Source organism: Flaviaestuariibacter flavus (assembly GCF_004337505.1).
In the GTDB taxonomy this organism is placed as follows: Bacteria; Bacteroidota; Bacteroidia; order Chitinophagales; family Chitinophagaceae; genus Flavisolibacter; species Flavisolibacter flavus.
The window spans coordinates 1-55497 of record NZ_SJZI01000050.1; the positions used below are offsets into that span (position 1 = coordinate 1).

General features: G+C 58.0%; 55 protein-coding genes and 2 rRNA genes (1 of these 57 only partly in view). 26 read left to right on the top strand and 31 right to left on the bottom strand.

Annotated features, from left to right (window positions below; all coding sequences use genetic code 11):
• Positions 1–1258, top strand: a 23S ribosomal RNA gene (locus EPD60_RS14035); the annotation flags it as partial.
• Positions 1259–1334: 76 nt separating this feature from the next.
• Positions 1335–1446 (top strand): 5S ribosomal RNA (gene rrf, locus EPD60_RS14040).
• 234 nt (positions 1447–1680) lie between these two features.
• On the opposite strand, the gene EPD60_RS14045 is transcribed toward rrf, so the two are convergent.
• Positions 1681–3417, bottom strand: coding sequence for a M14 family metallopeptidase (locus EPD60_RS14045; RefSeq protein WP_131450154.1), 1737 nt, complete (start codon positions 3415–3417; stop codon positions 1681–1683).
• 99 nt (positions 3418–3516) lie between these two features.
• Complete coding sequence (rpsT, locus tag EPD60_RS14050) at positions 3517–3771, bottom strand: 30S ribosomal protein S20 (protein WP_131450155.1); 255 nt, start codon at positions 3769–3771, stop codon at positions 3517–3519.
• A 207-nt stretch (positions 3772–3978) separates the two neighbouring features.
• Between rpsT and EPD60_RS14055 the strand changes: the two genes are divergently transcribed.
• From EPD60_RS14055 to EPD60_RS14065, 3 genes are all read left to right on the top strand, one after another.
• Complete coding sequence (locus EPD60_RS14055; RefSeq protein ID WP_131450156.1) at positions 3979–6729, top strand: 2-oxoglutarate dehydrogenase E1 component; 2751 nt, start codon at positions 3979–3981, stop codon at positions 6727–6729.
• A gap of 73 nt (positions 6730–6802) precedes the next feature.
• The gene (gene odhB, locus EPD60_RS14060; protein WP_131450157.1) at positions 6803–8035 is read left to right on the top strand and encodes a 2-oxoglutarate dehydrogenase complex dihydrolipoyllysine-residue succinyltransferase; all 1233 of its coding nucleotides are present in this window, start codon (positions 6803–6805) and stop codon (positions 8033–8035) included.
• Positions 8036–8102: 67 nt separating this feature from the next.
• Positions 8103–9182, top strand: coding sequence for an RsmB/NOP family class I SAM-dependent RNA methyltransferase (locus EPD60_RS14065; protein WP_131450158.1), 1080 nt, complete (start codon positions 8103–8105; stop codon positions 9180–9182).
• Here EPD60_RS14065 and EPD60_RS14070 read toward each other — a convergent pair.
• The 4 genes from EPD60_RS14070 to EPD60_RS14085 form a co-directional block, all read right to left on the bottom strand.
• Positions 9177–11180 carry a S8 family peptidase gene (locus tag EPD60_RS14070; RefSeq protein WP_131450159.1) on the bottom strand — a complete coding sequence of 668 codons (2004 nt, stop codon included), beginning with the start codon at positions 11178–11180 and terminating at the stop codon, positions 9177–9179. The two genes, EPD60_RS14065 and EPD60_RS14070, sit on opposite strands and share 6 nt — an antisense overlap.
• 7 nt (positions 11181–11187) lie before the next feature.
• Positions 11188–11949, bottom strand: a complete 762-nt coding sequence (locus tag EPD60_RS14075; protein ID WP_131450160.1) for a hypothetical protein — start codon at positions 11947–11949, stop codon at positions 11188–11190.
• Between the two features lie 299 nt (positions 11950–12248).
• Positions 12249–13346: a tRNA 2-thiouridine(34) synthase MnmA gene (gene mnmA, locus EPD60_RS14080; protein ID WP_131450161.1), complete on the bottom strand. Its 1098-nt coding sequence runs from the start codon at positions 13344–13346 to the stop codon at positions 12249–12251.
• A gap of 160 nt (positions 13347–13506) precedes the next feature.
• Complete coding sequence (locus tag EPD60_RS14085) at positions 13507–13911, bottom strand: DUF5684 domain-containing protein (protein WP_131450162.1); 405 nt, start codon at positions 13909–13911, stop codon at positions 13507–13509.
• 95 nt (positions 13912–14006) lie between these two features.
• On the opposite strand from EPD60_RS14085, the gene EPD60_RS14090 reads away from it, so the two are divergent.
• A complete protein-coding gene (locus EPD60_RS14090; RefSeq protein ID WP_131450163.1) occupies positions 14007–15050 on the top strand; it encodes a hypothetical protein in 1044 nt (347 codons plus the stop codon).
• 272 nt (positions 15051–15322) lie between these two features.
• Here the strand turns inward: EPD60_RS14090 and EPD60_RS14095 are convergent, their stop codons facing one another.
• From EPD60_RS14095 to EPD60_RS14125, 7 genes are all read right to left on the bottom strand, one after another.
• Positions 15323–15685, bottom strand: coding sequence for an anti-sigma factor (locus EPD60_RS14095; RefSeq protein ID WP_131450164.1), 363 nt, complete (start codon positions 15683–15685; stop codon positions 15323–15325).
• Entirely contained in the window at positions 15682–16332 is a 651-nt protein-coding gene (locus EPD60_RS14100) for an RNA polymerase sigma factor (protein WP_243647839.1), read from the bottom strand. The genes EPD60_RS14095 and EPD60_RS14100 overlap by 4 nt, the downstream gene beginning before the upstream one ends.
• Before the next feature lie 93 nt (positions 16333–16425).
• Positions 16426–16845: a sulfite exporter TauE/SafE family protein gene (locus EPD60_RS14105; RefSeq protein WP_131450165.1), complete on the bottom strand. Its 420-nt coding sequence runs from the start codon at positions 16843–16845 to the stop codon at positions 16426–16428.
• Positions 16846–16861: 16 nt separating this feature from the next.
• Complete coding sequence (locus EPD60_RS14110) at positions 16862–17419, bottom strand: inorganic diphosphatase (protein ID WP_207896686.1); 558 nt, start codon at positions 17417–17419, stop codon at positions 16862–16864.
• Entirely contained in the window at positions 17416–17775 is a 360-nt protein-coding gene (gene crcB / locus EPD60_RS14115) for a fluoride efflux transporter CrcB (RefSeq protein ID WP_131450166.1), read from the bottom strand. Before crcB ends, EPD60_RS14110 begins: the two co-directional genes overlap by 4 nt.
• Positions 17772–18194: a nuclear transport factor 2 family protein gene (locus tag EPD60_RS14120; protein ID WP_131450167.1), complete on the bottom strand. Its 423-nt coding sequence runs from the start codon at positions 18192–18194 to the stop codon at positions 17772–17774. Before EPD60_RS14120 ends, crcB begins: the two co-directional genes overlap by 4 nt.
• A gap of 32 nt (positions 18195–18226) precedes the next feature.
• Positions 18227–19267, bottom strand: coding sequence for a PhoH family protein (locus EPD60_RS14125; RefSeq protein ID WP_131450168.1), 1041 nt, complete (start codon positions 19265–19267; stop codon positions 18227–18229).
• Between the two features lie 369 nt (positions 19268–19636).
• On the opposite strand from EPD60_RS14125, the gene EPD60_RS14130 reads away from it, so the two are divergent.
• The 7 genes from EPD60_RS14130 to EPD60_RS14160 all read left to right on the top strand — a co-directional run bounded on the left by EPD60_RS14130 (position 19637) and on the right by EPD60_RS14160 (position 27953).
• Positions 19637–19870, top strand: a complete 234-nt coding sequence (locus EPD60_RS14130; protein WP_131450169.1) for a hypothetical protein — start codon at positions 19637–19639, stop codon at positions 19868–19870.
• A gap of 163 nt (positions 19871–20033) precedes the next feature.
• Positions 20034–21773 carry a TgpA N-terminal domain-containing protein gene (locus tag EPD60_RS14135; RefSeq protein WP_131450170.1) on the top strand — a complete coding sequence of 580 codons (1740 nt, stop codon included), beginning with the start codon at positions 20034–20036 and terminating at the stop codon, positions 21771–21773.
• On the top strand, positions 21773–22507 hold the full coding sequence (locus tag EPD60_RS14140) for a glycosyltransferase family 2 protein (protein WP_131450171.1): 735 nt from the start codon (positions 21773–21775) through the stop codon (positions 22505–22507). Before EPD60_RS14135 ends, EPD60_RS14140 begins: the two co-directional genes overlap by 1 nt.
• Before the next feature lie 95 nt (positions 22508–22602).
• On the top strand, positions 22603–23049 hold the full coding sequence (locus EPD60_RS14145) for a single-stranded DNA-binding protein (protein WP_131450172.1): 447 nt from the start codon (positions 22603–22605) through the stop codon (positions 23047–23049).
• 168 nt (positions 23050–23217) lie between these two features.
• A complete protein-coding gene (locus EPD60_RS14150; RefSeq protein WP_131450173.1) occupies positions 23218–24306 on the top strand; it encodes an Ldh family oxidoreductase in 1089 nt (362 codons plus the stop codon).
• Between the two features lie 69 nt (positions 24307–24375).
• Positions 24376–26541: a tetratricopeptide repeat protein gene (locus tag EPD60_RS14155; RefSeq protein ID WP_131450174.1), complete on the top strand. Its 2166-nt coding sequence runs from the start codon at positions 24376–24378 to the stop codon at positions 26539–26541.
• Between the two features lie 92 nt (positions 26542–26633).
• Positions 26634–27953, top strand: a complete 1320-nt coding sequence (locus tag EPD60_RS14160; protein ID WP_131450175.1) for an aspartate kinase — start codon at positions 26634–26636, stop codon at positions 27951–27953.
• A gap of 148 nt (positions 27954–28101) precedes the next feature.
• Here the strand turns inward: EPD60_RS14160 and queA are convergent, their stop codons facing one another.
• From queA to EPD60_RS14185, 5 genes are all read right to left on the bottom strand, one after another.
• On the bottom strand, positions 28102–29151 hold the full coding sequence (gene queA / locus EPD60_RS14165) for a tRNA preQ1(34) S-adenosylmethionine ribosyltransferase-isomerase QueA (protein WP_131450176.1): 1050 nt from the start codon (positions 29149–29151) through the stop codon (positions 28102–28104).
• A gap of 198 nt (positions 29152–29349) precedes the next feature.
• Complete coding sequence (locus EPD60_RS14170; protein WP_131450177.1) at positions 29350–30354, bottom strand: phosphatase PAP2 family protein; 1005 nt, start codon at positions 30352–30354, stop codon at positions 29350–29352.
• A gap of 109 nt (positions 30355–30463) precedes the next feature.
• Positions 30464–32131 (bottom strand): ABC transporter ATP-binding protein, encoded by a 1668-nt coding sequence (locus EPD60_RS14175; protein WP_131450178.1) that lies wholly within the window; start codon positions 32129–32131, stop codon positions 30464–30466.
• Positions 32128–32523: a hypothetical protein gene (locus EPD60_RS14180; protein WP_131450179.1), complete on the bottom strand. Its 396-nt coding sequence runs from the start codon at positions 32521–32523 to the stop codon at positions 32128–32130. The genes EPD60_RS14175 and EPD60_RS14180 overlap by 4 nt, the downstream gene beginning before the upstream one ends.
• Before the next feature lie 53 nt (positions 32524–32576).
• Positions 32577–33347 carry an AMP nucleosidase gene (locus tag EPD60_RS14185; RefSeq protein WP_131450180.1) on the bottom strand — a complete coding sequence of 257 codons (771 nt, stop codon included), beginning with the start codon at positions 33345–33347 and terminating at the stop codon, positions 32577–32579.
• 29 nt (positions 33348–33376) lie between these two features.
• Here EPD60_RS14185 and EPD60_RS14190 point away from each other — a divergent pair, with 29 nt between their 5' ends.
• Entirely contained in the window at positions 33377–33829 is a 453-nt protein-coding gene (locus EPD60_RS14190; protein WP_131450181.1) for a type I restriction enzyme HsdR N-terminal domain-containing protein, read from the top strand.
• On the opposite strand, the gene EPD60_RS14195 is transcribed toward EPD60_RS14190, so the two are convergent.
• From EPD60_RS14195 to EPD60_RS14215, 5 genes are all read right to left on the bottom strand, one after another.
• Entirely contained in the window at positions 33732–34319 is a 588-nt protein-coding gene (locus EPD60_RS14195; protein WP_131450182.1) for a hypothetical protein, read from the bottom strand. The genes EPD60_RS14190 and EPD60_RS14195 overlap by 98 nt on opposite strands.
• Positions 34320–34328: 9 nt before the next feature.
• Positions 34329–34805, bottom strand: coding sequence for a hypothetical protein (locus EPD60_RS14200; RefSeq protein WP_131450183.1), 477 nt, complete (start codon positions 34803–34805; stop codon positions 34329–34331).
• Between the two features lie 808 nt (positions 34806–35613).
• Positions 35614–36432 carry a sterol desaturase family protein gene (locus EPD60_RS14205; protein WP_243647853.1) on the bottom strand — a complete coding sequence of 273 codons (819 nt, stop codon included), beginning with the start codon at positions 36430–36432 and terminating at the stop codon, positions 35614–35616.
• Between the two features lie 337 nt (positions 36433–36769).
• Entirely contained in the window at positions 36770–37702 is a 933-nt protein-coding gene (locus EPD60_RS14210) for a lytic transglycosylase domain-containing protein (RefSeq protein WP_131450184.1), read from the bottom strand.
• A 331-nt stretch (positions 37703–38033) separates the two neighbouring features.
• A complete protein-coding gene (locus EPD60_RS14215) occupies positions 38034–38624 on the bottom strand; it encodes a hypothetical protein (protein WP_131450185.1) in 591 nt (196 codons plus the stop codon).
• Between the two features lie 89 nt (positions 38625–38713).
• Here EPD60_RS14215 and EPD60_RS14220 point away from each other — a divergent pair, with 89 nt between their 5' ends.
• A complete protein-coding gene (locus EPD60_RS14220; RefSeq protein WP_131450186.1) occupies positions 38714–38956 on the top strand; it encodes a hypothetical protein in 243 nt (80 codons plus the stop codon).
• A gap of 242 nt (positions 38957–39198) precedes the next feature.
• On the opposite strand, the gene EPD60_RS14225 is transcribed toward EPD60_RS14220, so the two are convergent.
• On the bottom strand, positions 39199–40434 hold the full coding sequence (locus tag EPD60_RS14225; protein WP_131450187.1) for a TCR/Tet family MFS transporter: 1236 nt from the start codon (positions 40432–40434) through the stop codon (positions 39199–39201).
• Positions 40435–40681: 247 nt separating this feature from the next.
• On the opposite strand from EPD60_RS14225, the gene EPD60_RS14230 reads away from it, so the two are divergent.
• The gene (locus tag EPD60_RS14230; RefSeq protein WP_131450188.1) at positions 40682–40954 is read left to right on the top strand and encodes a hypothetical protein; all 273 of its coding nucleotides are present in this window, start codon (positions 40682–40684) and stop codon (positions 40952–40954) included.
• The gene (locus EPD60_RS17035; RefSeq protein ID WP_165871554.1) at positions 40954–41130 is read left to right on the top strand and encodes a hypothetical protein; all 177 of its coding nucleotides are present in this window, start codon (positions 40954–40956) and stop codon (positions 41128–41130) included. The genes EPD60_RS14230 and EPD60_RS17035 overlap by 1 nt, the downstream gene beginning before the upstream one ends.
• On the opposite strand, the gene EPD60_RS14235 is transcribed toward EPD60_RS17035, so the two are convergent.
• Together EPD60_RS14235 and EPD60_RS14240 are read right to left on the bottom strand one after the other, a co-directional pair.
• Positions 41131–41415 carry an acylphosphatase gene (locus EPD60_RS14235; protein WP_131450189.1) on the bottom strand — a complete coding sequence of 95 codons (285 nt, stop codon included), beginning with the start codon at positions 41413–41415 and terminating at the stop codon, positions 41131–41133.
• Positions 41405–41926, bottom strand: coding sequence for a YdeI/OmpD-associated family protein (locus tag EPD60_RS14240; RefSeq protein ID WP_131450190.1), 522 nt, complete (start codon positions 41924–41926; stop codon positions 41405–41407). Before EPD60_RS14240 ends, EPD60_RS14235 begins: the two co-directional genes overlap by 11 nt.
• An 84-nt stretch (positions 41927–42010) precedes the next feature.
• Here EPD60_RS14240 and EPD60_RS14245 point away from each other — a divergent pair, with 84 nt between their 5' ends.
• The 8 genes from EPD60_RS14245 (at position 42011) to EPD60_RS14280 (ending at position 48652) form a co-directional block, all read left to right on the top strand.
• The gene (locus tag EPD60_RS14245; protein WP_131450191.1) at positions 42011–42283 is read left to right on the top strand and encodes a hypothetical protein; all 273 of its coding nucleotides are present in this window, start codon (positions 42011–42013) and stop codon (positions 42281–42283) included.
• Positions 42284–42293: 10 nt separating this feature from the next.
• Entirely contained in the window at positions 42294–42497 is a 204-nt protein-coding gene (locus EPD60_RS14250; RefSeq protein ID WP_131450192.1) for a hypothetical protein, read from the top strand.
• 122 nt (positions 42498–42619) lie between these two features.
• Positions 42620–42877, top strand: a complete 258-nt coding sequence (locus EPD60_RS14255) for a hypothetical protein (protein WP_131450193.1) — start codon at positions 42620–42622, stop codon at positions 42875–42877.
• Between the two features lie 309 nt (positions 42878–43186).
• Positions 43187–45541: an outer membrane beta-barrel protein gene (locus EPD60_RS14260; RefSeq protein WP_131450194.1), complete on the top strand. Its 2355-nt coding sequence runs from the start codon at positions 43187–43189 to the stop codon at positions 45539–45541.
• A 269-nt stretch (positions 45542–45810) separates the two neighbouring features.
• Complete coding sequence (locus tag EPD60_RS14265) at positions 45811–46506, top strand: response regulator transcription factor (protein ID WP_131450195.1); 696 nt, start codon at positions 45811–45813, stop codon at positions 46504–46506.
• A 1-nt stretch (position 46507) separates the two neighbouring features.
• A complete protein-coding gene (locus EPD60_RS14270; protein WP_131450196.1) occupies positions 46508–47902 on the top strand; it encodes a sensor histidine kinase in 1395 nt (464 codons plus the stop codon).
• A gap of 76 nt (positions 47903–47978) precedes the next feature.
• Positions 47979–48389, top strand: coding sequence for a response regulator (locus EPD60_RS14275; protein ID WP_165871555.1), 411 nt, complete (start codon positions 47979–47981; stop codon positions 48387–48389).
• 65 nt (positions 48390–48454) lie between these two features.
• Positions 48455–48652 (top strand): hypothetical protein, encoded by a 198-nt coding sequence (locus EPD60_RS14280; protein WP_131450198.1) that lies wholly within the window; start codon positions 48455–48457, stop codon positions 48650–48652.
• Between the two features lie 63 nt (positions 48653–48715).
• Here the strand turns inward: EPD60_RS14280 and EPD60_RS14285 are convergent, their stop codons facing one another.
• Positions 48716–48973, bottom strand: a complete 258-nt coding sequence (locus tag EPD60_RS14285; RefSeq protein WP_131450199.1) for a hypothetical protein — start codon at positions 48971–48973, stop codon at positions 48716–48718.
• A 67-nt stretch (positions 48974–49040) separates the two neighbouring features.
• On the opposite strand from EPD60_RS14285, the gene EPD60_RS14290 reads away from it, so the two are divergent.
• Positions 49041–49817 carry an oxygenase MpaB family protein gene (locus EPD60_RS14290; protein WP_131450200.1) on the top strand — a complete coding sequence of 259 codons (777 nt, stop codon included), beginning with the start codon at positions 49041–49043 and terminating at the stop codon, positions 49815–49817.
• A 52-nt stretch (positions 49818–49869) separates the two neighbouring features.
• Here the strand turns inward: EPD60_RS14290 and EPD60_RS14295 are convergent, their stop codons facing one another.
• The 4 genes from EPD60_RS14295 to clpB form a co-directional block, all read right to left on the bottom strand.
• Positions 49870–50664 (bottom strand): MBL fold metallo-hydrolase, encoded by a 795-nt coding sequence (locus EPD60_RS14295; protein ID WP_131450201.1) that lies wholly within the window; start codon positions 50662–50664, stop codon positions 49870–49872.
• Positions 50665–50755: 91 nt separating this feature from the next.
• On the bottom strand, positions 50756–51601 hold the full coding sequence (locus tag EPD60_RS14300; RefSeq protein ID WP_131450202.1) for an SDR family NAD(P)-dependent oxidoreductase: 846 nt from the start codon (positions 51599–51601) through the stop codon (positions 50756–50758).
• A gap of 99 nt (positions 51602–51700) precedes the next feature.
• Positions 51701–53203, bottom strand: coding sequence for a YfcC family protein (locus EPD60_RS14305; RefSeq protein ID WP_131450203.1), 1503 nt, complete (start codon positions 53201–53203; stop codon positions 51701–51703).
• Between the two features lie 153 nt (positions 53204–53356).
• On the bottom strand, positions 53357–55497 hold the 3' portion of the coding sequence (gene clpB, locus EPD60_RS14310) for an ATP-dependent chaperone ClpB (RefSeq protein ID WP_131450204.1). 481 nt of this gene lie beyond the right edge of the window; the window shows 2141 of its 2622 coding nt (coding positions 482–2622); its start codon lies off the right edge, out of view; it ends in the stop codon at positions 53357–53359.

The window sequence follows — 55497 nt, forward strand, 5'->3', positions numbered from 1 at the left end:
TAATGCGGCCCGTACCGCAAACCGACACAGGTAGACGGGAAGAATATTCTCAGGCGCTCGGGTGAGCCGTGGAGAAGGAACTAGGCAAATTGACGCTGTAACTTCGGGATAAAGCGTCCCTACTTCGGTAGGGCACAGTAAAATGGTTCAACCAACTGTTTAACAAAAACACAGGGCTCTGCAAAATCGCAAGATGACGTATAGGGCCTGATACCTGCCCGGTGCTGGAAGGTTAAGGAAGGATGTTCGGGGTAACCCAAAGCTTCTGACTGAAGCCCCAGTAAACGGCGGCCGTAACTATAACGGTCCTAAGGTAGCGAAATTCCTTGTCGGGTAAGTTCCGACCTGCACGAATGGTCTAATGAGTTGAACACTGTCTCCTCCACGAGCCCGGTGAAATTGTAGTATCGGTGAAGATGCCGGTTACCCGCCACGGGACGGAAAGACCCCGTGAACCTTCACTACAACTTTGCATTGATTTTGAACAACCGATGTGTAGGATAGTTGGGAGACTGTGAAGTGGCCTCGCCAGGGGTCATGGAGTCATCGTTGAAATACCAACCTTCGTTTGTTTAGAGTCTAATCCCTTACGGGAAACAGTGCATGGTGGGTAGTTTGACTGGGGTGGTCGCCTCCTAAAAAGTAACGGAGGCTTGCAAAGGTTCCCTCAGTACGGTTGGTAATCGTACGTAGAGCGCATCAGTATAAGGGAGCTTGACTGTGAGACAGACGCGTCGAGCAGGGGCGAAAGCCGGCTGAAGTGATCCGGTGGTTCTGTATGGAAGGGCCATCGCTCAAAGGATAAAAGGTACTCCGGGGATAACAGGCTGATCTCCCCCAAGAGCTCATATCGACGGGGAGGTTTGGCACCTCGATGTCGGTTCGTCACATCCTGGGGCTGGAGAAGGTCCCAAGGGTTCGGCTGTTCGCCGATTAAAGTGGCACGTGAACTGGGTTCAGAACGTCGCAAGACAGTTCGGTCCCTATCTGTGGTGGGCGCAAGTAAATTGAGAGGACATGACCTTAGTACGAGAGGACCGGGTCGTACGTACCGCTGGTGTATCTGTTGTGCCGCCAGGTGCAGCGCAGAGTAGCTATGTACGGACAGGATAAACGCTGAAAGCATCTAAGCGTGAAACCTTCCTCAAGATGAGTTTACTTTTAAGGGTCGTCAGAGACGATGACGTTGATAGGCTACAGGTGTAAAGCTGGTGACAGCAAAGCCGAGTAGTACTAATTGCCCGTACGCTTTAATTTTTATTTATTTACTCCTCGTTTTAACAACGATTCCAATATGTCACCTTATTGTTGATTACTCGTAATCATCACCTTATTATGGTGGTTTTGCCGAGGGTGTTCACCTCTTCCCATCCCGAACAGAGAAGTTAAGCCCCTCATGGCCGATGGTACTGCACCACAATGCGGGAGAGTAGGTAGCTGCCATATTTATTAAAAAAAGCCTCGATCGAAAGATCCGAGGCTTTTTTGCATTTATACCCGCACACGCACACCTCCCACACACACAACTGATAAAGGCTAAAACATAGGCGAGGGCATTGATGGATCTCGAAAACAGGATAAAAAGGCGCAAGCTATTCCGGACAGCTGCCGGGCCCACCTAATGGAGATATAGTAAGAGCGCCGCCAGGGCGCTCTTACTATATACCTTATGGCCTTCACTTACTTTTTCGGAACCCGGAACACCGGGTACACCATATGACCCGGCTCGTAATAAGGTGAACGCTTATACACGAACTCGAGCTGGGCAAAGGCATTTTTCGCAAATGCCGTGTCGCGCCCGCGGCGCTCCTCGAGCGCAGCCTTCACCTCCGGGTGTTCCGCCAGGAAACGGGTCGCTGTTTCTTCGAATACATAATCAGAAAAACCTTCCTTCTGCCCGAGTATCGGGTCGAAGAAATTCCAGGAGAAATAACTGTCTTCGGCCTGCGGCTCCAGTGTTTCCACCAGGAAGCGAAGTCCCGGCTGATGCGTCGGGATATACCAGTCGCCCTTCCGGAAGCTTTGTTGGACCGTTCGCCTGCTCACCTGGGTACCACTGTTTACATGGTGTCCTTCGTACGGGCGCGGAGCGGCATTATAGCTTTCAATCCGGTAGGCTTCCACTGTAATGGCGGTGTCGTGTCCCAGGCGGCGCATTGAAATGCCATTCGCCTGTAGGCGGTCGGTCACTTTCCACCAGCCTTGCAGAATGATATAGGCTTCCGGTATGCTCACCGACAGCGTATCGCGGTACGTATTATAAAAAGGGATCTTTTTCTCATAGGGTTTGCTTTTATCGTAGTAAAGCCGCTGCAGGCCGGAGACGGTACTCGGCTTATAAGCTGCCTCATATCCTTTGAAGGTGATCTCGGTCTTCTGGTTTCGGTCCCACTTCCAGGCAATGGGAAGGGCAGTTGCTGCATACTGGCGGGTGAGGGTGGCTGTACGTAAGGAGCGTATTTCGGCGCCATGTGCCGCCAGGTAGTCGATAAAACATTCCATCAGCGCACGGGTGGCCGCCACCCGCTGCGGGTAGGGCTTCAGCATATGCGTTTCGGGTACGAAGCCGAAAGTGTTCCAGAGGGTGGTATATCCGCTCGAGTAACGCGGTGAGTCGAAGAATTCCGGCCATCCTTTGTCGGGTGTTTCGCCGAAATGGTTGACGTAAGGCACCAGGTCGAAGCCCTTTGCTTTCATCATCGGGTAAAGCGCCGGCTCAAAGGTCTTATTGAGATAATCGCCCATGGCCCCGCCCAGCTTGTTGTGCTGCGTAGTCAGCAGGGTCATTACGTGCTGGTAGTCGGCGCCGTTGCTCACATGGTTATCGAGAAAAACATCTGCATCCAGGTAGCGGAAGATCCGGGTAAAGGAAAGCGCATTGCGGCTGTCGGCCTTGATGAAATCGCGGTTCAGGTCGAGGTTTTGACCGTTGCCACGCGCGCCTTTCTCCAGCGGGCCGTTCTGGTCCACCCGCCAGCTGGCCGATCGGTTAAGCGCCCCGTCGATATTATACACCGGGATGATGGCCAGCACCACGTTGGCCGGCAACTGCCGCTTGCCCTGCACGATATCGCGCACAAGCAGCATAGAGGCGTCAATGCCGTCGGGCTCACCCGGGTGGATGCCGTTGTTGACAAACAAAATGGTTTTCCCTTTGGCATGGATCGACGCGGGGTCGAAGTCCCGGTCGCGCGAAACCAGCACTAGGTGGAGCGGCGCACCGGCATCGGTGCTGCCCATTTCGCGGATACGCAGCAGGGGCGAGGCTTTCGCCAGCTGCTGCCACCAGCTTATAGTTTCAGAATAGGGCGGAGTGCCATTGCCCGCATGTTGTTCAAAGTACGTCGGGAAGGCCTGCTTCTGGGCAGCCCCGTGCAGGGATGCGAGCAGGAGCCAGGGTAAGATCCGTTTATGCATGCGCTAATATAAGCGCCTTACCGGAGGCGGCATATCTGCATACAAAAAAGCCCCACGACATAGTCGGGGGCTCAAAAGCTTTTTATGAAGAAGCAGTAATTAAGCGGCGGCGTTGATGCGCTTGGCGAGCTTGCTCTTCAGGTTGCTGGCTTTGTTCTTGTGGATAACACCACGCTTAGCCAGTTTGTCGATCATTGCGATCACCGAAGGCGCTTTTTCGCCGGCAGCAGTCTTGTCGGTCAGCTCTTTCAGGTCGCGGATGGCATTACGGGTGGTTTTTCCATAATAACGGTTGCGCTCGCGACGCTTGGCGGACTGACGCACATCTTTCTTTGTTGCCTTATGATTAGCCATGTTCTTTTAATTTCGGAGAGCAAAGGTAAGGAAAATGTCTGATGTCTGATTTCTGATGTCTGATTTTTTTGTTAATGAGCTTTCCGCCAGGCCCGCCGATGCTTTGCTGTTCCGCAATCGTTGCCGCTGCCCGCCGCTTTGATTTTGCCCGTGTAACGGTTACAACGGTATATTTGCCTACCCAAAAAAATCTCTAAATCCCTTTTCATGAAGGATTTCTCGTTTGTCACGAACTCACATCCTGCCTATATAGAGAGCCTCTACCAAGATTTCGTTCAAAACCCCGAGGGCGTAGACCCGGAATACCGTAAATTTTTCGAAGGTTTTGATTTTGCCCTCAGCCAGGGTGTGAGCACCAACGGCGCATCCTCGGCCACCGTCAGCGGCGCGCCGGTTAGCGCCGATGCGCTGGTGAAGGAGTTTGCCGTTTACAACCTCATCCTGGCCTATCGCAAGAAAGGCCACCTGGTGGCCAGGACCAACCCGATCCGTGAGCGGAAAGACCGCGGCGCCAACCTGGAGCTTAAGTATTTCGGCCTTTCCGATGCCGATAAGAGCCAGAGCTTTGCCGCCGGCCAGTTCATCGGGCTTCCCGGTGCTACCCTGCAGCAGATCATCGATCGCCTCGAAAAGCTGTATTGCCACCATGTGGGGGTGGAGTACCAGTATATCGTAAATACGGAGCGCCTTGAATGGCTGCAACGGGAGATCGAAACGGAGATCGACAAGCCCCTGGCGCTGGAGAAGCGCCGCCGCATCCTGGAGAAGCTGAACCAGGGCGTGATCTTCGAGAAGTTCCTCCATACCAAATACATCGGCCAGAAGCGCTTTTCGCTTGAAGGCGGCGAGACCACTATCGCGGCCCTCGATGCCATGATCAATACCGGCGCCGAAGTAGGCGTGCAGGAAGTGGTGATCGGGATGGCCCACCGTGGCCGCCTCAACGTGCTGGCCAATATCATGGGCAAGACCTATGAGCACATCTTTTCCGAATTTGAAGGAACCGCCATCCCCGACCAGACGATGGGCAGCGGTGACGTAAAATACCACCTCGGCTACACTTCGGAGCACCAGACGCCCGCGGGCAAAACGGTACACCTGAAGCTGACTCCGAACCCCTCGCACCTGGAAGCCGTAGACCCGGTGGTACTGGGCTACTCGCGCGCCAAGGCCGATGTGCTGTACGGCTCCGAGTTCGACCGGGTGCTGCCCGTGCTTATCCACGGCGACGCCTCCGTGGCCGGCCAGGGCGTGGTGTACGAGATCCTGCAAATGAGCAACCTGCGCGGCTACAAGACCGGCGGCACCATGCACTTCGTCATCAACAACCAGATCGGCTTTACCACCGACTTCGACGACGCGCGCACCTCCGACTACAGCACTTCCCTCGCGGCTACCGTGCAGGCCCCCGTGCTCCACGTCAACGGCGACGATGCCGAAGCAGTGGTGAAATGCATGGAGATTGCCACCCGCTACCGCCAGGAGTTCAACTCCGATATCTTTATCGATATGGTGTGCTACCGGCGCCATGGTCACAACGAAGGCGATGATCCGAAGTTTACCCAGCCGGCGCTTTATTCGCTGATCGACAAGCACTCCAATCCCCGCGAACAATACGTGCAATACCTGATGGAGCACGGCGAAGCCGATGCCCAGGGGCTTGCCAAAGAGATGGAGCAGAAGTTCTGGAGCGATCTCCAGGAGCGTCTTGACGAAGTGAAACAAAACCCGCTTCCGTATAAATACCAGCAGCCCGACCTCGACTGGCAAAGCCTGCGCAAGGCCACCGGCGCTGATTTCGACGGCTCGCCGGCAACCGGGATTTCCGAAGAGCAATTCCGCAACCTGTTCAACGGCCTGATGAAATGGCCGGCCGACTTCAAGCCCCTGCGCAAGGTGGAAAAGATCCTGCAGGACAAGGTGAAGCTGTTTGAAGCCGAGCAGAAAATTGACTGGGCTACGGGTGAACTGCTTGCCTATGCGAGCCTCATGGCCGAAGGCCGCGATGTGCGTATGAGCGGGCAGGACGTGAAGCGCGGAACGTTTTCGCACCGCCACGCGGTCATCTACGACGAAGCCACCAACAAGGAATACAACCGCCTCAATGGTGCCGTGAACAGCAACGCGCAGTTCCGGATCTATAACTCGCTGCTGAGCGAGTACGCCGTGCTCGGTTTCGAATACGGCTACGCGCTGGCATCGCCTAATACGCTGGTGCTCTGGGAAGCCCAGTTCGGCGACTTTGCCAACGGCGCGCAGATCATCATCGACCAGTTCGTTGCCAGTGCCGAAACCAAGTGGCAGCGTATGAATGGTGTGGTGATGCTCCTGCCGCACGGCTACGAAGGCCAGGGCCCCGAACACTCCAGCGCCCGCCTCGAGCGCTTCCTGCAGCTCGCTGCTGAAAACAATATCGTGATCACCAATATCACCACGGCAGCCAACTTCTTCCATGCGCTGCGCCGCCAGCTGGCCTGGCCCTTCCGCAAGCCGCTGGTCAACTTCTCACCCAAAGCCAACCTGCGCCTGCAGGCGAGCTACTCGCCGGTGAGCGCCTTTACGCAGGGCGGCTTCCAGGAAGTGATCGATGACAGCAACATCAGCGATGCTTCTTCGGTGAAGAAGGTGCTGTTCTGCAGCGGCAAGGTTTATTACGACCTCGCCGACCGCCAGCAGAAAGACGGCCGCCAGGACGTTGCCATTGTGCGCCTTGAGCAGATCTTCCCGCTGCCGGTGAAGCAGCTGGAGGCCCTGCAGGCGAAATACCGCGGAGCCACCTGGTTCTGGGTACAGGAAGAGCCGCTCAATATGGGCGCCGCCGCCTTCCTGCGGATGAACCTGAACGCCATCAACTTCGGCATCATCAGCCGCCAGGCCTCTGCCTCCACCGCCAGCGGCTACAGCAAGGTGCATGCGCAGGAGCAGGCGGAGATTATTGAGACTGCATTTAATGTATGATCTCAGATCTCAGATCTGGGATCTGAGATCTGACTTCGATAGAATAAGCATAAATCGAAAAAACACATTTGGGATGATCGAGATCAAAGTACCTACCGTAGGCGAGTCGATAAATGAAGTAACGCTGGTAAAATGGCTGAAGCAGGACGGGGATTATGTAAACCGCGACGAGGTGATTGCCGAGCTGGAAAGCGAGAAGGCCACCTTCGAGGTAAACGCAGAGCAGGCCGGTGTGCTGAAGACCGTAGGCAAGGAAGGCGACACGCTGAATATCGGCGACGTGCTGGCGCAGATCGATGAGACGGCACCGAAGCCCGAAGGTGCTCCCGCAGAGGCTCCGAAGGCAGAAGCTCCGAAGCCGGAGGCCAAGCCTGCCGCGCAGCCGGCCGCTGCGGCCGCCCCGGTCACCTCCGTTCCCAATGATGTCAAGGCAACGCCCGTTGCATCGGCCATCATCGCCGATAAGAAAGTGGATCCCAAATCGATCCAGCCCAGCGGCTACAACGGCAAGATCCTGAAGGAGGATGTGCTCGAAGCCCTTTCCAACCCGGGCCGCAAGCCGGGCATCAGCGCCTTCAGCCGCGAGGAGAAGCGCGAGAAAATGAGCAACCTCCGCAAGACGGTCAGCCGCCGGCTCGTGGAAGCAAAAAATACCACGGCCATGCTCACCACCTTCAACGAGGTGGATATGGGCAAGATCATGGCGATCCGCACAGCCAACAAAGACAAGTTCAAAGAGTCGCACGGTGTGAACCTGGGCTTTATGTCCTTCTTCACCAAGGCTGTTTGCTTTGCCCTGCAGGAGTGGCCCGCCGTTAATGCATACATCGACGGCGACTCCATCGTTTACCACCAGTATTGCGATATCTCGATCGCGGTTTCCGCGCCCAAAGGCCTCGTGGTGCCGGTGATCCGTAACGCGGAAAGCCTCAGCATGGCGGAGATCGAGAAGAAGGTGCTGGAGCTTGCCGGCAAGGCGCGCGACAACAAACTCTCCATGGAGGAAATGCAGGGCGGCACCTTCACCATCACAAACGGCGGTGTGTTTGGCTCACTCATGTCGACACCCATCATCAACATCCCGCAGTCGGCCATCCTGGGCATGCACAAGATCCAGGAGCGCCCGATGGTGGTCAACGGCGAGATCGTGGTGCGCCCGATGATGTACCTGGCGCTCAGCTACGATCACCGCATCATCGACGGCCGCGAGTCGGTTTCCTTCCTCGTGCGTGTAAAGGAGCTGCTCGAAAACCCCGAGCTGCTGCTTTTCGGCAAAGACCCGCTGAAGGCGTTGCTGGAGCTGTAGAGAACAAGAGAACGAGATTTGAAGGCTTCCGTCAAGGGAGCCTTTTTATTTTCGGCATCTTTGCCGCATGAAGGTTGATGCCTATATCCGTTCCGCCAATACGATCCTGGGTCTTTATGATGGTAAGACGCCGTTTGCCGGCTGGCTGAAAGAGTACTTCCGAAAGGAAAAGAAATTCGGCTCGCGCGACCGGCGGATGGTGACGCAGTTGTGCTACGGCTATTTCCGGCTCGGCAACCTGCTGGCCGACCGCAGCCGGGAAGAACGGATCCTCTTCGCGCACGAAGTGCAAACGGGTGTGGCGTCACTGCCGGACGACCTGTTGGCCGTTTTCCCGCTGCGTGCTCATCTCTCACCCGAGATCGACGCTGTCGCATTTGTGCGGGCGCAGCTGGAACAACCCGACCTCTTTCTTCGTACACGCCCTGGTCGGCAGGCACAAGTAACACAAAAGCTGGAGGCTGCGGGCATTGGCTTTTCAGAGTGCGCGCCCGACTGCATCGCCCTCCCGAACGGCAGCAAGATCGACGAGGTGATTGCGATCGATGCTGACGCCGTGGTGCAGGACCGCAGCTCGCAGCGCGTGCTCGACGGACTTGTAGAAATACTGGATCCGGGAAAAAGCTTTTCGCTCTGGGATTGTTGCGCCGCCTCCGGCGGCAAATCGATCCTCGCCGCCGACCGCTTTCCGAAGGTGCAGCTTACTGCCTCCGATGTGCGCGAATCGATACTGCATAACCTCCGCAAGCGCTTCGCGCGGGCCGGCATCACCCGTTACCGCTCTTTTGTGGCCGACGTGGGCGCCTCTACTTTTTCTTTTCCGCACACCTTCGACGTTGTACTCTGCGATGCGCCCTGTTCGGGCTCGGGCACCTGGGGCCGCACACCGGAGCAACTTACGTATTTCACTGAGGACCGCATCGCGAACTATGCCAGCCTGCAGCGCCGCATCGCGGTGAACGCGCTGCAACAGGTGAAGAAGGGCGGTTACTTCCTGTATATAACCTGTTCGGTATTCGCGGCGGAGAATGAAGCCAATGTGGCCCTGCTGCAAAAAGAAAGCGGGCTGTCGTTGGTAGACGCCCGCTATTACAAAGGTTACGTTCAAAATGCCGATACGCTGTACGCGGCGCTCTTCCGCTTATAGTTTAATCAGCTCGCGGGTGCCCAGCAGCTGCCCGTTTCCATAAAGCGTTACGAAATACTTGCCTGCAGCCAGGCGGCCCAGCTGTAGCGGAATGAGGCTTGTCCCCGCCGGCAGCGCGCGCTTCTGGCGGTAGATCACTTTGCCCGATGCGTCGGTCACCTGCACCTGCAGATCGTTGGTGGCCGAAGGAAGCTGCACCCGCACAGCAAAGTTGCCGCGGGTAGGGTTGGGGAGCAGCAGGATACCGGTCTCGGGTAGTGTTGGCGTATTGATGGCCGTAGCAGTGCACCCCGCGCCGGTGCTTAGGGCGACTTCTTCGATCACAGCATCCGCATAGCTGGCCGGGTCGGTGTCGAATACCTGGCGGATGCGGATCGTGGTGGTACCGGCGGCGCCTGTGCCGCGGGCAAAATTGGTTGTGTAGATGCTGTTTGCAAAAACGGCATTGTTGCCTGCGGGGATGGTCATCACCGTGGTAAAGGCCGGCTCACCCGGGTTCTGGCGTTCAATGCGGTATTGCATCCCGGTCACGTCCTTGCTGGCCCAATGGAGCTGGATGTTGCAGGCCTGGTCGACGGTGGCAGTAGCGGTGGCATAATCGGCAGTGAGGTGAATCAGCGCCTTCTTTACATCCGGAATGCCAAACCCGATCGAGTCGTTGGGATTGGTGGCGCGGCTGCCCGATTGCCGGAGCGCGTCGATGATCTTCATGTTGTTGAACTCCCGGAAGCCCTGCCAGAGACAGGTAGCCAGGCCTGCGAGATTGGGGGTGGCGAAGGAGGTGCCGTTGCCGCCCGAGATCGCGCCGCCCGGGTACTGGATAATGGTTCCCACGCCTACCGAGGCCATGTCGGGCTTTACCTGCCCGTCGGCGGAGGGGCCACGCGAGGTAAAGGATGCCGCCACGCCGTTGTAAGTGACGGCGCCGACGGCCATCACCGAGTCGCCGTCGGCCGGCGTGATGATGCGGCCCCAGCTGTTGTTGCCTTCATTGCCGGCTGCAGCGGCCACCAGCAGTCCTTTCTTCGCGGCCAGGTCGGCGGCGATGACTGTCATGGTGGTGTTGCCGTTCATTTCCGAAAAGGGATGATTATAGCCCTGGAACGGTGAGTCGAAACTGTAATAGCCCAGCGATGAAGAGATGACGTCGCCGCCTGCGCTGTCGATGCGTTCGGCGCCGCAGGCCCAGTTGTGTTCCTCGATGGGCGTTTCGGTAGCGGCGTCTTCGGTGCGGAACAGATAAAAGTTCGAACGGAATGCGCTGCCCACAAAGGTGCCGGGCAGGTTCGCGGCGATGGTGCTGAAGCATTCCATGCCGTGGGCATTGTCTTCATTCACCGTACCGTCGAGGGCCACGAAATCGTAGATACCAAGGATCTGTCCGCGGCTGCGCACGCTATCGAGCGAAGGCACGCTGAGGTAATTGTTGTAGCCGGCATCCAGCATCCCGATGATCATACCCTCGCCGCGCAGGCCGATGTTGTGCAGGAAGTTGCCGTTGTGGATGCGGATCTGTGCGCCCGACTGCCCGTAGTCGACAGCGTCGGCGAGCACCTGGGTCTGGCGGGCATTGGCTGCGGCGCCGCGGTGCACCGGCTGCGCCAGCTTATCCGGAGCGCCGACGGCGTTGCCGGAAATGCGGAAAGAAATACTGTTGACCGAAACCACGAAGGGTAAGGCATTAATGCGGGCGATGGCATTGGCGTCGGTGGTGCGGATCGATACCTGGTTGAGCCATTTGGACGGGTTAAGGATCGTTACGCCCGGCACTGCGGCGATACTGTCGAGATAGCGCTGGGTGACGGGCAGGTCGGTACTGTCAAGCGCGATGCCGTAGCGCGTGCGGCGGTCGATTGCGCGTTGCGAGAGAAAGTCCCCGGGGTTGGCAAGTGAAAAGGTGTTGAATCCCTTGTTGCGCAGCTTCACCAGGTATCGGGTTTGCGCGCCGGCGTCGCTAAGCGACAGCACGAGTACGGCCAGTGCCAGGATTTTTTTCATGGTTTGCTTAGTTGTGCTGCAGGATGCTTCGCTCAACGCCAAAGCCGATATAGTAGGGGGTATTCGGCGGACCTGCGAATTGGTATTCCCACAAGATGTAGTTCTGGTATACCAAACCGATGCCAGCCGCCCACTTTGTAGTGTAGAGGCTTCGCGATGCGATAACGGTTTGCGGCGTGATGGGCAGGTTCACCGATTCGTCGACGGCATTGATCGTAAGCACATCGTTGTAATTCGTGCCGTTGATGTTTTCGCTCCCGCCGGTTTCCTGAACGGTAAAGTCCCAGTCGGCGATGTTGATCTCGCTTCCATAAGAATAAACGCCGCTATAGGGGGCGGTGCCGAGGTAGCGACCGCCTTTCCAGGAGGCGCCGGGGCGCAGGGGCGAAGCGAGCGAGATAAAGCGGAGGTTGTCCTCGAAAGTTTCAAGTGTGCTGCCGGTAAGGGTGAGCAGGTAGGTGCCGCGCGGGCTCCAGGCAGTAGTTCCGGCAGAGTCGCGCACCGAGCGGTACACCCGCCACGAAGGGCGGCCGAGGCCGTCGGTGATAAGCGAATCGACCACGTGGCGCTCCTGGTAGCGACGGTGCTCGATGTCGCGGCCCGAGTTGGTAAATATGGTTGAGTCGACGCTGTAGATGATGAACTTGCCCGGCTGCAGCTGCACGTATTGCGCCGGGGCGGCGGGAGTGAAATCCTCGGTTTTGGATTTACAGGCCAGCAGTGTCATTCCAAATAACAACACCAGCAGGAACGGACGGGTTTTTCGCATAAGATTTTTTCTTTCAATACGGGTGCCAGGGTACCCGGGGGAGATAAAGCTAGGGAGAAAATCCCTAATACCTGCCCAGACCTCACCCCCGGCCTCCCGCTTGTGGCGCCATAGGCTCTCCCCGGTAGGAGAGGGGGGCTGTTCCACATTCATTTCAGTTTGAACCTTTACGCAGATTGAACCTCAAAAGCAAAGCGCGGATGCTTTCGGCATCCGCGCTTTGCTTCGATATTCGATATTCCTTGTTCGCTATTCGATATTCAACCCGCCTCTTTGCCCCGGAAATGGGCCGGGGTAGGTCAATAGCGCTGAATAATTCCGCCGCCAATAACGTCGTTGCCCTCGTAGAACACCGCGCTCTGGCCGGGGGCGATGCCTTTGGCTTTTTCGAAAAACCGCACCTGCACGCCGTCGCCGGCGGGGATGAGTTCGGAGAAGGTGCCGGGGTCTTTATACCGGATCTTGGTCCTGGCCTCCATGCCTTCGCCGATGCCGTCGTACTTCACCCAGTTAACCTTTCCGACCGTCATCTCTTCCTTGTCGAGGTCGCCTTCTTCGCCGAGCGTGACGGTATTGGTTTCGGGATCGATGGCCGTTACGTACACGGGCTTGCCGAAGGTGATGTCGAGGCCCTTGCGCTGGCCGATGGTATAAAAGGGATAGCCCTTGTGTTGCCCGAGGATATTGCCTTCCTTGTCAACGAAGGCGCCACCGGCAACGCGCTCCTCGAGCCCGTCGACCTTACGGCGGAGGAAGCCGCGGTAGTCGTTGTCGGGCACGAAGCAGATCTCGTAGCTCTCGGCTTTCTTGGCCAGCTCCGGATAGCCGAAGTCGTGCGCCATCTGGCGGATCTCGGTCTTGCGGTAGTTGCCCAGCGGCAGGAGGGTGCGGCGCAGCAGGTCTTGCTGCAGGCCCCAGAGCACATAGCTCTGGTCTTTGGTTTCGTCGGTGCCCTTGGAAATGAAATAGCGGTCGTTGGCGGCGTTATGGCCGATCGACGCATAGTGACCCGTAGCGATGAACTCGCAGTCGAGGGCGTCGGCGCGCTTCAGCAGGGCCCGCCACTTGATGTGGGTGTTGCACAGCACGCAGGGGTTGGGGGTGCGGCCGGCGAGGTACTCATCCACGAAGTTCTCTACCACGAAAGAGCCGAACTCGTCGCGGATGTCGAGGATATAGTGGGGGAAGCCGTGCTGCACCGCGGCCATGCGGGCGTCGTTGAATGAATCGAGGTTGCAGCACCCGGTTTCTTTCTTGGAACCACCCGAGGCGGTGTAGTCCCAGGTTTTCATGGTGATGCCAACTACTTCATAGCCCTGCTCGTGGAGCATGAGGGCCGTTACGGTGCTGTCGATGCCGCCGCTCATGGCGACCAGCACTTTTCCTTTTTTGCTCATGTTTTCGGTCTGCCCGGGAGTTCAAAGCTCCGGCCAGGGCGCAAAAGTACGAAGGTTCTAAGGGTTCTGGATGTTCTTAAGGTTTTGGTAGGTTTTCGGGGCTGGACAAAAAAAAGACGGGTTGGAGCCCGTCTTTCAAAAGTATTTGCTGTGATGAAGATTAATCTTCAATGCGGTGTTGCTCGAAGTCGAAGCCTTCGCGGTTGCGGTAGCGTTCCCAGGCGGCGGGGTCGCCGTAGGGGCCCAGGTAGCGGGCATCGCCGAAGCCAAGGATGGGCCAGAAGACGAAGCCGAGCAGCACCATGCCTACCGTAAAGCCTTCGTCTTTGCCAAAGCTTTTGGCGATCATATTGTACATCCAGATAAGGAACACATAGTTGACCAGCGGGATGAGGAGAAGCACCAGCCACCAGCCCGGCTTGCCGGCGATCTTAAGCATGATATACAGGTTGTAAAAAGGGATGATGGCAGCCCACCCGGGCTGGTCGGCCTTTTGAAAAACACGCCAGAAGGCGGCGAACATGAACACGACTATGGAAAGAATAAATAGGACGAAAAGCAGCATAAAAAGTGGTTTTGGTACGTGGAAGATAATGGATTTCTGCATTTTGTAACAGCCCGGCCGGTGCGGCGTGCGTTGTGTACGGTTATCTTCGCGCCATGAAGCTGATGATCGCCATCCTGGGAATCCTGCTGCTGGGCTCGTGCAACGGGCAGGATAACGCCAAGTCCGCCACTGCGGGCACTGAAAAGAAGACCACCGCCACGCCGAAACCGGCCGAGCCCGGGCAGCCCGCGGGCACCGGCGCTGTGCTCGACACGGCCCGCTACAACTACCTGATGAAGTATGTTGCCAACGGCGACACTACGGGCCGCTGGCCGGTGAAAGGACAGCCTTACCCGCTTCCCGGCGCTATCCTGCCTTTCTACCGCCCGGTTGCATACTATGGCAACCTGTATTCAAATAAGATGGGTGCCCTCGGCAAATGGCCCAAGGCCCAGATGATCCCCAACCTGCTGGCCGAGGTGAAGAAGTGGAACGAGGCCGATACCGTGATCAAATCGATCCCCTCGCTGCACTATATCGCTGTAACCGCGCAGGGCGCGCCCGGCAAGGATGGCAAGTTCCGCTACCGGATGCCCCACCACCAGATCGACACGATCCTGAACTGGGCCAAGGAGATTAATGCCCTTGTGTTCATCGACGTGCAGATCGGTCTCAGCACGCTCCAGGACGAGATCCCGCTGTTTGAGAAATACCTGTCGCTGCCCAACGTACACCTCGGCATCGACCCCGAATTCGCCATGCTCGGAAAGGGCGGCAAGAAGCCCGGATCGGTCATCGGCACGCTCGATGCCAGCGACATCAACTGGGTGGGCGACTACCTGGCCAACCTGGTGCGGAAGAACAACCTGCCGCCCAAGTTGTTCATGGTGCACCGCTTCACCAAAGGCATGGTGACCAATTATGACAAGATCAAGCTGCGCCCCGAGCTGCAGGTGATCATGGATATGGACGGCTGGGGCCCCCCGGACCTGAAAAAAGGCACCTACCGCTATTGGATCAACGAGCAGCCCGTACAGTGGACCGGCTTCAAGCTGTTCTACGTGAACGACGTGGAGAAGTCGGGCCAGAAGGAAATGATGACCCGTGAGCAGGTGCTTGCGCTGAAGCCGAAGCCGATCTACATTCAATACCAGTAAGGAATTTTTAGGTGTCGGATGTCCGATGTCTGATGTACAAAAGGGCTGCGTAGCAGCCCTTTTGTCATTGCAAGCGGAGCGAAGCAAACTCCTGATTTACGCAGGTTAGTCCGCGACCGAAAGATTTTCGAACTAAAGCCTTCTCGGGTTACGAGCAGTCTTAAGGTCGGGGAGTTTGCTTCGCTCCGCTCGCAATGACGCCTTTGGCGTCGCGCAAGCGACGCCAAAGGCACTTGCCGCGCTTCGCGCATTCACGATTGACGATTGCCGATTCACGGCTTCAGCATCGTATGTACAACGATATAACCGACAATCACCAGCAGCAGTACGACAACGAGGGTGACGAGCAGCCAGGGCTCCACGGCTACGTTGAGCTTGCGGCGACGGGCCTTGCGCTTTTGGGTCTTCTTTTTCAGGTCCTGGTTGAGGGCTTCGATAATGCCGGGGAGTGCTTTTTTGTCGGGAAGCTGCTGCAGGCCCTCGAGCGCTTCGGCCTCGAACTCGGCGTCGAGCAGCTGGGCTTCCAGCTCGTGCTGCTTTTCGGGCGCGAGGCGGCCTTCCAGGTAGCGCAGCAACGTTTCCTGGTCAACCTCCGGGTTGAGGTGGGTCAATATGTCTTTGAGGCGCTCGTTCATTGCGGGTTCTCCTTCAGCTTGCGCTCCAGCAGGATGCGGAGGTTGCGCTTTCCGTTCTGTATATAGCTTTTTACCTGCATGCCGCTGTAGCCGGTGTGCTCCGCGATCTGCTGGTAGCTTTTCTTTTCCAGGTAAAACAAAGTTACGCACTGGCGCTGCTCGGGTGTGAGTTCCTGCAGTGCTCCTTCCAGCAGGTGAAAGGTGCGTTCGTTGGCGAGCAGTTCCTCGCGCCGGTCCTCGTCGGCGGCGTGCGGGTGGTTGTCGATGTCCTGCACCCGGTGGCCGTTGCCGCTGCGGAGCTTCATGAGGCAATGGTTCTTGGCCACCATATACACCCACGATTTGAAGAACTCGATCTTGAAACGGCCGGCATCCGTGAGTACTTTCAAAAACACCTGCTGCACCGCGTCGCGCGCTTCGTGTTCGTCTTTGAGGTATTTCATGCAGACGCCGAAGAGCAGCATGGTGTAGCGCTCCAGCAGGTGCCCGAGCCATTCCGCGTCGCGGGTGGCATAGTACTGCGCCAGCAGGTCGTTGTCGGTCATATCGTCGGGACGGCGCGCCTTCACGTGGGGAAGATAAGTCTTTGGTATGGGATGCGGGGTGGCGGGAGATTCCATAAACGTGAGCCGTGAACCGTCAGCCATGAGCGGTTTCGCCTCATAACAAAGAACGTCCCGCTTTCGGCGGGACGTTCTTTTATAACTGCGCTTGCGTCTTCACTGCCCTGGGTTCACGGCTCAGGATTCCACCTGCGTCACTTCATTGCTCTTCGCCACGTCCTTGATCTTCTTGTCGAGGAAGAGCATCTTGAGAGCGACGATGATGAGCATGCAGGCAAAGACTTTCTTTACCGTTTCCTGGGGCAGCGCCAGGGCGATCTTGCTGCCGAAGTAGCCGCCGATAACAAAGCCGGCGGAAACCAGCCACACCGCTTTCGGGTCGACGTAGCCCTGCCTGTAAAAATTCCACACCGCCAGGATGCCTACGGGCAGCAGGAGAATGCCCAGGGAGGTGCCCTGTGCCATCTTCTGTGAGTAACCCATGAAATACACCAGCGCGGGCACGATGACGATGCCGCCGCCGATGCCGACGAGGCCACCAAGTACGCCGGCCGCCAGGCCAACGAGCAGCAGGATCAGGACGATTTGTGTGGACATAGCAAGCGTTTAACGATTAGGACATGAAGGTGTCGTTGTATAAAGCTATGGCGTCTTCAACGATTTTGTAAGCCGTTTCGCGCGGCTGGAAGGCGTCGATGATCACCTGCTTGTTCTCCAGCACCTTGTACTGCTCAAAGTAGTTGCGCAGCTCGTTGAAGAAGTGCTTCGGCAGGTCTTCGATGTCGCGCATATGGCTCACCGACGGGTCGTTGGTGGCGATGGCGATGATCTTGTCGTCCTCTTCGCCGTTGTCGATCATCTGCATGTTGCCGATGACGGTAGCCTCTACGAGGCAAAGCGCCTGGATGGACTGGGAGCAGAGCACCAGGATGTCCAGCGGGTCGCCGTCGAGGCCGAGGGTGCGGGGAATAAAGCCATAGTTGACCGGGTAGTGGAAGGAAGAGTAGATGACGCGGTCGAGGCGCAGGAGCCCGGTTTCCTTGTCGATTTCATACTTCGTGCGCGAGCCCTGCGGGATCTCGATAAGTGCGTTTACGTTCCGCGGGGCGTCGTCGCCGGTAGTGGCGCCGTGCCAGGGGTGCAGCACCTGCAGGGTGGGTGTTTTTTTCATCCGTGTATCAGTTTGTAGCCGGCAAAGGTAGCCAGCAAACCACCCCCGAAAGTCGCGGCGGCATATAAAAGAAATGCGCCGCTGCGGCCGCTCTGCAGTAGCAGGTTGCTTTCATAGGAGAATGCCGACAGGGTGGTGAATCCGCCACAGAAGCCGGTCATCAGCAGGATGCGTCCGAAGTCGTTCAGCAGCGTTTTCGAGGCCAGTCCCCAGAGCACCCCGATGAGCAGGCAGCCCAGGATGTTGACGGCCAGGGTTCCGCCCGGGAAAGCGCTCCTGTTGAGCAGACCCTGCAGCACATAGCGAAGCATACTCCCGGCCGCGCCGCCAATACCGACATAAAGCACCCCTTTCATCGCTTACCCGTGCTGTCGCTGCGCAGCAGCGTGTATTTGAGATCCACCAGCCACTGCCCGTTGCGGCGTACTACGCGCAGGTCGTTCTTCGCCTTTTTGTAGGAGTTGTCGTAGGTGATGATGCTGGTGCTGTCGTCGATCTTGCGGGTGTCGTAAATAACGATGGACGACTGCCGGTAGTTGATGTTTTCCTCGCGGCTCAGGGTAGCGCGGCGCTCTTCGGCCAGGCGCAAAAGTTCCGCATTGGCGGAATCGGGGAGCAGGTAGGCCTGCGCCTCGCGGAAGTCGTTGTTGAGGGAGGCGCGGATGAAGTTGCGCGCCGCATCCACGTCGCTATCGGAGGAGGGGTTGCTTTTTTGTTCCGAGCAGCTTATAAAAAAAGCAGGAACAAAAAGCAGTCCGTAGATCTTGCTTTTCATTCCTGCAAAGAAAGGATTTAACCGCGAACCGGCTATGGTGCCTGCGGGGCGTCGTCGGGGCGCCGGGGAGCGAAGCGCTGGCGGCGTTCGGCGCGCTCGGCTTCTTCTTCCTCCATTTCGCGCTGGCCTTCCTTGTCGTATGCCTTGAGGATGGCCTTCACGAGGCGGTGACGTACCACGTCTTCTTCGTCCAGCTCTATATAGCCGATGCCGTCGATGTTGCGCAGGATCTTGCTGGCTTTCAGCAGGCCCGAGCGCTGGTTGCGCGGAAGGTCCACCTGCGTAACGTCGCCGGTGATGATCGCCTTGGCGTTACCGCCGATGCGGGTAAGGAACATCTTCAGCTGCAGGTCGGTAGCATTCTGGGCTTCGTCGAGGATGATGAAGCAGTTGTCGAGCGTACGGCCACGCATGTAAGCAAGGGGCGCGATCTCGATGGTGCGTGTAGACATGTAGTATCCGAGCTTGTCGGCCGGGATCATGTCGTCGAGCGCATCATAGAGCGGGCGCAGGTACGGATCGATCTTTTCCTTCAGGTCGCCGGGCAGGAAGCCGAGGCTTTCACCAGCTTCCACGGCGGGGCGCGTGAGGATGATCTTCTTTACCACCTTGTTCTTGAGGGCACGTACGGCCATGGCAACGGCGGTATAGGTTTTACCTGTACCGGCGGGCCCGATGGCGAAGACAACGTCGTTCTTTTCGGCGGCTGATACCAGCAGCTTCTGGTTGGCGGTGCGGGCGCGTACGGTCTTGCCGTTGGGCCCGAACACCAGCACTTCAGCAGGGTTGCGCTCCACGAAGTTGTCGACCGTTTCAGCGTCGTCGCCGCCAAGGATCTGTTCAAAATAATTGTCACTCATATGGCCGTTCCTTTCGAGGTACTGAACCAGTAATTCGATCTTTTCGCGTGCGCCGTCCACCTGTTCGGGTGCGCCACTGAGTTTGAGCTGGGTGCCACGGGAAAGGATCTTGAGCAGCGGGAATTTTTTCTTGAGGATGTCGAGCTTTCCGTTGTTGACGCCAAAGAATTCAATGGGGTTAACGGTTTCGAGGTTGATAATCGTGTCTCTCAATTCGGGTAGAATTTAATGTTACAATCCGGGTAGCGATCCGGCAGGACTTCCAAGTTTTCCTGGACTACAATACAGGGTCCGCTGGACCGGGATAGTGTAGTGACTTGTACACAGTATCGAATTAAAAAACTATGCCGTAAATCCACAAATTAAGTTATTCAGAATGCCTTGTGGATAACGGGCTGCAGACGGTGGCTTTTAGGTTTTCATTCGCTTCTGGGTGGCGTTTTCCGGGATCATCACGGTTTCCAAATTTACAAAAAAGAGCGCCCTTGCCACGTTATCGAACTGTTACAAAACGGGGCGTTTACCGTACAGTTGGGGCGCTTCCGGTGCGGGTTTTGTGACACCATGGAAAAATAGCAAGTTATGAACAAGATCGAAAACAGTTCTTCCTCAAATCAATCGCAGCGCCCGCATCAGGAAGGGCAGATGAACAATACGCCGCCCGGTAGCCGCAACAACAGTCAGGTTATGCGCGATATCAACCCGGGCAACAAAAAAAGCGTCAACCAGACCGGCGCCGGCGCTTCTGAAACGGAAAGCGACCGCGCCAACCGCAACGAGGACGAAGGGGTCCGGGGCGGCAACAGTAGCATTTAGGGAATGTCCGATGTCCGATCTCGGGTGTCTGATTTAAGTGGGCTATGAAAAAAGGATCGCACTGCGATCCTTTTTTTGTCCGCATGCAGCTGGTTATCCCTTACCCGATCCAACCAGACATCCAACATCTGACATCAGCCATCCGACATCTTATCTTTACCCGATGCCGGCCACCAAAACCTTTTCGCGCAACTGCTACCTCATTGCCGCCGCCTGGATCCTGCTTACCGGATTTTTTTACTACCCCAAGTGGAACAAACCCACCTCGGAGGCCTCCATCAGCTGGGACATCAACGGTTATTATTTCTACCTGCCCGCGACGCTCATTTACCATGACCTGAAACAGCAGGCTTTCAAGGACAGCATCACGCAACGCTACAACCCCACGCCGGGAGGCTACCAGTCTTACCACGACAGCGCAAGCGGCAATATGGTGATGAAGTATTCGGGCGGGATGGCCTTTGCCTACCTGCCGTTTTTTGCTGCTGGTCATGCCGTGGCCCTCATGAGTCATTATCCCGCAGATGGCTACTCGCCGCCCTACCAGTACGCCATCGGCATCGGCAGCCTGCTGGTGTCGCTGCTGGGACTGCACCTGCTGCGCCGCCTGCTCGATCGCTACTTTAGCCCTTATGCCACCGGTATCGTACTGCTGCTTTACGTGTTCGGCACCAACTACCTCGAATATGCGGCCATCACCAACGCGATGACGCACAGTTACCTGTTCACGATGTACGGTGCACTGCTGCTGCTGACCATCCGGTATTATGAAGCGCCTACTGCGCTGCGCGCGGCCGCGCTCGGGCTGCTGGTGGGCTGGATGGCGCTGATCCGTCCCACCGAAATCTGGAGCGCTTTTCTGCCGCTAGCCTGGGGCATCGGTTCGGCGCGGGAGCTGCGGATGCGCGTGCAACTGCTGGTGGCGAACTGGCGGCACCTGCTGCTGTTTGCCGCTTCGGCGGCGGCCGTAGGCAGCATCCAGCTTTTTTATTGGAAATACGTCACCGGCCACTGGTTGGAGTACAGCTACCAGGGCGAAGGATTCGACTTCGGCAGCCCGCATTACGCGCAATGTCTTTGGGGTTTTCAGAAAGGCTGGTTCGTTTACACGCCCCTGATGGTGCTTTCGGTGATCGGCTTTGCCGCTTTGTGGCGGAAAGATCGCGGGCTGTTCTGGCCGGTGCTCCTGTTCACGCTGGGATTCACCTACCTCGCTTTCAGCTGGAGCATCTGGTGGTACGGCGGCGGCCTCGGTCAGCGGGCGCTGGTGCAGCTCTACCCGGTGCTGGCTTTCCCGCTGGCGGCCCTGCTGGAACGCGCCCGCCGCCGCTGGATGCAGGGACTGCTCGCCGCCTTTTCGCTTTTATGCATTACCTACAATCTATGGCTGCACCACCAGGGGCACCGCGGCGGGCTGCTCGAGCCCGAGTTCATGACCTACGGCTACTGGAAGAAGATCGTGTTCCGGGGCTCCGTGCCTTTCGAAACCCGCAAATTGCTCGATGCCGAATATGAGTACGAAGGAACGCCTGCCTGCGCGGAAACCACGATCAGTCGCAACGATACATTGGTGCTGCCTGGTGTTGCCGGCTATACTGATGTTGGCATCTCGCGGCCGCTTATGGGCAAAGGATGGGTGCGCACTTATATCACCGCTACAACCGCCGACCCCGAGGCCGATATCTGGAAACAGCATATGCTCTACATGCACGAGATAAAGGACGGCGCGACCATCGGCATCAACCAGCTGCGGGTGGAGCGGCTGCTGCCGGGCGGCGGCACCAGGACCCTCTGGCTCGATCTGAAGCTGCACGACGAACGGGATAGCGTGAAAGTGTTTTTTTACAACCCCGGCACCCCAAAACAACTTATTATTACAGCCATCAAAACTGTTGCTTTTTAATGACACCTGCCGATCAACTGCCGTTGCTTTCCATCATCGTTCCTGTATTTAATGAGCACCGGTATATCTACGAGGTTCTGCTGCGTGTATGCAGCACCGAAGTGCCCGGCGTGCGCCGCGAGCTGGTGGTGGTAGACGATTGCAGCACCGACGGAACGGCGGGAGAGGTGCAGCGCTTCATCGATGAGCATCCCGATTACTCCGTGCGTCTGTTCCGCCACAGCCAGAACCAGGGGAAGGGCGGTGCGGTGCAGACCGCCATTGCGGAAGTGAAGGGCGGTTTTGTGCTGATACAGGACGCGGATTTCGAGTACGATCCCTGCGACTATACCGACCTGGTGGGCCCGCTGCTCCGCGGGGTTGCCGACGTGGTTTATGGCTCTCGGTTTATCGGCTCCAAGCCACACCGCGTGCTTTTCTTTTATCACTATATGGCGAACCGTTTTCTTACGATGCTTTCCAACTGGTTTACCAACCTGAACCTGACGGATATGGAGACGGGCTACAAGGCCTTCCGCACCGAAATCGTGCGGCCGCTGCGGCTTTTCGAAAAGCGCTTCGGGTTCGAGCCTGAGATCACGGCCAAGATGTCCCGCGTGCGCGGTGTCCGCATTTACGAAGTAGGCATCAGCTACTACGGCCGCACCTACGAGGAGGGGAAAAAGATCAACTGGAAGGATGGCGTCAAGGCGATCTACTACGTGATCAAATACAACACCTGGGCACGCCGGTAGGAGGCAGAAATTGGATTTTTGCAAGGATTTTTTTAAGACGAATCCGGCGGCCGGCCCGGGCATTTTTCGTATCTTTCGGCCCTAATTTGAGCACTATGATTAAGATTCAAGTAATTGGCAATCTCGGTAAGGATTGCGTAGTAAACACAGTAAACGGAAAGAATGTAATTAACTTCACGGTGGCCCACACCGAGAAGTACAAGGACAGCCAGGGCAACCAGCAGGAGAAGACCACCTGGGTGGACTGCGCCTACTGGACCGACCGCACCGCGGTGGCGCCTTATCTTACCAAGGGCACGCAGGTATTCGTGGAAGGACAGCCCGAAGTACGCACCTTCACCCGCCAGGATGGCACCGCCGGCGCTTCGCTTTCGATGCGTGTACGTGAGGTGCAGCTGCTCGGCCGCAAAGGCGACGGCAACAACGAAGGCGGTGGCGGCTACGGCCAGCAGCAACAGCAGCAGTCCTACGGCGCCGCTCCCCAGCGCCAGAGCGCTCCCGCCGCCGGCATGGACGATATGGCCGACGACCTGCCGTTCTAAGCAACGACAACCAACATTCAGAAGCTCCCGAAAGGGAGCTTTTTGTTTATTGGTTAATTAGTCTATTGGTTAATTGGTACTTATTCGCTACCGCCATTCATTACCGCATTACCACATTACCGCATTGCCTAATTAGCACAGTAACCCATTAGCACATTACTTTGCGCCATGACCCGTACGTACTCCTACGAATCACTCGTTGCCTTTTCGAAAGCCGTTTTTGCCGCCATCGGCGCACCTGAAGCCGACGCGGCGCTCGCCACCGAGGTGTTGCTTTCTGCCGACCTCCGCGGCGTTGATTCGCATGGCATCGCCCGCCTGAGCGGCTATGTGCGGCTCTGGGATGCGCAGCGCGTCAAGGCCGCGCCCGAGGTGCGGGTGATTCATGAAACACCCTCTACGGCCACCGTTGACGGCGACAGCGGCCTTGGACTGGTAGTGGCGCCGCGGGCCATGGCCATCGCCATCGAAAAAGCACGCAACGCCGGAACCGGCTGGGTAAGTGTTCAGAACAGCAATCACTTCGGCATTGCCGGCTACCACGCCATGATGGCGCTCGAGCATGGTATGATCGGCATTGCCATGACGAATGCGAGCCCGCTCGTGGCCCCCACGTTTTCCATCGAGCGGCTGCTGGGCACCAACCCGATCTGTGTGGCGGTGCCGGCCGGCGAGGAGCCTCCTTTTGTAGCCGATATGGCCACCACCACCGCGGCCAATGGCAAGCTCGAGATCCTGCAGCGCAAGAACGGCGTGGCGCCGCTGGGCTGGATCCAGGACAAGGTGGGCCAGCCGGCTACCGACCCGCACGAGCTGAAGGCCGGCGGCGCGCTGCTGCCGCTCGGCGGCGACCGTGAGCACGGCTCGCACAAAGGCTATGCACTCGGTGCGATCGTCGACATCTTCTCCGCTGTGCTGAGCGGCGCCAACTACGGTCCTTGGGTGCCGCCCTTCCCGGCTTATGTACCCATGCCCACCGGGATGCCCGGCAAAGGCATCGGGCATTTCTTCGGCGCCATGCGTGTCGACGCCTTCCGTCCCGCGGCGGAGTTTCTCCAGCATATGGACCAGTGGATCCGCCGCTTCCGCGAGGCAAAGACCATAGAAGGGCAGGAGCGGGTGATCATTCCCGGCGACCCGGAGCGCGAGATCGAAGCCGTGCGGCGCGCGCAGGGCATCCCGCTGCTGGGGCCCGTGGTCGACGACCTGGCCTACCTGTCCGAGAAGTTCGGCGTAGCACTGCCCGGGGCCTTGTGAAAATTACCCGGTACCGGGTAGTGGTTTCCCCGGCCAGGATCGTTATTTTACGTATCCAAAGCCATATCAATGCGACCTTACCTGCTACTGCTGGCCATCGGCCTGTTCCTCTGTTCCTATCCGGGATCCGCGCAGCTTTTCAGCAAGACTGCGAAGGATATGAAAAAAGCCGAGGAACTCATTGGAAAGAAACAATATGAAGAAGCGCTCGGGGTGCTCAACACGGTGCTCGACAACAGCAAGGGGAAGGATGACTACGAAGTCTATTACCTCAAAGGGTTCTGTGCGTACAAGCTGGGGCGCTATCCTGCGGCAATCGAGCAGTTTAACTTCGCGCTCGCAAAGGTTAATGCACGGCAGGTGCTGCCGCCCAGGACCGAGCAACATTTTCTGGATGCCCTGCTTTACCGGGCTTATACCTTCGAAGAGCTGAAGGACTATCCCGCTGCCATCCGCGACCTGCAGTTGCTGACCACCAGCAAAGGCAAGCCGGAGCTGCGCAGCCTCGCTTACGAAAAGTGGGCGCGCGACTTCTATGAGACCGACCGGATTGCCCACCAGGACAAAGCCGAACTGATCGTGCGCAAGGCGGTGGAGGTGGATCCGAAAAATGCCAGCGCCTGGGCTTACCAGGCCGAGCTTGCCATGAATGAGCGCGGTTACGATGAGGCCCTGCCCTTGCTGGAAAAGGCCGTTTCGCTCCAGGCCGATGTTTTCGAAAAGGCCCGTTACCAATCGATGCTGGCCTTGTGCAAATACCGGCTCGGGAAAAAAGAGGAGGCGCTCGCTATCTTCAAAGCCGCTATCGATACCGCGCCGGAATCCACCAAGTGGCGCATTTATCAGCAGCAGGCTAACCTGGTGATCCTCCACCACCTTTATGACCCGGCCTTGCTGGCACAAGCGAAGGTGTGGGCCAACCGGGCGGCCATACTTTCCGAGGACTGCAGCAACGGGATCACATTCGCCTATATGCAGGCGCTGAATAACGATCTTGCCGGTGCACAGGAAACACTGGCACCCATCGGAAAATGCAATAACCCGCTGTTGCGCATGTCGTCCGACAGCCTTGGCGCCTGGGTCACCGACCTCTCGAAGGCGGCGAAGCAAAATGTGAAAGTAAAAGGCTACGGCAGCAATAGCTGGTACTACTGGGGTGAAGCCAAAGCCGGCGCTGCCGAGGGAAAAGGGCGCGCGATCAGCCGTAATTTTCTTTACGAGGTGAAAGACGCCCGCTTCTCCAAAGGCGAGCTTATAGCGGGCACGCTCACCAACCGTTCGGAGGGCTGGCGCTACAGCGGCGCCTTTCGCAATGAACAGTTGAACGGCAACGGAACCATGGAGTACCCCGACGGCGAAAAATACACCGGCACCTTTTCCGCCAACCAGCCACAGGGCAAGGGTAAATGGCTTTATGCCAATGGCGACATATACGAAGGTGATGTCGTGGCTTCCGTACCGGATGGCCAGGGCCGCTTCCTTTCAAAAGATAAGACTGCCTATGAAGGGCAGTTCAAGGCAGGCAAGCCGCACGGGAAGGGCTTTATTACCGTAAACGGAAAGCGCGAAGCGGCGGAATTTACCGATGGTCAACGCACCGATGCGGTCTTCCTTGCACGTCAGAAGGCTGAACGCGAGCGCCTGGAGGCGGAGAAAAAAGCGCAGGAAGCACTGGCCTTTCAACGTATCCGCGAAGAGGAGCTCGCCAAAGCCGAAAAACGAAAGAAAACGGGTAAGTTCATCGGCAAAGCACTTGCCCTTGGAGGCGGCGCCATAGCCCTGAAACAAGCTTCCGATCTCGGAATGAGCGACGCAGACGTGACCGAGCTCGGCGCAGCGCTGGTGTCGGACGTACTTACCGATGGGAAGTCAAACGCGCTGGCGACCACGCTGACGGCCAAGAGCGCGTCCTTCAACAATACGGGTGGCGGTGCGCTCACCAATCCGCTTGCAGGCGGTGGTACAGCAGGAGGCGCTGCGGCTGGCGCCGGCAGCGGCGTTGGGTCCACCGGAAAAACCGCGGCGGAGTGTGATTGCATGAAAGTAGCGGCGCTTCAGAAATACCTTAACTACAAGGGTCCGGATGGACAATTGTCGGCACTTTGCGGGCAAAAGGCCTGCTACGAATGGGTGCTTCAATGTCAGTATGGTGGCAATAACCCGAAACTCGTGCAGCAGATCAACGACGTTAAAAAAGTAATCGCCAGCATGGGCGGCGATTGCAGCCGTCTTTAAGGAGCGGGATGCAAACGTTTCCGTAAGCGGCGGGCGCCGGCGGTGTTTCCCAATGCGGGAAAACGCTTGCGGCACCTAACTTTGTGGTTCTTATGAAGATCATGAAGTTTGGCGGCACCTCGGTGGGCAAGCCGCAACGGATGCACGAGGTGGCGCGTCTCATCACCACCGGTAACGAAGGAAAGATCGTGGTGCTCAGTGCCGTCAGCGGCACCACCAACAGCCTTGTGGCCATCAGCCAGCAGCTGGCCAAAGGCGACCGGCATGCCGCAAAGGCGCTGATTGGCGACCTGCGGGCGCAATACGACGCATTCGTGCCCGAGCTCGTGCAAACCGCGGCTGCCCGTGAAGCGGCCGCAGCCATCCTCCACGAGCATTTCGATTTTCTGAGCATCATCCTGCGCATCTCCTGGAGCGAGGCGCTTAATAAAGATATCCTGGCCCAGGGCGAGCTGTTGTCTACGAAGTTGTTCAGCACCTACCTGACGGAGCAAGGCATCGCCCACGCGCTGCTGCCGGCACTCGACTTCATGCGCATCGACGCCTACGAAGAGCCGCAGCTCGATACTATCCGGGAGCTGCTGCAGGCGCAGCTGGCGCAGCACCGCGATACGACATTGTTCATCACCCAGGGCTTTATCTGCCGCAACGCCCGCGGCGAGGTGGATAATCTCAAGCGGGGCGGCTCCGACTACAGCGCATCGCTGATGGCCGCAGCCATCACCGCTTCGGTGTGCGAGATCTGGACCGACATCAGCGGGATGCACAACAACGACCCGCGGGTGGTAGAGCGCACCGTGCCCATCGGTCAGCTTTCCTTCGACGAGGCTGCCGAGCTGGCTTATTTCGGCGCCAAGATCCTGCACCCGGCCTCTATCTGGCCGGCACAGCAATACCGCATTCCGGTTCGTCTGCTCAACACCATGGAGCCTTCGGCCCCAGGTACGCTCATCACCCAGGTGGCGGCGGCGCGGGGTGCCAAGGCCATCGCCGCCAAAGACGGCATTACGGCCGTCAACATCAAGAGCAGCCGCATGCTGCTTGCTTATGGCTTCCTTCGCAAGGTGTTCGAAGTATTTGAAAAGAACCGCACTTCCATCGATATGATCACTACTTCGGAAGTGGCTGTGTCGGTAACCATCGATAACGACAGCGCCTTGCCGGAGATCCTCGAAGAGCTCGCCGCCTTTGGCACCGTGAGCACCGATGGCGGCCAGACCATTATTTCCATCGTGGGGCACGCGGTCGCCTCCGACACGTCGATGCTGCAGCGCATTTTCAGCAGCCTCGAGGGCGTCGAAATCCGGATGGTGAGCTACGGCGGTTCGCTGCACAATATTTCGCTGCTGGTGGATGCCGATAAGAAGAAAGAAGTGCTGCAGCGGCTGAATAAGGGGGTGTTTAACCTCTGAGGAGCCCCTGTTCCTCCAGAACAAGTGAACCAGGAAAAAGGAACAGCGAATAACTAAATAGAAAAAGGGAACCCGTCGGGGATTCCCTTTTTATTTGATCAGGGAACCGGATGTGCGCTGACTTCCCTGTTCCTTATCCTTCTGTTCTTTAGATGATCAGCATGGCATCGCCATAGCTGAAGAAGCGGTACTTCTCCTTGATTGCCTTTTTGTAGGCTTCCATCATCAGGTCGTAGCCGGCGAAGGCGCAGGCCATGATGAGGAGGCTGGTTTTGGGCAGGTGGAAGTTGGTTACCAGTGCATCGGCGATGTTGAACTCGTAAGGCGGGTGGATAAAGGTGTTCGTCCAGCCTTCGGAGGGCTTCAGCATGCGCTGGGCGGTGAAGCTCGATTCGAGGGCGCGCATCGTGGTGGTGCCGATGGAGCACACGCGGTGGCCGGTTTCCTTGGCCTTGTTCACGATCTTGCAGGCCGTGTCTTCAATGCGGTAGTATTCCGCGTCCATCTTGTGCTTGCTCAGGTCTTCCACCTCGATGGGGCGGAAGGTGCCCAGGCCCGTGTGCAGCGTCACCTCGGCGAAGCGCACACCCTTGATTTCGCAGCGCTTGATGAGTTCGCGGCTGAAGTGCAGGCCGGCGGTAGGAGCCGCCACGGCGCCTTCGTACTTGGCGTACACCGTCTGGTAGCGCTCGCGGTCTTCGTCATCGGGCTTGCGCTTAATGTATTTGGGCAGCGGCGTTTCGCCGTGCTTTTCGAGGATGAGGCGGAAGGCATTGTCGTCGCCATCGAAGAGAAACTTGATGGTACGGCCACGCGAGGTGGTGTTGTCGATCACTTCGGCCACCAGGTCTTCGTCGTCGCCGAAATAAAGCTTGTTGCCCACGCGGATCTTGCGGGCGGGATCAACGATCACGTCCCACAGGCGGTGTTCTTTATTCAGTTCGCGCAGCAGGAATACCTCGATCTTGGCACCGGTCTTCTCCTTGCGGCCATACATACGGGCGGGGAATACCTTGGTGTTGTTCACCACAAAGGCGTCCTTGTCGTCGAAATAATCCAGGATGTCGCGGAAGTTGCGGTTTTCGATCTCGCCGGTTTTGCGGTTGATCACCATCATCCGGGAGTCTTCGCGCTTCTTGGAGGGGTTCTGCGCAATGAGATTGAGCGGCAGGTCAAACTTGAATTGGGACAGCTTCATGGAGTCGTTTATCGTTTTGCAATGAGGCCGAAGCTGCAGAAAGGGGGCCGGAGGGAGACCGCCGCGGGGCGATTCTAGGGAGCACCTCCCAGTCCCCGGTCTTACGGCACCGGGCCTGGATTACGCTTTTTAAGGCGGCGAAGGTACGAGAAGAATACCGAATAACGGATATCGAATCTCGGAGGTGGTTCCGGGTCGCTAGCGGGCACTGGCTAAAAGGCCGGTATCACCACGGTCATCACCAAAGGTATTTCGCGGCTTGAACTTCTTTTTTGCAGGCTTCCAGGTGAAGCCGATCCCCGAACCCATTTCGTTGTAGGTCACGCCAAACTGTACCGTTTTTGTGCGCACTTTGTGCAGCGAGGGAATGCTGATACCGGAGATGGCGCCGACCATGAGGCCGAGGAAAACGTCGGACGGGAAGTGGGCGAGGGCCTTGACGCGTGTATAGCCGGCGAATACGGCGGGCACGGCGGCTACAGCATACAGCAGGTATTTTTTATTGCCGATCTCGGGGTGATAATCGGTATAAACCTTTACCGCGAAAAAGGTAGCCGCAGCCGCGTTGGCCGAATGACCGCTGAACATGGAGTTGCGGTTGCCGCCACGGAGGCGCTCGGAGGGATCGAAATAGGAGTAATAGGTGATGGGGCGAAACCGGTTTTGAAAACTGGGTCCCAGCGGGCTGAAATTATAAATGGTAAAGGTGACAGCCTGGGCTTCATAAAACATGGCCGCGATTTTCAAGCCGTCCTTCCGGATATTCTTGTCTGCGAAAATGCCCAGCGAAAGGGCGATAGTTGCCGGGAGGGCAATGTCGGATACTTTAAACCATTTTTCCCGCACCGTAGGGTCCTGCTCTACGGCCCAGCGGTCGAGCGGGCTCAGGAGTTCGGGGCGGAGCGCCTCAATCTCGGCGGTCGAGATGTCCTTTTTTGCATGGAGAATGTTGGGTATCGCAAGAAAGTTGCCGACTGTCATGACGGCGTTGAGTGGGAGCGTCACCCAGGGATTGACCTTATAGACCATCTGGACCAGCCGGCGTTCCTGCGGTGGCTTGGCCGCTCCCTGGGGCGTATTGCGGATGATAGTGTCTACCGGTATCTTTTGTTGTGCGGATGCGGTGCCCGCACTTCCCAAGCAGAGGGCGAGGAGAAGGCTTGCGCAAACGGTGCTTTTGCTGAGATAGGTCCTTGCTGACATACCCGGCGCCTGTTAAAAAAGCCGTGCCACAGAGCAATCTCCGATCTCCGATGTCTGATGTCTGATTTGCGGGGTGACCGGAAATTTGAACAAAGTCCCGGCGCGGGGTTCAGAGTTCCGCATTATTTCCAGGGATCGCTTCCAGGAGGGCCTTGGTGTAGGGATGGCCGGGATTCCGGTAAACGGCCTCGGCATCGCCGAGCTCCACGATCTTTCCGGCCTGCATTACGGCGATGCGGTCACTCATATAGCGCACTACCGAGAGGTCGTGCGAGATAAAGAGGAGCGTAAGGCCGAGCTCGCGGCGCAGTTCGTTGAGGAGGTTGAGTACCTGGGCCTGCACGCTCACGTCGAGGGCGGAAACGGACTCGTCGCACACCAGCACCTGCGGGCTGAGGGCAAGTGCACGGGCAATGACGATGCGTTGCCGCTGGCCGCCCGAAAATGCGTGTGGATAACGTGCAGCCGCAGCCGCGGGGAGCCCCACCTGGTCGAGCAGGGTGGCGGCCCGTTTGCGTTGTTCGGCGCGCGCGCCGCGGCGGTGCACCCGCAGGGGCTCTTCGAGAGCTTCGCCGATGGTGAGCCGCGGGTTGAGTGCCGAGTAAGGATCCTGGAACACCAGCTGAACGGCGCGCCGGTAGGCGGCCAGCTCTTTTGCGGAAAATTCCTGCAGCGACTGCCCGCCCACCCGGATGCTCCCCGACGTAGGCTCCACGAGCCGCAGCAGGGCCCGGCCGAGGGTGCTTTTGCCGCAGCCCGATTCGCCCACAAGGCCGAGGGTTTCGCCTTGGCGGATATCCAGGCTGACACCGTCCACCGCGGTAAAGGTTTCGGTAACACGCCCCCAGAGGTTGCGGCGCACGGGGTAGCTTACCACAAGGTCCCGTATTTCTACGGTCGGACCGGGGCCGCAGGCAACCGGCGGCAGGGGCGCCGGCGCGGGCTTCCCCTCCAGCACGTCGGCCACCACGGGCAGCGGCTCGTTTTTCGGCCGGCCCGCGGGGCGGCAGGCGAGCAGCGCGCGGGTATAGGGATGTTTCGGTGCCCGCAACACCTCGTCGCGGGTGCCGGTTTCCAATAATTCGCCGCGGTACAGGATGGCCACGCGGTCGGCGATATCGGCCACCACGCCCAGGTCGTGGGTGATGAAGAGCACCGCTGTGCCCAGCTCCTGCTGCAGGGAGCGAATGAGTTCGAGGATCGTTTTCTGAACAGTGACGTCCAGCGCCGTGGTGGGCTCGTCGCAGATAAGCAGGTCGGGGCCGCAGCAAAGCGCGATGGCGATCATCACCCGCTGCTTTTGCCCCCCGCTCAGCTGGTGCGGGTAGCGCTTCATCATGCCTTCGGGATCGGGGAGGCGCACCTTGCGCAGCCATTCCACGGCGGAGCGCTCCGCATCATTTTTCGAAAGGCCTTTGTGGCGGCGCAGCACCTCGGTCAGTTGACGGCCGCAGGTGAGCACCGGGTTGAGCGCCGTCATCGGCTCCTGGAAAATAAAAGCGATGCGGTTGCCGCGGATGTTCTGCAGCGTGCGCTCATTTACCTGCAGCAGGTCGATGGTGTTCCCGTCAACCTGAAAGTGAACAGCGCCGGAAAGCTGCGCCGCCGGTGGCAGCAGGCGGAGCAGGGAAAGTGCCGTTACCGATTTGCCCGAGCCCGATTCGCCCACAAGCGCCAGCAGCTCGCCGCGGGTGATCGCGAGGCGAAGGGGGTGGAGCACGGGTGCGGCGTCGCCGAAACGGACCTGCAGGTTTTCTATCTGGAGTAAGGGCGTCATGGCGTGCAGGGTGCATCGAGCACCCGTATCGACAGTTTTTTATCCGGAACGGGGTAATAGGCCATACACACCACGCAGTTCTGCACCGCCCCTTCGTCAATCGTAAAGTAAAACTCCTCGCCTTCGCGGATGGAAGCCGGGAAGGTACAGGGACTGCCGAGCGCAAACACGTTGGTCCAGGTGGTACCCGTTACCTCATCGCGCCACCGGGCCTGTATCCGCGTCGTGTCGATGGCGCCGCCAGTGACCTGGATGGTATAGTTGGAGCAAATGCCTTTAACAGCCAGCTTGCCGCGGTAGCAGCCGGTAGCAGGGCGTCCCTTGTCTTTGCGGCAGCCTGCCTGAATCGACAGGCCGGCAACGAGGACCAGGCAGAGTGTGCTGAGTTTCATCCGATTTGTTTTCAGGTTGACTACGAGCCGCCGGCAAACGTTGCACGCAGCGATTAAAAGCGCAGGTGCCGTACCGTAAGGCCGTTGTTGGCGAGCTGCTTCAGCGAGTCGATGCCGATCTTTATGTGGCGCTCCACGAACTGCTCGGTCACCTTGCGGTCGCTTTCCTCGGTCTTTACACCGTCGGGGGTCATGGGCGAATCGCTCACCAGCAGGAGGGCGCCGGTCGGGATCTTGTTGAAGAAGCCCACGGAGAAGATGGTGGCCGTTTCCATATCGATGGCATAGGCGCGTACTTTCTGCAGGTATTCCTTAAACACTTCATCATGCTCCCACACGCGGCGGTTGGTGGTATACACCGTGCCGGTCCAGTAGTCGACGCCGTGGTCGCGGATGGTGGTGGAAATGGCTTTCTGCAGGGCGAAGGCAGGCAGGGCAGGTACTTCGGGCGGGAAGTAGTCGTTGGACGTACCCTCGCCGCGGATGGCCGCGATGGGGAGGATGAGGTCGCCGAGCTTGTTGCGCTTTTTGAGGCCGCCGCATTTGCCCAGGAAGAGCACCGCTTCGGGCTCGATGGCCGTCAGCAGGTCCATAACGGTAGCGGCGGTAGGTGAGCCCATGCCGAAGTTGATGATGGTGATGTTGTCGGCGGTGGCGCATTGCATCGGCTTATCGGTGCCGACGATGGGAACATTGTTCCACTCGGCGAAGAGGCGTACATAGTTGCTGAAGTTGGTCAGCAGGATGTACTCGCCGAATTGATCAAGGGCCTGGCCGGTGTAGCGTACGAGCCAGTTCTTGACGATGTCTTCTTTTGTCTTCATGCACAAATATAAATCATTAGGTTTGAAGCATGATTTCCGTGCGCTACCCCGAGCCGCGCTTCCGGCTGAAGGAAGAAGGCGACCGGCGCCAGCTCTTCGACCCCCTCCGCCGCTGCTGGGTGGCGCTCACACCCGAAGAGTGGGTGCGGCAGAACTTCGTGAATTACCTGCTGCAGGAGCTGCATTATCCCGCCTCCCTCATCGCCCTCGAAAAAGAGATCCGCCTCCATGAGCTCCGCAAACGCTTCGACCTCCTCGTGTACGACGCGTCGCACCTGCCCTGGATGCTGGTGGAGTGTAAAGCCCCGGAGGTGGCGCTTGCTCCCGCCGTGCTCGACCAGGTGTTGCGCTACAATATCTCGGTGCCGGTGCGCTTTATCGTTATCACGAACGGGAATGCCACGATGGCCTGGGAAAAGGCAGGCGGTGTCTTGACCGAATTGGGCGAATTGCCGCCGTGGGCAGATGCGAAAAGCCTTTGACCCAGTGCAGGCTGTGGTGATGGCCCGCGCCCGAAGCGGTAAAGTAGTGGTCGTAGAATTCTTCCATCAGCGAAGACAGGCGCAGGAAATCCACGCCATTCGGCGAGCCCGCCGGCGGGTGTGCTTCGGTGATGGTGTTATAGGTGCGAACAAACTGGAAGCGCAGCGACCGGTCGGAGCGGATCTGCGCCGCAGTGTTCGCCGTCTTCACCTTGTTCAGCACTTTTTCCAGTACGCTGCGCTCCGAAGCCAGGTTGACCGCCTCGCCCTGCGCCAGCTTTTTTTGCAGCGCAATGAGGAAGAACTTGAATTCTTCAATCGCCTCCGGGCCCCTCAGGTTGGCAAGGGAGTTTTTAAACAGGACATAAAACAGGTAGGCCACCAGCAACAGCAGCAGTATCCCCGGCACCCCGATCAGGAGCACCTGCTTCCCGAAAAGAGCGCGGGAGGCGGCGCTTGCGGATTTGAGCTGTCTGATGATCGGTACCATAGCGATGTTTTAAAAAGCGAAACGGATCCCAATGCCGCCCCAGCCTCCTTCGAAGGTGCGGTCGGTGGTAAAGTTGTACGACGGCTGCCAGTCTATGCTGAGATTGAGCGGTACTCCTTTCATTTTGTAATCGATACCCACCACGCCGTCGACACCATACACGGTTCTGTCGTTGATGTCGGGATGGTGCTCTTTCCAGAGCTCGTTGTGAAAGCCGACGTGGGCGCCGGGACCGAGATAGGCGTTGAGGCCGGCGGCCGGCGCGATGGGGATGTAGTATTCAACGAGGGCGGTAAACCGGAAGCCGTCGTGGCTGTAGCCGAGCGCTTCAAGCGCGGTGTGGCGCCCCAGGAATCGCTTTACCGTTACACCGGCGGGAAAGTATTTAAACCCGAGCGCGGTGCGGTAATCGGTGCCCTCGTTCTGGGCGTGGGCGCCCATGGCGGCGCATGCGCACAGGGCCAGGAAAACTAGTGTCTTTTTCATGGTCGCGGGGTTTTACAGGTAGAAAAACCAGCTGTTGTGTTCAGCCCTGTGGTTTGCATTCGGCCCACCCGATCGGGCACGGAAGAGGGAGAAGGAGGAGTGCAGGAAAGACAGGCTGCACCGGTATCAACCGGAAATATGGTGCCATTTTTTTTGCAGAAAGAGTGGTAGGCGTGGAGCCATTGTGAAAATGATACTCTGGTTTACGACAGTGGGCGGCGAAAGATGGCAGATTACATGAGCACAGAACAAATGAGCAAATGATTACATGAGGTAACAATCCCTCTAAAATCATGTATTCATTTGCTCTGTGATCATTTGCTCTTCGCTCCGTTCCGGCTGTGAAAGATGGCAGAATACATGAACACAGAACAAATGAGCAAATGAATACATGAGGTAACAACCCCTCTAAAATCATGTATTCATTTGCTCTGTGATCATTTGTTCTTCACTCCGTTCCGGCGGCGAAAGATGGCAGAATACATGAGCACAGAATAAATGAGCAAATGATTACATGAGGTAAGGAAGCACCTCTAAAATCATGTACTCATGTAATCTGTGATCATTTGCTCTTCGCTCCGTTCCGGCTGCGAAAGATGGCAGATTACATGAACACAGAACAAATGAGCAAATGATTACATGAGGTAACAATCCCTCTAAAATCATGTATTCATGTAATCTGTGATCATTTGCTCTTCGCTCCGTTCCGGCGGCGAAAGATGGCAGAATACATGAGCACAGAATAAATGAGCAAATGATTACATGAGGTAACCACCCCTCTAAAATCATGTATTCATGTAATCTGTGATCATTTGCTCTTACCTCCTGTCCGAGCAGGGGCCTGGGCCTTGACCCCGCGTTTTTCTTCGTAAAGCGAAGCATACAAAGGGCTTTCGGTTCGCTTCCACTTATCCCAGAACGTAAAGTAGAGTCCGTAGTTATACCGGAACTGCTTGTGATGGAGCGAATGGTGCGTGGCACCGATGAGGAAGCGGCCGAAAAACCGGCCGGGCGCCCCCCTGGGATATACCTCGATGTCGAGGTGATTGATGACGGACGAAAAGGTCATGATGGTGAGCTGCGTAAGCACCACGTAGAGGTGCATTGGCAGGAAGAGCAGGAGCGCGGGCAGGAAGATCGCCTGCAGCACGCCTTCGAGCGGGTGAAAGGAAAAGGCGGTCCACGGCGAGGTGATGTTGGAGTCGTGGTGCACCTTGTGGAGGAGGCGGAACACCTTCGGGCGGTGCATCCAGCGGTGGAGCCAGTAATAATACGTTTCGTGCAGCAGCAGGGCGATGCCCAGGCTCAGCGGCAGCCACCAGAGGGGGTATTCATGTACGTTGAGGTAAACTTTGGTGTAGCCCTTCTGCCAGAGTAGCAGCAGGCCGGCGCCGGCCACTGCAAACAGCAGGGCCGTGACGGTGCTCCAGCTAACCTCGCGGCGGTACTGGCCGGGCTTGTGCGGGCGCCCGTTGATCTTGCGTGCACGCCACTTTTCGCGCTGCCACACGTAGAAGACCCCATGAAAGATGCCGGCGATGAGCAGGTAACGCCCGATCACCACCAGGAACATGACCAGGGTGGCCAGGAAGAAATAGAGGGGCTGGCTGAAGTCGGGGAGTTGCATCAATTGTTTAAAGTTAACGCACGGAAACTCAAAAGGTTCTTGGGTTTAGGGTTCTGGGGTTGGTTCGGCTTCGGGGCGTGGCGCCTCAATACGGTCCGGCACTGCTTCAATGTCATAATGAACTGCCTCAATGTCATAATGCGGGGCTTCAACAAGATTGAGCAGTTATTCAATAGGATGATACGCTGTTTCAATACCGTCGTGCGATCGTTCAATAGGACCGCGCGGTGCTTCAATGTCCTATTGCACTGCTTCAATGTCAGGTTGCGCTGCTTCATTGTCAGTTGACGGCGCTTCAGGGGAGTTGTTCCGGCTTTCAGGGCCTAATCCGGTGGGTTCAAAAGCTTTTTCCTTCGGCCGGCAGCTGCACCGTATAGCTTTTCCCGCTGCTTACCGTGAGCGAGCGGCCGCGGAGCCAGGGGTTGAGCTGGCGAACCATCTTGTAGGTGGTGCCTTGCGCCCGTGCCCAGGTGGCCAGGTTGGGAATGCTCGCATTTACGGTTACGGATCGCGTCGGAACCGCACCGTAGCGCTCCCCTTCCGGTACCACAAAGCCGAGTTTTTCCGAATTTTCGAGCAGGTATTTGAAGGTGAGGATGCGGAAGATGTAGCGGTTCGTTTCTTCGGGAAGCTGCAGGTCGTAATAGTTGTTGGTGCCCTGAAAGGTAGCCTGGCCGTTGTAGCCGCCCTGGCCACAATTGTAGGAGGCCGCGGCGGCTGTCCAGGAGCCGAATTTTGCGTAAGCCGATTTCAGGTAAACCGCCGCCGCATCGGTGGCCCGGGCGAGGTCGTAACGCTGGTCCACTTCCTTGTTCACCTCGAGGCCGTAGCCGGGTGCGGTGCCGTCCATAAACTGCCAGAAGGAGGCCGCACCCGCACCGCTGATGGCGGCCGGCACCAGGTTGCTTTCGGCGATGCAGAGGTACTTGAAGTCGTCGGGAACGCCGTTCGCCTTCAGGCGTTCTTCAATCACCGGGAAATAGCGGTTGGCCGTCTTTACCAGGAAGATCATGTTGGCATTGCTGTAGTAATTGACCAGCACCTCGCGCTCGAGGCGCTCCTTTACATCCCAGCGCTGCAGGGGCACCGTTTCGCCGGCGAAGCTGAGCTGCTCCGGCAGCGGCGGCGCCAGGATGCGTGCAGCATTGTTGCGGTCGTCTTCCTTATGCAGCCGGATCAGCGGCCGGTCGAATGCAAACTGGCCCGCAACGAGGATTCCGAGTATGAGCCCGAGAGCGATGTTGAGTATGGTCCGATGGGAGTGTTTCATGGTGTTTGGGGTTAGCGAGAAGGGAATGGGGACAAATAGGGTGCCGAGACCCCACCCCCTGCCCCTCCCCGGTGGGGGAGGGGTGCAACCTCACCCCCGGCCCCTCTCCGGGACGGAGAGGGGTGCCTCCGTTCGACATACATTATTATTTGAACCTTAACTCTGTTTGAAATTCAAAAACAAAAAGCGGATGCCGTCGGCATCCGCTTTTTGGTATCAGGATCAGACAGGGAACTGTTCGAAACTGTAAGAAATATTACCGGGAGTCACCCCTCTCCGTCCCGGAGAGGGGCCGGGGGTGAGGTTTTCACACGATGCGACCGAGGAGGGGTTATGGTTGCGGCCGTCCCTCATTCAGCTCATTATCACCACCCCCCAGGCTATAGTACTTGTTTTCCTCGTCGCCCTGGCCCAGCGATTCGGTGCGGGTTTCATCAACCTGGTCGGGTATGTCGAGATCTTCGCCGCTTTGCTCGGCGCCGAAGGAGGCCTCGTTGAGCGGTTCGCCGTCGAAGTCGGTATTGTCCATTGCTGCCTGCTGCAGGCGGTCTTCGTCGTGGGTGGGCAGGTAGGTTTCGCTGCGCGCCAGCACCTCTTTTTCTTCCGTGCTCACATCAGCCTCTGTGCCCATCACGATATCGGTTTCGTCTTCCTCGTCGTCGTCAAAAATGCCTTCGCCTTCTTCGTCGGCGGAGGAAATAGTGGTGTCGCCCAGCATGCCCAGCGGCGGCGCGTTGACGAACTCCTGCCCGGGAATGTCCTTCACGTCGGGGAGTTCGATGGTGCCCTCGTCGGGCTTCAGGCGCTCGCGGTCGTGGCTGTTATCGCGGATATCGGAGCCCTCGCGCCGGTCGTCGGAAGCAGGCCGGCTGTCACGGCTGCGGTTGGCGTCATCATACGGGTTGGCACTGTCGTTACGCATGTCCTTTCTTTTTGCAAAAAGGTGGAAAAAATGATGCCGTAACGGGCGGCTGGCATAATAGTGTTAGCGTTTCTGGGAAACGATCAGCCATGAAGGATAAAGAGAAGGACGATATCGAGCGGGCACACCCGGCCGATGAAGGCCGTCGCGACGACCCCAATATCCGCGATGAGTCGGGTGCCCAGCCCGGCGTCAACACGATGAGCGGCAGCTCCTACGACCGCGACAACCAGCGCACCACCAAATCGGCGGGCGATGGCTACAAGACGCCGTTTGGAAAGGATGCCGACAAGGCGTTTGATGATCCGGGCACGGGCGCGACAGGGAAGTAAAAACAACGAAGAAGGCATCGCAGAGCGATGCCTTCTTCGTCATTGCGAGCGTAGCGAAGCAAACTCCCCGACCTGAGGACTGGTCGTAGCCGAAAGAGCTTCATGCGCAAATTCCTCGGCTGCGAATACGCTGCGTAACGCCGGAGTTTGCTTTGCTACGCTCGCAATGACAGCTTCGCTGTCGCTTCGCCCGAAACAAAAGCTGCGCCCGTTGCTACTCCCGAACCAAAAGCTGCGTGTCGCTATGCACGCAATGATGCCTCCTCCGCTTTGCCCGGATGCAGCGCCCGGTACGCCATGAATGAGCTGATGGCCAACAGCAGCGCGCCCAGGAGAAAGGGCGCGCCGGCAAAATGAACCGGTGCGCCGGGGCGGGTGAAGTAAGCAAACAGGTTGGTCATGACCAGCGGGCCAACGATCGATGTGGCGCTCATAAGGCTCGTGAGCGAGCCCTGCAGGGCACCCTGCTCGTTGCCCGGCACACCGCCGGTGATGATGGCCTGCAGCGCGGGGCCGCAGATGCCGCCGAGGCAATAGGGCACCATCACCGCAAACAGCATCCAGGACTGCGTTACAAAAGCAAAAAGCAGCATGCCCAGGGCATAGAGCCCGAGCCCGTAGTACACGCTCTTCTCATTGCCGATCCGCGGGTTGATCACGCGGATAAGGCCGGCCTGCGTAATGCCGATCAGGAGTCCGAACATACCCAGCGAGAGGCCGATCATTTTCTCCGACCAGCCGAATTTTTCCGTGGTGAAGAAGTTCCAGTTGCTTTGAATGGCGTGCGCGGCAATGTACACCAGCACGAGTGCGCCGACCAATCCGCCGATGGCGGGGTACCGGCGGATGAGCAGGAGGGGCGCCAGGGGGTTGGCGTTCTTCCACGAAAAGGCGCGGCGCCGCTCTTGGGGCAGCGATTCGGGCAGCACGAAAAATCCGTAAAGCGTATTCAGAAAACAAAGTCCGGCGGCCACCATAAAGGGCATCCGCGGGCCGAAAGATCCGAGCAGGCCCCCGATGACGGGACCGATGATAAAGCCCATCCCGAAGGCGGCGCCCACGAGCCCGAAATTCTTTGCGCGGTTTTCGGCCGTGCTCACGTCGGCGATATAGGCGGATGCGGTGGTGAAGGATGCCCCGGTGAAGCCGGCGATGAGGCGGCCTGCGAAGAGCCAGCCGATGGTGGGCGCGAAGGACAGGAAGAGGTAGTCGATTCCGAAACCGAACAGCGACAGCAGCAGCACCGGGCGGCGGCCGTACTGGTCGCTCAGGTTGCCGATAATGGGCGCGCAGCCAAACTGCATTACGGCATAAGCCACGTTGAGCAGGCCGCCCCAGCGGGCTGCTTCGCTCACGCCTCCGCCGGTGAGGCTTTCTATGAGGCGCGGCATCACGGGAATGATGAGGCCAAGGCCGGTAACGTCGATGAGCAGGGTCAGGAAGATGAAGCGGAGCGCTGCCTGTGGTTTCTGGTTCATTTGGAGGAATATGACGGGGGCAAAGGTGCCGATTTTTCCCCTGCCGCCTCCCGCCCCGTTTTCAACAGATGGGGCTTTTTCGCAACACATCCCCCGGGCTTTCCGGCGCTGTGCTGCCTCATCTGTAAGGGAGTTTCTGCAGCCCGACCGGACTTTCATCTCATTTCAACGGGGGGCGTCTTCCGGGCCGGTGCGATGGGTGCCCGGCACCCTATTTGTGTTAAAATCAGTCTAAAGCATCGAGTTTATGACCGTCCCCCAGTTCAAGCTGCTCACCTCCCGCCAGAAAAAGATCGCCGTGCTACGTACCGGTTCCTTCCTTTGCGAGCGCAGGATGGGACTGCTCCGCAAGATGCTTTATCAGGTGGATGGGTTTTATGTCGAAATCTATTTCCTGCGTTTTGGCCGCGAGGCACTTTGGTATCGCTGCTTCGACAGCACCAATGCCCTGCAGCCCTACCTGAAGCAGATCGATATTTCCGGACTGCTCGGATCCTTGTCTATTCACAATAATGCCTGATGGAGAAGCCGAAAGCACCGGTGGTGATTCCTCCGCAACAGGAGGCGCGCCCCGATACGATTACCGCGCCCGACCCGCAGCCGGCATCCGATGGCTCGGATCCCTATGTACCTCCCGTTGAAAAGCAGGAAAACCGCGGCGCCGGCAGCGAAATATCCGACGGAGAAGATGCCTGATTACCTGCGGATGCGGAAGCCCCCGGCCGGCACCGCACCCTGAAAGTCGCTCACCTGAACCTCCTGCACCTGCGCTTTTTCCGGCCCCCTGCGGCACCACGCAATAAACGCTGCTACCTGGTCTTCGGTGCCGCTGACCAGGGCTTCCACCGAGCCGTCGGGACAGTTGCGCACCCAGCCGCTAAGGCCCAGCGCTTCGGCCTGCTCCTGTGCGGAGGCGCGGTAGAAAACACCCTGCACTTTCCCGGTTACCCGTATCAGTACGGTCCTCGTTTTAGAATCCATCTTTTTCCTTTTTAGCTTTCGCGGCCCGTTGCATTTCGGAAAATCCCCATCCGCGCGCGAGGCTGTCAACCATCATCGCCAGCCGCTTTGCCCGCGTGGGCGCCGTTTTCGCTTCCGCCACCCAATTGACCCAGTAGCGGCGGTGCGAGGGCGGGAGGCCGTTATAATAGGCCTCCGCGGCCGGTTCGTCGGCGAGGCACTCGGTGATGTCGGCCGGCGTCTGGAAGACCTCGTTGTCGACCGAAAGTTGTACCGAAACGGTGGCTCCTTTTTCCTTACGCAGGCTTTTGCGCATGGCGGCGTTGACGGCGAGGATAAAATCGCCGCCCCCCATGGGCACAAGCGATACGCCTTTAATGTCGAGCTTGTCGATCCGTCCTTTTACCCGGTAGGCCGTACGGCAGCCCGGTTTGAGGGTTTCGGCCAGTGCGCCCGGGATGTCGAAATAGGTCCAGCCGGTTTTTTCTCCCTGGCTGTCGAAGCGCTTCAGTTCGGCGGTGAATCGGATCATAGCGGTAATGATGCGATAAACTTACCGCGTTTTGCCCAATGAAGATGGCACAGGATTGGGGCTGCTAACTACAAACCAACGATCATGAGCAGAAAGGATGAAAAGCGCCCGTCGAAGCCCGATGCGCAGCAGAACCAGGGGCAGCGTTCTAATGACTTCCGGCAGGCCGGAAATAACGAGGAAACTCCGATCTATCTTACGGAGAACAGCACCCTGCAAACGCCGGAAGAGCACCAGCGCGACCAGCAGACCGACCCGCGCGAAGACAACCGCACCGAGGTGAACCGCGACGACCTGCACGAAATCCGCCTCGGGCGCCTCACGGGCCGCGACGACAGCGACAGTGACAAAGCTTAAAACGAACAACATGGAAAAGAACGAACGGAACAACCAGGAGCCCAATAAGCTCCGGAGCCCGGGGCATGGCCCGCAGGGCATCGATAAGGCGCCCGGCGAAGAGCCGGCGCAGGACAATGTGAATTTCGTAGCCGAAACCCAGAAGGGTAAGCAGCAGGTGGATGCCGACGTTGACCGCGAGCAGGACCGGGCGATCGACCAGCAGGACCTTTAAAGGGTTCTAAGGTTTTGAGGTTCTGGGGTTCTAAAGTTGGGTTGAAAGGTTATTAAACCAACCTCAGAACCCTAAAACCCCAGAACCTCAAAACCTTGTTGTCTTCCCGTTATCTTTACCTCATGTCATGTAATTTCTCCCTCCCCATCACCTCTGATCCCCAGACAGCCCTCGACAAGGCCCGGAAGGCCGTACAAAGCCAGGGCGGAACCTTTAATGGCGATACCAGCAGCGGTTCGTTCAGCGTGAACGTTTTCGGCAATACCATTGCCGGCGCCTATAACGTGGACGGCTCCAATCTCGTGATCAATATCACCGAAAAGCCCTTCCTGCTGCCTTGCCCCGCCATCGAAAGTTACCTTAAGGGGGCGATCAGCTGAGCTTTTACATTATTTTAACGGGTTTTCGGCCCTGTTGGCCGAGCACCTGCCTGTGTTAGCCTAATGCCGACGCCTTTTGGCCGCCGGAGACCGTACTTTTACTATGTCTTCTGCAGGACATTCTTCTTCTGACCGTGGGGTCGCAACCAAACTAACCTCCTCTCTCTAGAACATTTACAGGTCCACAGGATGAACAATGCATTGGAAGCCGCGCCCCGCGCGGCTTCTTCTTTTTATAACCACCGCGGCTGGCCGAACAGATTGTTAAAAGCCGGCCACCGCTGACCGGCTGCGCTATTTTTACTGCCTATGCATCTCCGTTACCGTTTCCTGCTGCTTCAACTGCTCCTGGCCGCCTTCGCCGCCAACGCGCAGGTGGCACTTACCGTCACCGTTACCGATCCTAAAAAAGCCCCGGTTCCTTATGCTACCGTGCGTGTCATCGCCCTGGCCGACAGCACACAGGTGCAGCAGGGTGTTACCGACAGTAGCGGTACTGCACGCCTGCAGCTGGCGGCCACCGGTGCCTACCGCGTGCTTGCATCTTCCGCCTCTTACATCGCTGCCGAAAAAGGCCTGCGCATTGCCGCCAGTCCCGCCCGGTTCACGATCGTGCTGGAGCCATCGGGCACGCTCGGCGCCGTGGTGGTGACCGCCACCCGCCCGGTGATGCGCCAGGAAGACGACAAGACAATCGTGGAGCCGGAGAACCTGGCGGCTTCCTCCACCAATGCCTACGAGATCATTGAAAAGACACCGGGCATCTTCATGGACCAGGACGGCAACATTTACCTCAACAGCACTACCCCGGCCACGGTGTACATCAATGGGCGGGAGCAGAAAATGAGTACGGCCGATATCGCCACGCTGCTCAAGAACCTGCCCCCCAACTCCATTGCCCGGCTGGAAATTCTGCGGACACCGTCGGCGCGCTACGATGCGTCGGGTGGCGGCGGCATCGTTAACGTCGTGCTGCGCAAAGGCGTGAAGCCGGGCCTGACGGGCTCCGTCAACGCGGTGATGAGCCAGGGGCGCTACGGCACGCAGTCGGTCGGGCTCAGCCTCAACAACAACAACGGCCGCACCACTTCCTACCTGAACCTCAACTACGGGCACCGCGATGGCTTTGAGGAGTTGCGCTCGCAGCGTTTTTTTGTGGCTGACTCGGTGTTGCGGCAGGAGTCATTTGCCCGCTATCCCGCCAACAACGCCTACATGGGTTTCGGAGTGTCTTTCCCGGCCGGGCGCAGGTGGGAGCTGAGTTACGACAGCCGGATCACGCTTAACCGGAACAGCAACAACAGCAGCAATCAGTCCACCATAGCCGCTGCGGCTACAGGCGCCAGATCATCGGAGAACACTGCACTGGTAAGCAACAGCACGGGCTACCTGAATATCAACCAGGGTGTTTCGGCAAAATACAAGATCGATAGTGCGGGTTCGGAATGGTCCACCGACGTTTCGGTAAACTGGGCGCCGAATAAAAACAACCAGAACCTGCAGACCGTTTTCCAGTTGCCCGTTACCGGTAGTTTTCTTCAGGAAGGACTGATTGAAAACAACCTGCGCTTTTTCGCTGCCCAAAGCAACCTGGTGAAGAAGCTGGCGCGCAAGCTCACGCTCGAAGGTGGGCTTAAAGCCACGACGGTTGCCTTTCGCAACAGCACCATTTACCGCTCGGAGCGGGTCTACCGCTACAACGAGAACATCAACGCGGCTTACGCGCAGGCATCGAAAGGCTTCGGAAGCGGCTTTGTGCTGAAGACGGGACTGCGGGTGGAGAACACCAATATGTCGGGCCGCCAGCTGCTGCCGAACGACACCTCGTTTGCGCTGCACCGCACCGACCTGTTTCCCTACGTTTACCTGAGCCGCGACATCATGAAGATCATGGGCTACCAGCTGCGGGCCTACCTCGTATACCGGCGCACCATCAGCCGCCCGGCCTATGAGTACCTCAACCCCGCGCCGCGCGTGGTGGATCCCTACCTGGAAGAGTCGGGCAACCCGGCCCTGCGCCCGCAGTTTACGCAGAACTACGAGGCCAACGTTTCGGTAGACGAACGGCCCATTCTTGCCGTAGGTGTCAACCAGACCCGCGACATCTTCACGCAGGTGGTGTACCAGTCGGACAGCAGCCGCAAGCAGGTGGCCTTCCGCACCTATGATAATCTCGGCAACAACAAGGAGTTGTATTTCCGCGCGCTGGGCGCCATACCCGGCAAGAAAGTGTTCGTGGTGGCGGGCGTGCAGTACAACGAGAATTATTACCAGGGGCTCTATGAAGGCAAGCCGCTTTCCTTCCGCCGTGGCACCTGGATGCTGTTTACCTATCAAACGTATAAGGTGACCCCGTTAACGCAGATCACCATCAACGGTTTTATGCGGATGCGCGGGCAGGCGCAGTTTTACGAGCTGAGCACTTTTGGCGCACTCAACATGAGCGTTACCCAGCAACTCTTCAAAAAGAAGCTGGCGCTCACGGTCAGCGGCAACGACCTCTTTTACACCAACCGCAACGAATTTGAGCTGAAGCAGGGCTCGGTAGCCGCCAGCGGCGAGCGCCGCTCCGACACGCGCCGTTTCGTGCTGAGCCTGCGTTACCAGTTTGGTTTCCGAAAGAAGGAGGACAGCAACCCGCTTAATGTGGAGGCACCGCAATAATCTAAGATGTCCGATCTAAGATCTCAGATCTGACATCATAGATCTGCGATCATCTTCAGGGGATTTACTTATGCTGAGCCTCTTTAATTGGATTCTAATTAAGACACACCGCTCCCGTTAATAGTTTTGACCTGCTATCCGATACAGTAGGATAGCAGTTTTTCTGGTCAGTTAGTTTTGGTTTATAGAGCCCCTTTCAAGGGGCTTTACCTTTTGAAAGAGGGCCCGGACTGCGTGAATTGGGAATAACGTAATTTGCTGCTTGAACTATGGAACCTAGTAAGATCCTGCTGGTAGAGGACGAACATAAGATCGCCGATACGCTGAGCACGGGCCTTGCCGAAAACGGATACGAGGTGGGCGTGGCTTATGACGGGAATTCGGGACTCGAGCAATTCAGCAATGGCACTTTCGACCTGGTCGTGCTCGACATCAACCTTCCCGGTATCAATGGCATTGAGCTCTGTCGCCGCATCCGTGCGGTAAACGCACAGGTGCCGGTGGTGATGCTCACCGCCCTGCGCACCATCAATGACAAGGAGGAAGGCTATGAAAGCGGCGCCGACGATTATATCACGAAGCCTTTTGAGTTCCGCGAGCTGCTGATGAAGATCCGCGTGCTGCTCAAGCGCTCGCAGACACCCCAGCCGCCACCCGAAAACATCCTCCGCGCCGCAGACCTCGAGCTGATGCCCGACCGCAAGGAGGTGCGCCGCAATGGCCATGTCATTCACCTGACGGCGAAGGAGTTCCAGCTGCTCGAGTTTCTGCTGCGCAACAAGAACCGCGTGGTGTCGCGCGCCGACATTGCGCTCAACGTCTGGGATATCGACTTCGATACCAACACCAACGTGATTGATGTTTACATCAACTACCTGCGCAACAAGGTAGACAAGCCTTTCGATCAGAAGCTCATTCACACCCAGGTGGGCATGGGCTATATCCTGCGCGAAAACAATTCCTGATATGCCGGTCCGCTTCCGCATCACCATCCTGTTTTCTTTCCTTGTATTCCTGATACTCGGGCTGGTGTGCGGCGGAATTTATTATTCTTCCTACGAAGTGCGGATCAAGGCGATCCAGAACCGGCTTACGATCCGCGCGCTCAACACGGCCCGCCTCCTGAGCCGCAGCGAAGTGTTCAACCAGCGCCTCGTGCTGCAGATCGACTCCCTGCGTACCGTGACGTATGCAGGAAACGTGATCGAAGCCTATGACCAGCGACTTGAAAAAGTATACAGCTTTACCGATCGCCCCGGCGATACCGTGGCGGTAGCCCCCGGGCTGTTGCGCGAGGCCATGAACAAAGGGCAGGTGTATTTTATTTCCGGTAAAAAAGAGGCCGTTGCGTATTACTACAACGACCCGCGGATGCAGCTCGTGCTGGTGTCGGCAGGGGAGGATTCTGAAGGAAAGCAAAACCTGGTGCGCCTGCGGCGCCTGCTGATCCTGGCCTTTCTGGCCGGCAACGCGCTGGTGCTGATTGCCGGTTATATCTTTTCCTACCGCCTGCTGCGGCCCGTGCGCCGCATTACCGCCGACGTGGCCGAGATCTCGGCGCACAACCTGGCCCGCCGCCTCGAAGCCGGCCACCCGCGCGACGAGTGGAGCCGGCTGGCCAACACGCTCAACGACCTGCTCAACCGCCTGCAGGAAAGCTTCGAGATGCAGCGCCGCTTTATCTCCAATGCCTCCCACGAGCTTTCCACGCCGCTCACTTCCATTTCCAGCCAGCTGGAAGTGGCGCTCCTGCGCGAGCGCGCCGCCGGCGATTACCGCCAGGTGATGAGCTCGATCTACCAGGATGTGCAGCATATGAGCAAGCTCACGCAAACCCTGCTCGAATTTGCCAAGGCATCGGGTGATGCCGGCGGGCTCGACATCCGGCTCATCCGTGTAGACGAGGTGCTGCTGCGCCTGCCGGCGGCGGTGAGCAAGGCCGATGCCGCTTACTCGATGACCCTGCATTTTGAGGAAGTGCCCGAAGATGCGGCCCGCCTGCTGGTATACGGCAACGAAGCCCTGCTGTTCACTGCGTTTCAGAATATGGTGCTTAATGCCTGCAAGTACTCACCCAACCACCAGGCACGGGTGATCCTGGAGTCGGCCGACCGCGAGCTCCTCGTAAAGGTTTGCGACGACGGCGTGGGCATCCCGCCGGAGCATATCGGCCAGATCTTTCAGCCCTTTTTCCGGGTGGAGGAAAACCTCCAGGGCGGCTTCGGCCTCGGCTTGCCGCTGGCGCGCCGCATCATCGGGCTGCACAAAGGCCATATCGAGGTAAGCTCCGCGCCGGGTAAGGGCACCTGCTTCGCCGTACGCCTCCCGCCTGCCTATGAACCCGGTACAGGACCGGTTTAGCACGATAGCTCTTCTTTATCTGGCACAGATTTTTAAATTGTACCCCCGTTCGGATGACATCGACCGGAAGAAGCACATGACAGAACAAAGCAAGCCCATATTTCTTTACGCAGAAGACGACCTGGACGACTACGAGGCCCTCAAGGAAGCCCTCGAGCAGATCACCGACAAGTACGAACTCGCCCATGCAAAAAACGGCAGTGAGGTTCTTGACTACCTCCAGCAGCAACGCGGCCCGGAGCCCTGCCTGATCGTGCTCGACCTCAACATGCCGATCATGGATGGTAAGGAAACCCTCCTCTGGATCAAGAGCCAGCCCGCCTTTCAGCATATCCCCACGATGGTGTTCACCACCTCGTCCAGGGAGGAAGACATCAAGCTCTGCCAGAGCAACAATTGTACATTTTTCCGAAAGCCTACCTTATACCGCGATCTGCTTCATGTCGTACAAATAATGCTACAAATGTGCGGCGGCCCAAAGGGCTAAAAAAGAGGCACCCTGTTTGTTTTCCATAGGTGGACCCGCTAAGTGAAGCAAGAAAACCGTGATGTATGGAAAACAGGGAAAAGCGCCAGCTGGAGAAGCTTTATGTGCGCGAAACACAGCAATACCTGCAGCAGCTCCGCGAAGGAGCCTCGCATGAGCAGCTCGATGAGCAGAAGCACAAAGTCCTGGAGCTTTCACGGCTCCTCGATCAGCAGATGCGCTCCGGCGATCCGTCCGGACGACAACTTCGTACCCATAGCTGAGCAGAAAGCGAAATAAAAAAAAGAGGCGCTCAGCGCCTCTTTTTTTTATCGGCATCGGCCGCATCAGGGATTCTGGTGCGTGCCGTCGGTGCCTTCAAGCTTCACCAGCTTGTTGTAAAGTCCCATGATCAGGAACGCCGCGGGCCACTGGCCGATGAACAGGCTGAACTTCTGCTTGCGCGCGATCTGCAGCGCCAGCGAAACACCCATGCAGGCAACAGCCGTCCACAGGTAAACATCCGAAGGTATTTTGGCCGTTTGCTTTTCTATCGCGGCCGCCACTTTGCCTTCCTGGAAGGCAGGGTTGTAATTCGTCGCCATGTGTATTTGCTTTTAGTGTACCCCTATAGACCAATTTTCTTGCCAAGCAAAACCGGTAAATTTGAGCATGCAGGGATTTGTAGCCGATCATTCCATCGTGCGGCGCATCTGGAGCCGGAGTGAGACGGTGTTGTTCATCTTCGCGGGGGCGGCGGCGGAGTTCGCCTTAAACAAAGCCGTTGACTGGCTCTATTTCACGGGTCGGCTGCCCGCCGATCCGCTTGGTCGGCTGTTCTCCACCGTTCAGTATGCACGACGTATCGTGTTTGCGCCCGAAGACAAAGCCCTCGCCGCCATCGACCAGATCACCAATATTCACAGGGCTGTGGAGGCCGCGCGGGGGAGCGTTATCCCCGACTGGGCTTACCGCGACGTGCTTTACCTGCTCATCCACTACTCGGTGGCTTCTTACGAGCTCCTGGAGCGACCGCTCACCGACGAAGAGAAAGACGAGCTCTATGCCGTATTTCTACGGATCGGCGAGCGCATGGGCCTCCCCGGCCTCCCGCAAACCTACGCCGAATGGCTGCCTTCGCGTGCCGCACACCTGCGGCAGGACCTGGCGCGCAGCCGCTGGACCGACGACCTTTACCTGCAATACCGGAAGCACCTCGGCGCCCTGCGCTACTGGCTCGTGCGCGAGCTGCAGGGAATACTCGTGCCCGAAATTGTACGGCAAATGCTTGGGCTGAAACGCTCATTGTTTGTCCGCGCTTCCGTACCGCTTTATAAGCTTTGTTACCGCGTGGGTCTCGACCGTCCTATTAAAGCAATCCTGCTTCCAGAGGAATATAAGAAAGACGTGGCCGCACTTGACCGGGTACCGGGAAATGCCAATGCATAGTTGCTGCGCTTCATAATTCAGCGCTGTACTCCGGTTGCCTTGCAGGAAGCTTTCACGACAAGGCTTCCACGTACCGTGCCGCAGAACGCCGCACCGCACCCTTCGCATCTTCCCTGATGTAAAGACCGAAGGCACCATAGATCTCCTCGTAATCAAAAGGAGCCACCGCACTTAAGATCCGCTCGATCTCGCGTTTCGGCAGCGGGATCATATTGGGATAGCTGTACATGAACGATACCGTGCTTCGGTTGGGGGCCACCTGGATGGTATCGCCCGAAAACAGGATGCCCTTGCCGCGCGCCCAGTGGAGCACCGAGGCGCCCGGGAAGTGCCCACCGCATTCAATAAGCGTCATGCCTTCGGCAAGTTGCTCACGCTCCCTCCAGGTGCTTACCCGCGGCCCCGTACGGGTAAGCCACCCCGCGTCTTTTTCGTTTACGTATACCGGCGCATCGAAGGCTTCGCTCCATTCGATGATGGTGGAGAAGTAATGGGGGTGCGACAGGGCAATGGCGCCGATGCCGCCGAGCTTGTCGATGATCGCCTTCGTGCTTGCATCGAGGTTGGTGATGCAATCCCAAAGCACGTTGCCCTGCGGGGTGCAAATCAGATGTGCCCGCTGGTTGATGCCGAAATTCGGTGTGGTGTAGATGGCAAAGACGTCGGGTGCCACCAGTTCGAAGACGTTGCGGTGCTGCGCGTTGACGGCGGCGAGAGTGGTCCACCGCTGGCCGCCAGGACCGACGTATTGCCGGTCGTCGGCGCAGATGATGCAGGTGGCGGGAGCAAGGGCCGCCGCTTCGTACTGGCAGCCGCAGGTGTTGCAGATAAAATGCGTATGGGTCATAGACAGGCGGTTTGCTCCACCAAGCTATGACCCATATTTCTCTTTCCGGAATCGAGTTCGTGTCAACTGCCGGAAGGGCCGCATGAATTGCTCAGGAAACGCCGCTTTCGTCGCTCTCGCGGTCGGGGTGCACCGGGCGGTCGCGCTTATCGCTGGGCTGCATGTGCCGGGCCATATTGGCGGCGTTCAGTCTGTCGGGCATGATGTTGCTCATCGCGCCCATGACCTTGTTCCTCGCGCCCGATATCACTTTGGCCTCGCCGCTCATCAGGGCTTTATAGCCGTCGCGCGCCACATCGGCTGGGTCCGAAAGGCTTGACTCCTGGTATTCCTTTGTCGATTCGGCGCCGGCCTTGTGGAAGAAGTCGGTGTCGGAGGCGCCGGGCTGCAGGGCTGTGACGGTCACGCCTGTGTGCTTCAGTTCGTGCGCGAGGGCCTCGCTGAATTTGAGCACAAAGGCCTTGGTGGCACCATATACTGCCATCAGCGGTGTGGGCACGCTGCCCAGCAGTGATGATACCTGGAGCACGCGCCCATGGCCGCGCGCCACCATTTCTTTTACAAACAGCTTGGTCAGCGTCACCAGCGTGGTGATGTTCAGCTGGATGAGGTCGAGGTCGCGCTGGAGACTGCCCTCGTGGAAGACACCGTAATCGCCCTGGCCCGCATTGTTGATCAGTATTTCTACAATGAGCCCGCGGCTCGTCACTTCTTCGTATACATCCATGGCGGCGTCTTCGTTGAAGAGGTCCTTTGCCAGCGTTACCACGTCAACGTTATACCGGTGCCGCAGCTCGGCAGCTGCCCGTTCCAGTTCCTGGGTATTGCGCGCCACCAGCACCAGGTTATAGCCATCTTTGGCGCATAGCTGGGCAAACTCCCATCCAAATCCGTTGGAGCCGCCTGTTACCAGTGCATATCCCTTATTGTTGTTCATAGCAATCGTTTGGATTTAGCCGGCAATCGGGATGCCAAGGCCGTCGCCCTACCTGATCCCAATCCGGGGTGGCGTTCACCAGGCCGGCTTCACCCTGAATCAAAGCGTCACACCGAGGAGCAGGAACAGGATGCAAAGCACGATCAGCCACAGGAGCAGGCCCCGGATGAATCGCCACCACGCGGCATAACTCACGTTCACCATCTGCAGCGAGGGCAGGATAAGCCCGGTGGGCGTGAGAAAGCCCATGATGCCCATGCCGTACAGGTAGGCGTTCACCATCTCGCGGCCCGGCACGCCGGCCATGATGCCAAGGGCGCCCATGATGGGCATCGTTAGTACGGCCATCCCCGACGAAGAAGAGATGAAGAGGGTAAACAAAATGTAAAGCGCAAACATCAGCAGGATGAATACCAGGGGCGAAAAGCCGGCGAGCCCGCGCGAGGTATAAAAGAGAATGGTATCGCTGATGGCGCCGTCGTTAAGTATGATGGTGACACCGCGGGCGATGCCGACGATAAAGGCTACGGAAAGCAGTTCCTCCGCACCTTTCAGGAACGCGCCGATGAATTCTTTCTCCGGCATGCGCAGGATGACGCCGAGCAGGATCGCCGCGCCCAGGAAGAGCATCGTCATTTCGGTCAGCCACCAGTCAAGTTTCACCACGCCATAGATCATCACCCCGAAGCTTCCAAGAAACAATGTCAGCAGGGCGGCGTCGCGGCCTGCAAGCCGGGTGTGGGCGCCTTCTTCCGCTGCCGCCGGCTGCTCCGGCATTTTGCCATCAACTTTCCATACGTAAGATGCCTGGGGGTTACGCTTTACCTTTTGCGCATAGCGGACCGTGTAGACGATGGCCACGATCGTGGTGACCGCAAACACCAGGAGCCGCTCGTTGAGCCCCTCCTTCCAGCTCACGCCCGCCGCGTTGGAGGCGATGATGGTGGAAAAGGGATTGGAGAAAGACGCGAGCGTGCCAAGCTGCGTGCCGCCAAAGAGCACCATCACGGGCACGATGAGGTCGTAGCCGGCCGCGAGGAAAAGCGGTACCAGCACGGGGTAGAACGCAAGGCTTTCCTCGGCCATGCCATAGGAGGCCCCGCCGAAGGAAAAAAGAAAAGTGAGGATGACGATGAGCCAACTCTCACGGCCCTTCATGCGGTACGAAAGCACCGAAAGTCCGCGGATGAGCGCGCCCGACCCGTTGAATACGCTCATGAAGCCACCAATGACGAGGATGAACAGGATGATGTCGATGGAATCGTAAATCCCTTTCACCGGCGCCCGCAGCACATCGAGCGGGCCCTGGCGGTTGGCGGCAATGGTGGTGTAGGTGCCGGGTATCGACACCGGCTTGCGGATACCGCCGTCGGCGAATGTCTGGAGCGGGATGCGGATGCCGAGCGCGTCGAGGGTTGCCTGGGAAAAGGGCAGGCTGCTGTCGCCGCGGGGGGTGCTTACCGTAAAAGTGGTGCTTCCCGATGTGTAGGAGAGCGTCTCGTACTTACCGGCCGGCAGCAGCAAGGTGGCGATGGCTGCCAGCACGATCACGATCATCAGGATGGTGATGGGGGAGGGGATCTTCCGCTTGGTGGTGGACATAGAGGCAAAGTAGTGAAAAAGATGTCAGATGTCTGATGTCAGATGTCAGATCGGTCAGAGCATTCGAGGGGGCGGCTTCTCGTCCAAGTGCAAAAAAAAAGCCCCGCACCGCGGGACTTTCCATATCAGACATCAGACATCGTACATCAGATATCACACATTTGCCGTTTGCTCCACATCGTTGCGGAACACCACCACACCGTCGAACACGTCCACCAGAACCGGGTGGGCTTTGTCGATGGAGCCGGCGAGGATCTTCTTGCTCAGCGCATTGACGATCTCCTTCTGGATGAGGCGCTTCAGCGGCCGGGCGCCGAACTGCGGGTCAAAGCCGTTTTCCGACAGGAAGTCAACCAGGTAGTCGGAGAACTTGAGCTGGATGCCGCTCTGTGCCACCAGCTTGCGCAGGCCTTCGAGCTGGATGCGGATGATTCCGCGGATCTCGCTTTTCATCAGCGGGTGGAAGAGGATGATCTCGTCCACGCGGTTGAGGAACTCTGGGCGCACCGTCTCACGGAGGCGCACCATCACTTCTTCGCGGGTGCGTTCCAGCACGGCCTCCTTGTTGCGCTCATTCACATCGGCGAAGTTCTCCTGGATGATATCCGAGCCCATATTGGAGGTCATGATGATGATGGTGTTCTTGAAGTTCACCACGCGGCCCTTGTTGTCGGTGAGGCGACCGTCGTCGAGCACCTGCAGCAGCACGTTCCATACGTCGGGGTGTGCCTTCTCGATCTCGTCGAGCAGCACCACTTGGTAGGGCTTGCGCCGCACGGCTTCGGTGAGCTGTCCGCCCTCCTCATAACCCACGTATCCCGGAGGAGCGCCTACGAGACGCGACACGGTGTGCTTCTCCTGGTACTCGCTCATATCGATGCGGGTCATCATATGCTCGTCGTCGAAGAGGTAATCGGCGAGGGCCTTGGCCAGCTCCGTCTTTCCCACGCCCGTCGTACCGAGAAAGATGAAGGAGCCGATGGGCTTCTTCGGGTCCTGCAGGCCGGCACGGCTGCGGCGGATGGCGTCGGCAACGGCGGTGATGGCTTCGTCCTGGCCCACCACGCGGTCGTGCAGTTCTTCTTCGAGGTTGAGCAGCTTCTCCCGCTCGCTCTGCAGCATTTTGTTCAGGGGGATGCCGGTGGCCTTCGACACGCTTTCGGCGATGTCTTCAGCATCCACTTCCTCCTTCATGAGGCGACGGCTGTTGGAGCTCAGCTCGTCGAGCTCTTTCTGCAAAGTGGCGATGCCGGCCTCCTGCTCCTTGATGCGGCCATAGCGGATCTCCGCCACCTGGCCATAGTCGCCCTCGCGCTCGGCCTGCTCGGCCTGCTGCTTCAGGCTTTCAATGGTAGCCTTGGCATTCTGGATCTTGTCTACCAGCTCTTTCTCCTCGTTCCATTTTGCCTTCAGCGTATCGCGCTCCACGGCCAGGTTGGCAAGCGTGGTGTTCAGGTCCTTAAGCTTGTCTTCGTCGTTCTCGCGCTTGATGGCCTCCCGCTCGATCTCCAGCTGCCGGATGCGGCGCTCGAGCTCGTCGAGTTCCTCCGGCATCGAGTTCATTTCAAGGCGAAGCTTGGCCGCGCTTTCGTCGATGAGGTCGATGGCCTTGTCGGGCAGAAAGCGGTCGGTGATATAGCGGGTCGACAGCTCCACGGCGGCGATGATGGCTTCGTCCTTGATCCGCACATGGTGGTGCGTCTCGTAACGGTCCTTCAATCCGCGCAGGATGGAGATGGCGTCTTCGGTCGACGGCTCGTCGATCATCACCTTCTGGAAGCGGCGCTCCAGCGCCTTGTCTTTTTCAAAATATTTCTGGTACTCGTTGAGCGTGGTGGCACCGATGGCACGGAGCTCGCCACGGGCCAGCGCCGGCTTCAGGATGTTGGCGGCATCCATGGCGCCCTCACCACCGCCTGCGCCCACGAGGGTGTGGATCTCGTCGATGAAGAGGATGATCTCACCTTCGGAGGTGGCTACTTCTTTCACCACGCCTTTGAGGCGCTCTTCAAACTCGCCTTTGTACTTGGCACCGGCGATGAGGCCACCCATATCGAGGGCATAGATGATCTTCGATTTCAGCGTCTCCGGCACGTCGCCGTTCACGATGCGCATGGCGAGGCCTTCGGCGATGGCAGTTTTACCAACACCGGGCTCACCCACCAGCATGGGGTTGTTCTTGGAGCGGCGGGAGAGGATGTGCAGGGTGCGGCGGATCTCCTCGTCGCGGCCGATAACCGGGTCGAGCTTTCCCTGACGGGCGAGCTCGTTGAGGTTCTTGGCATATTTCTGCA

Coding starts and splice junctions, on each gene's coding strand:
- EPD60_RS14100 (WP_243647839.1), bottom strand. CDS start 16,332: ATGGCTGACGGTTCACGGCTCACGTTTATGGAATCTCCCGCCACCCCG.
- odhB (WP_131450157.1), top strand. CDS start 6,803: ATGATCGAGATCAAAGTACCTACCGTAGGCGAGTCGATAAATGAAGTA.
- EPD60_RS14090 (WP_131450163.1), top strand. CDS start 14,007: ATGAAGCTGATGATCGCCATCCTGGGAATCCTGCTGCTGGGCTCGTGC.
- EPD60_RS14305 (WP_131450203.1), bottom strand. CDS start 53,203: ATGTCCACCACCAAGCGGAAGATCCCCTCCCCCATCACCATCCTGATG.
- EPD60_RS14175 (WP_131450178.1), bottom strand. CDS start 32,131: ATGACGCCCTTACTCCAGATAGAAAACCTGCAGGTCCGTTTCGGCGAC.
- EPD60_RS14195 (WP_131450182.1), bottom strand. CDS start 34,319: ATGGTACCGATCATCAGACAGCTCAAATCCGCAAGCGCCGCCTCCCGC.
- EPD60_RS14160 (WP_131450175.1), top strand. CDS start 26,634: ATGAAGATCATGAAGTTTGGCGGCACCTCGGTGGGCAAGCCGCAACGG.
- EPD60_RS14270 (WP_131450196.1), top strand. CDS start 46,508: ATGCCGGTCCGCTTCCGCATCACCATCCTGTTTTCTTTCCTTGTATTC.
- EPD60_RS14255 (WP_131450193.1), top strand. CDS start 42,620: ATGTCATGTAATTTCTCCCTCCCCATCACCTCTGATCCCCAGACAGCC.
- EPD60_RS14140 (WP_131450171.1), top strand. CDS start 21,773: ATGACACCTGCCGATCAACTGCCGTTGCTTTCCATCATCGTTCCTGTA.
- queA (WP_131450176.1), bottom strand. CDS start 29,151: ATGAAGCTGTCCCAATTCAAGTTTGACCTGCCGCTCAATCTCATTGCG.
- EPD60_RS14260 (WP_131450194.1), top strand. CDS start 43,187: ATGCATCTCCGTTACCGTTTCCTGCTGCTTCAACTGCTCCTGGCCGCC.
- EPD60_RS14285 (WP_131450199.1), bottom strand. CDS start 48,973: ATGGCGACGAATTACAACCCTGCCTTCCAGGAAGGCAAAGTGGCGGCC.
- EPD60_RS14070 (WP_131450159.1), bottom strand. CDS start 11,180: ATGAAAAAAATCCTGGCACTGGCCGTACTCGTGCTGTCGCTTAGCGAC.
- EPD60_RS17035 (WP_165871554.1), top strand. CDS start 40,954: ATGGAGAAGCCGAAAGCACCGGTGGTGATTCCTCCGCAACAGGAGGCG.
- EPD60_RS14245 (WP_131450191.1), top strand. CDS start 42,011: ATGAGCAGAAAGGATGAAAAGCGCCCGTCGAAGCCCGATGCGCAGCAG.
- EPD60_RS14170 (WP_131450177.1), bottom strand. CDS start 30,354: ATGTCAGCAAGGACCTATCTCAGCAAAAGCACCGTTTGCGCAAGCCTT.
- EPD60_RS14135 (WP_131450170.1), top strand. CDS start 20,034: ATGCCGGCCACCAAAACCTTTTCGCGCAACTGCTACCTCATTGCCGCC.
- EPD60_RS14275 (WP_165871555.1), top strand. CDS start 47,979: ATGACAGAACAAAGCAAGCCCATATTTCTTTACGCAGAAGACGACCTG.
- EPD60_RS14225 (WP_131450187.1), bottom strand. CDS start 40,434: ATGAACCAGAAACCACAGGCAGCGCTCCGCTTCATCTTCCTGACCCTG.
- EPD60_RS14230 (WP_131450188.1), top strand. CDS start 40,682: ATGACCGTCCCCCAGTTCAAGCTGCTCACCTCCCGCCAGAAAAAGATC.
- EPD60_RS14190 (WP_131450181.1), top strand. CDS start 33,377: ATGATTTCCGTGCGCTACCCCGAGCCGCGCTTCCGGCTGAAGGAAGAA.
- EPD60_RS14105 (WP_131450165.1), bottom strand. CDS start 16,845: ATGTCCACACAAATCGTCCTGATCCTGCTGCTCGTTGGCCTGGCGGCC.
- EPD60_RS14200 (WP_131450183.1), bottom strand. CDS start 34,805: ATGAAAAAGACACTAGTTTTCCTGGCCCTGTGCGCATGCGCCGCCATG.
- EPD60_RS14110 (WP_207896686.1), bottom strand. CDS start 17,419: ATGAAAAAAACACCCACCCTGCAGGTGCTGCACCCCTGGCACGGCGCC.
- EPD60_RS14185 (WP_131450180.1), bottom strand. CDS start 33,347: ATGAAGACAAAAGAAGACATCGTCAAGAACTGGCTCGTACGCTACACC.
- EPD60_RS14210 (WP_131450184.1), bottom strand. CDS start 37,702: ATGAAACACTCCCATCGGACCATACTCAACATCGCTCTCGGGCTCATA.
- EPD60_RS14075 (WP_131450160.1), bottom strand. CDS start 11,949: ATGCGAAAAACCCGTCCGTTCCTGCTGGTGTTGTTATTTGGAATGACA.
- crcB (WP_131450166.1), bottom strand. CDS start 17,775: ATGAAAGGGGTGCTTTATGTCGGTATTGGCGGCGCGGCCGGGAGTATG.
- EPD60_RS14095 (WP_131450164.1), bottom strand. CDS start 15,685: ATGAACGAGCGCCTCAAAGACATATTGACCCACCTCAACCCGGAGGTT.
- EPD60_RS14130 (WP_131450169.1), top strand. CDS start 19,637: ATGAACAAGATCGAAAACAGTTCTTCCTCAAATCAATCGCAGCGCCCG.
- EPD60_RS14250 (WP_131450192.1), top strand. CDS start 42,294: ATGGAAAAGAACGAACGGAACAACCAGGAGCCCAATAAGCTCCGGAGC.
- EPD60_RS14300 (WP_131450202.1), bottom strand. CDS start 51,601: ATGAACAACAATAAGGGATATGCACTGGTAACAGGCGGCTCCAACGGA.
- EPD60_RS14295 (WP_131450201.1), bottom strand. CDS start 50,664: ATGACCCATACGCATTTTATCTGCAACACCTGCGGCTGCCAGTACGAA.
- EPD60_RS14240 (WP_131450190.1), bottom strand. CDS start 41,926: ATGATCCGATTCACCGCCGAACTGAAGCGCTTCGACAGCCAGGGAGAA.
- EPD60_RS14150 (WP_131450173.1), top strand. CDS start 23,218: ATGACCCGTACGTACTCCTACGAATCACTCGTTGCCTTTTCGAAAGCC.
- EPD60_RS14120 (WP_131450167.1), bottom strand. CDS start 18,194: ATGAAAAGCAAGATCTACGGACTGCTTTTTGTTCCTGCTTTTTTTATA.
- EPD60_RS14085 (WP_131450162.1), bottom strand. CDS start 13,911: ATGCTGCTTTTCGTCCTATTTATTCTTTCCATAGTCGTGTTCATGTTC.
- EPD60_RS14205 (WP_243647853.1), bottom strand. CDS start 36,432: ATGCAACTCCCCGACTTCAGCCAGCCCCTCTATTTCTTCCTGGCCACC.
- EPD60_RS14045 (WP_131450154.1), bottom strand. CDS start 3,417: ATGCATAAACGGATCTTACCCTGGCTCCTGCTCGCATCCCTGCACGGG.
- EPD60_RS14215 (WP_131450185.1), bottom strand. CDS start 38,624: ATGCGTAACGACAGTGCCAACCCGTATGATGACGCCAACCGCAGCCGT.
- EPD60_RS14145 (WP_131450172.1), top strand. CDS start 22,603: ATGATTAAGATTCAAGTAATTGGCAATCTCGGTAAGGATTGCGTAGTA.
- rpsT (WP_131450155.1), bottom strand. CDS start 3,771: ATGGCTAATCATAAGGCAACAAAGAAAGATGTGCGTCAGTCCGCCAAG.
- mnmA (WP_131450161.1), bottom strand. CDS start 13,346: ATGAGCAAAAAAGGAAAAGTGCTGGTCGCCATGAGCGGCGGCATCGAC.
- EPD60_RS14220 (WP_131450186.1), top strand. CDS start 38,714: ATGAAGGATAAAGAGAAGGACGATATCGAGCGGGCACACCCGGCCGAT.
- EPD60_RS14290 (WP_131450200.1), top strand. CDS start 49,041: ATGCAGGGATTTGTAGCCGATCATTCCATCGTGCGGCGCATCTGGAGC.
- EPD60_RS14055 (WP_131450156.1), top strand. CDS start 3,979: ATGAAGGATTTCTCGTTTGTCACGAACTCACATCCTGCCTATATAGAG.
- EPD60_RS14180 (WP_131450179.1), bottom strand. CDS start 32,523: ATGAAACTCAGCACACTCTGCCTGGTCCTCGTTGCCGGCCTGTCGATT.
- EPD60_RS14280 (WP_131450198.1), top strand. CDS start 48,455: ATGGAAAACAGGGAAAAGCGCCAGCTGGAGAAGCTTTATGTGCGCGAA.
- EPD60_RS14235 (WP_131450189.1), bottom strand. CDS start 41,415: ATGGATTCTAAAACGAGGACCGTACTGATACGGGTAACCGGGAAAGTG.
- EPD60_RS14155 (WP_131450174.1), top strand. CDS start 24,376: ATGCGACCTTACCTGCTACTGCTGGCCATCGGCCTGTTCCTCTGTTCC.
- EPD60_RS14065 (WP_131450158.1), top strand. CDS start 8,103: ATGAAGGTTGATGCCTATATCCGTTCCGCCAATACGATCCTGGGTCTT.
- EPD60_RS14265 (WP_131450195.1), top strand. CDS start 45,811: ATGGAACCTAGTAAGATCCTGCTGGTAGAGGACGAACATAAGATCGCC.